We start from the raw sequence: 48,437 nt of genomic DNA, 5'->3' as shown, positions 1-48,437 counted from the left end.
CGGGCCAGATGCAGGGCCGCGAGCAGGTTGTTGCACCGGTTCAGCGTCATCCCGCAGGCGAACGCCACCGCGGTCAGCCCCAGACCGTCCAGCACGGCACCGAGGAACCCGGCGTGGTCGTCGACGTGCGCCGGGAACGAACTCGTACAGACGATCAGCCCGTCGACCGACTCCCGTGGAGCGCCGGACGCGTCGAGTGTGGCGTTCCCACTGGCGACCGCCAGCTCGACCGGTGTGCGCTCGGTGCGGAAGAAGCTGCCCCAGCCCCATGTCCGGGGTGCCACGGGGATGGCGTACCGCGCCGCGCGGGCTTCCAGATCCTCGATGGCGGTGTACGGTTCCTCGATCTCGCCCAGGACGTACCGGGGCGAGGCGAGGAAGACCGGAGAAGTGTTCATCCGTCCTGTCTTCTCTTCCGTTCGGATTGCCGGTCGGGGGAGGGAGATAGGGGCCCGGGGCCGCGTTCGGCGGGCGTCCTGATGGCCGAAGGCCATGGACCGGAGGGCGGCCGGAGGGGATCGGCTAGGGGGCGAGCCGTACGACCGCGTGGGCCTCGCTGAGCACCTTGGTTCCGCCGCTGGTCACCACGAGGTCGACGCGGACCCGGGCGTCGTCGAGCCGCTCGGCGACCCGGCCGCGCACCTCGATCGAGGCGCCCCGGCCGTCGTCCGGGACCACGACCGGCCGGCTGAAGCGGGTGCGGTACTCGACGATCGCGCCCGGGTCGCGCACCCAGTCGGTCACCGTGCGGGCGGCCACCGCCATGGTGAGCATGCCGTGGGCGATCACATCGAGCAGCCCGGCCTCGCGCGCCACCCGGGGGTTCCAGTGGACCGGGTTGAAGTCCTCGGAGGCCCCCGCGTACCGCACCAGATCGCCCCGGGTGACCGTGACCGTCCTGACGGGCAGTTCGGTGCCGACCGTCACGTCATCGGCCCTGAACGTCATCGCGTCCACCGCCCTCCACCGCGCTCAGCGAGACGAACGTCATGTACGTGGTGACGACGTGTTCGCCGCCGGTGTCCGCGAGATCGGCGCGCAGGGTCAGCACGTCCTTGCCCCGCAGGGTCTTCGCCCCGGTGATCTCCAGCGTGGTCACCAGACGGTCGCCGACCCGGACCGGCCGGGTGTACTCGAACCGCTGGTCGCCGTGGATGAGATAGGTCGGGTCGAAGCCGATGTCCTCGTAGCTGAACACCTCGTGCATCGCACGGGCGACCACGACGAACGGGAAGGTCGGCGGCGCGAGGGCGGCCGGGTGGCCCAGGGACCGTGCCGCTTCCGGGTCGGTGTACACGGCGGCGGGGTCGCCCACCGCCTCGGCGAAGCGGCGGATCGTCTCCGGCTCCACGGGGTAGGGCCGCGCGGGCGGATACATCTTGCCGACGCAGCTCGGGTTCAGCGCCATGTCGCTCCATCAGGTGGAAGTCGAGGTGCAAGTCGAGGTGCAGGTCGCGGTGGAAGTCGGTGGGGATCCGGTGGCTGTCGGACGGCTCAGTCGTCCCAGTGCTCCAGGACCTTGCGGCGGACGTCTGCCGGATAGGCCTGGTCGAAGGAGCTGTGGTGCAGCCGGCCCTGGCCCCAGGCGGGCAGCAGCCCGTCGTGGACGACGCTGGGCCCGCGCATCGCCTTGCGTTCGTCGTCCGAGTAGCAGGCCATGAACGGCAGCACCACGCCGTCCCAGGCCATCCGCCGCTCCTTGGGGTGCAGCCGCGTGGCCAGCGCCCACAGCAGGTCGGCCTCGTCGGACGGATCGATGTCGTCGTCGAGCACGAAGGTGACCGGCATCATCGCGCTCGGCCCGCCGCTGTTGTGGATGACCTCGCCGATCCGCCGTACGAACTCCCCGGACTCCACGCCGGGGAGCACCGACCGCCAGTCGTCGGGCACGGTCACCACCGTCCAGTGCATGGCGGCGGGGAACGGCATCCACACCGTGGTCACCGGCAGCCCCGCGCCCCGCAGGGCGTGCAGCACGTTCGCGGCCCGCCCGGTGCCGGTCACGGTGTGATACTCGTCCGCCGGCCTGCCCTCGGGGACGATGGGCCAGATCGGGTCGTTCCGGTAGGTGATCGCCTCCACGGTGTACACCGGCTGCATCGAGGACTGGGTGGAGGCGTACCCGGCGTACTCGCCGAAGGGCCCTTCGAGGCTGTCGCGGCCCACCGACATATGGCCCTCGATCACCACCTCCGCGTGGGCGGGCACCTCCAGGTCGACGGTCTCGCACCGCACGACGTCGACCGGCTCCCCGTGCAGGGCACCGATGTAGCCGACCTCGTCCACGCCTCGCGGCAGCGGGATGCCGCCCACGAAGGGGATCGCGGGAGCACCGCCCTGCACCAGGGCGTACGGCATCGGCTCGCCCCGCTCGGCCCACGCCTGCCAGACCAGACCGAGGTGCTGCGGAGGCACCACCAGGCCCGTCATCCGCTTGCCGTCGAGCATCATGATCCGCGAGATGGACCAGTTGGTCCACGAGCCGTCGGGCATCTTCGCGACGATGACGCCCCAGGTGTTGAGATAACTGCCGCCGTCCTTCTCGTGGATGCGCGGGACGGCGAAGCGGTCCAGCGTCGCCTCGTCCCCGAGCAGTACGTTCTCCTTGCAGGGCGCGCTCTCGCGCGGCACCGTCCGCGGCGGTACGGGCGCGGCGTCACGGGTGCGCACCAGATGCTCCACGAGCGCCGCCGCACCGGTGTCGGGCGGCAGCCCGACCGAGAGCGCGAGCCGGGCGAGCCGCATGTCGGGCCGGGAGCTCACGCCCGCCGGCGCGCCGAACATCCGCATCCCGATCCGGTCCTCCGCGACATTCGTGAACAGCGGTGCGGGAGAGCGGATTTCATAGGAGCGGCGGGTGATCGCCGCGGCCTCCAGGTCCGCGCTGACGGGCCGGCCGATGGTCTTCAGATCACCGAGGGCGGCGAGCGCGTCGGTGTACTCACGCAGGTCGATGAAGTGGCTCATGGGGACGGCCCTCCCGGGCGTTCACGGTGACGGAGCTGTGGTCGAGGCCGACGGCCGCCGGGGTCGGGGGCGCAGCCGTGTGCGCTTCCGGCAACCCCTGCCACCGGCGTGCGCGGCCCGACGCGATCCCGAACTGGTCGAGGACCCGGGCGACGATGTGGTCGACCATGTCGTCGACGGTGGACGGTCGGTTGTAGAAGGTCAGCATCGGTGGCAGCACCACCGCGCCCATCCGGGACAGGGCCAGCAGATTGTCGAGATGGATGTCGCTGAGCGGGGTCTCCCGGGGCACCAGCACAAGCTTGCGCCGCTCCTTGAGCGTCACGTCCGCGGCCCGTGCGACCAGGCCGTCGGCGTACCCGGTCCTGATCGCGGCCAGCGTCTTCATGCTGCACGGCATGACGATCATGCCGTCCACGGGGAAGGAGCCGGACGAGATCGCGGCCCCCTGGTCGTCGGGGGAGTAGCTGACGTCCGCGAGGGCGCTCACCGCGCGCCCGGTGAGTTCGGTCTCGACCTTCAGCGTCGAGCGCGCCCACCTGCTGACGACCAGATGGGTCTCCACCTCGTCGTGGAGCCGCAGTTCCTGGAGCAATCGCACCCCCAGCACCGCGCCGGTGGCACCGGTGATGGCCACGACCAGTCGCATCGACGCCTCCTTCGTCCTCTGCCGTTTCGCCGTACGCCGCGCCGTTTCGCCGTACGCTCTGCTGCTTCGCCGTACGGCTTCCGGGCGGTCCCGGACCTCGTACGGGCCGGGGCTACTTCAGGCACGCGCGGAACCGGCAGACCGACGCCCCCTCGCGCATGCACTCCACGACCTCGTCCGTGGCCCGCACCCCGATGCCCTCGAACCAGCCGGCGCGCAGCTCCATGCACGGGCACTGGTAGCCCTCCAGGGAGCGGCTGGCCTTGAGCATCCGCAGCGCGAAGTGCTCGCTGACGACGGTCTCCCAGGTGCCGTCCTCGCCGAACTCGGTGGACTCCAGCCGCACCATCGACCGGGTGAACATCAGTCGGGCCAGCGCCTCCAGCGTGGCGGCCACGTCCTTCGGGGAGCCCTCCGGGTCCGTGGGGTGCTGCCGGGCGTAGACGGTGGCGACGCGCCGGGCCACGAACTGCATCACCTCGGCGTTGAGTTCGTTGGCGATCTCCTGCCCGAACCGGGTCTTCACCGCCTGGTACCAGCGGGCGTCGTGCAGCCACCAGGCCTGCCGCAGCAGGGCGATCTCCTTGGACAGCGGGAAGTCCCGCGCCGTCTCCGTCATACCGCCTCCCCGGCGGAGACCAGGAGCGCCTCGGCCCGGTCCGGCCGGTCGTCCCGTGTGGCGAGTTCGACCAGCACCAGCAGGACGTCTCCGGCGCTGCCGTCCTCGATCAACAGCTCGGCCAGATCCATTCCCTCGGCCAGCGGGTCACCGGCCGGGCTGATGCAGATGACCGGACCGCCGAGGTCCCAGCGCGCCGACACGACACCGAGGACGGCGCTGGGCACGGACTGGTAGAAGAGCAGCGGCGAGGCCTTGGTGCCCGTGTCGACCGATCCCGTGACGGCGGCCTCGGTGGCCATGTCGCCGAGCTGCGTCACCAGGACCATCGCGGTCCCCTCGGCCCGCTCCGGCGGGGCCGGCGGCTCACCGTGGTGGCCGCTCAGACAGCGGTCGGCGACATGGGCGATGATCGGGGCGAAGGGCGAGGCCGTGAACCCGGGGAGGTTCGGGGGCCGTTCGTCCCCCTCGGCGGACCAGCTCGCCCGCCCCAGTACGGTCAGCCGCGAAGCGGTCGTCGTCGCGGTCCGGTTGGAAGTGGTCGTCGTCGCCGTCGAGTTCGAAGTGGTCGTCGTCATGCGGCACTCACCACCAGCGCGGTGTTGGCTCCCCCGAAGGCGGCGTTGAGGCTGAGCACATGCCGTGCCTCACGTTTCCTGGGGGAGTCGAGGACGAGATCGAGTCGGCAGTCCGGGTCGGGCCCGAGATAACCGGAGTTGACCGGCAGGCTCCCCAGCTCCAGGGCGAGCAGACAGATGACGAACTCCACCAGACCCGCGGCCTGCAGGGCATGCCCGTGCATCGACTTGGTGGAGCTGACCGGGATACGCTCCGCGTGTTCCCCGAACGCGCGGTGCAGGGCCGCGGTCTCGGCGGCGTCGTTGTACGGCGTGCCGGTGCCATGGGCGTTGACGTAGTCGAGGTCCTGCGGGCCGAGCCCCGCCCGGTCGAGCGCGCGGCCGATCGCGCGGGCCATGCCGAGCCCCTGCGGGTGCGGTTGGCAGACGTGGTGGGCGTCACCCGCCATGCCCCAGCCGGTGAGATGGGCCAGCGGCCGCATCCCGGTACGGCTGTCCGCCGCCTCCAGCACCACGGCACCCGCGCCGTCGCCCAGCAGCAGCCCCTTGCGCCCGGTGCTGAACGGCCTGAGCCGTCCGTCGGGTGCCAGGGCCTTGCCGGCGTTGAAGGTCGTGAAGGACTCCGCGTCGACGAGATGCCCCGCGGCGACCACCACCCGGTCGTTGCGGCCCGAGGAGATCAGGGCCGCCGCCTCGGCGATGGCGGTGCTGGCGGCGACGCATGCGTTGATGTAGGTGCGCCCGGCACCGCCGAGGCCCAGCTCGCGCGACAGCCGCTGCGCGGTGTCACTGATGGGCCGGGACTCCTGGTCCTCCCTGGGCAGCCGGGACACGGCGGGATCCGCGTGCCGGGCCACGACGAGCGGGGCGTCCGCCCGTTCGCTCTGCGAGAGGCCGGCCTGTTTGCAGGCCTCCTCGGTCAGCGCCACCAGCTCCGTGTCCAGATCGAGCCCGGGATCGGCCTGGGCGGCGACACCGACCCGGTATCTGCTGGTGTCGAACCTGGTCACCGGAACGAAGGCGGGGACACCGGAGTAGATCCCGTCGCGCAGCGCGTCGACGCCCTGCCCGTACCCGGTGGTCACCGCCATCCCGGTGACGGCGACCGTCCGGCCCGTGCGGCCCGACCCTGCTTGCCTGTTCACCTGAAGCCTCCCAGCGTTTCCGTCGAGGCCGGCTGAGTCGGCCGGACAAATGTCCGCGGCCGGATTCGGCCGGGTAGCGCGGCGGGATTCATCGGGCCCGGAGACGAATTCCGGTCGAGGGAATACCGCTGTGCGCTTTCTTTTCGGCGAATTACGGTCGGTCGTGTGGCCCGGAACACGTCAGTGCCCCATTCCCATACCGCCATCCACGGGGACGACCGCTCCGGTGATGTACGAGGCTTCGGGGGAGGCCAGGAACCGGACCGCCGCGGCCACCTCCTCCGGGTCCGCCATCCGGCCCAGGGGGATCTGGCCGACGATCTTCTCGCGCTGCCCGTCGGTGAGGGCTGTGCTCATCGCGGTGTCGGTGAGCCCGGGGGCCACCACATTGACCATCACATTGCGCGGGGCGAACTCCCGGGCGAGGGACCGGGCCATGCCGATCAGCCCCGCCTTCGAGGCCCCGTAGTTGACCTGTCCCGCCACACCGCTGAGCGCGGCGGTCGACGAGATGATCACGACACGCCCGGCCCGGGCGCGCATCAAGTGCCTGGCCGCACGCTTGACCACCCGGTACGTCCCCGTGAGGTTGGTGTCGATCACCGAGGTGAAGTCCTGCTCCTTCATCCGGATCAGCAGGGTGTCCTTGGTGATGCCGGCGTTCGCCACCAGTACCTCGACCGGGCCCTGCTCCGCCTCGACCTTGTCGAACGCCTCGTCCACGGCGGTGGCGTCCAGGACGTCGCAGGGCACGGCCAGCAGGCCGCTCGGAGGTTCGCCCGAGCGATAGGTCACCGCCACCCGGTCACCGTCGGCGCTGAGGCGCCGTGCCACGGCCAGGCCTATTCCGCGATTCCCGCCGGTTACCAGGACAGATCGGCTCATGAGCAAAATCTCCAGCCCGATGGTCGTGAAAAGCGTCGAGAGCGCCGCCCGTTGCGTTCCCTCCCCCTCGCGGCTTCGAGCGGGAGACACCCCGGCACGGCGGGAAACCGGATGCCGAGCGCATCCGCGATTCCGCACCGGGCGGGCAGTAGAAATCTCATCGCAAGCGCCCGGGAATTTCCACGGATCACGGTGTGCCTCGGACGTGCCTCGGAAACCGGCGCTCCCACGGGGCACACCCGAGGCACGTTGACTTGGCACCGCGGAGTCGTTCCACGCGATGCCGCGCGGCAGAGCCACTCGGCGATGTCTGCGGGGCCGTGCCAGGGCGGCGTGGGGGAGCCGTGTCCCGTGCCAGGGAGGTGTTCGCGGAGCCGTGCCAGGGCAACTGGGGACCCCCGCAACGACGATCGGCCGCCCGGCACCGGTCTTTCGGTGTCGGGCGGCCGGGGGGCACCGCCGTTGTGCGACCCGGGCCGCTGTCGTCGCGGCCGGGGCGTGGGGTCGTCACTCGGACGACAGAAGCTGCCTCACCTCCGGTAGATGCGAGTACGCGCGCAGAGCGAGCCGTACCCGTTCGGACGCCGCCGCGCGGACGCCGCCGAGCAGCGTCGCCGCCTCCGCCACGGCCTCCGCTCCGGCCGCCGCGTCCCCGAGCGCGACCTGTGTCTCGGCGGCGCGCAGCAGATACAGGGCCCGCACACAGGGCGGCAGCCGCAACTGGGGTACCTGCTCGGACAGCACCGGCTCGAAGCACTTGAGCGCGCGATCCGGCTGGCCCAGCTCCAGCAGGGTCACCCCGTCCATCAGCTGGAGCCAGCTGTCGCAGCGGATCGGCAGGATCGGCATGCGGCTCGCGTGGGGCTCGGTACTCAGTGCCAGACGCCCTTCGAGCAGTGCCCTCTTGCGGCCCAGGTCGTCCCCGCGCTGGGCGTGGACACGGGCGGTCTGCGCGTGGATCAGTGCCGTCAGCGCCGGATCCTTCACCCTGACCCGGCGACGGCTCAGCAGCGTCCTGGCCGAGGTGAGCAGTTCGGTGGCCTCGTCGTGCAGATGCAGGTCCAGGTACTGCGCGGCGTGCAGCGTCACGATCGCCGCCGCTGTCTCCGCGTCAGCGGCGGCGGTTGCGCAACGCAGCCCGGCGACGTAGTACCGCTGGGCGCTGACGTGTTCGCCCTGCAACCGGGCGATGAATCCGCACAGGGCCAGCCCCTCCGCCGCCAGGGTCAGCAGGCCCTGGCCGTTGTTGAGCACGTCGGGGACGGCGACGAAGTGGTCGGCCAGATGCCGCAGTTCCTGCTCGCTGGCGGGCACCAGCCAGCCGGCGGTGAATTTGCCCGCGAACATGTGCAGCGTACGGAGCCGGGTGCAGGCCTGGAGCACGGAGCCGGGTTCGACCTCCGGGCCCGGCTCCCAGGGCCCCGCCGGGGTGCTGTGCGAGAGGCCCACCGGGGACTTCGCCAGCTCCTCGGTCATGGCGTCCAGCCAGTTCTCCGCCAGCGACTTGGCCGCCCAACCGGTCGCCAGCAAATACCCCTGCTGAGTCTGTTGCCGCGCCGCGACGGCATCGAGGATGGCCTCGGGCACGGCCGAGGTCGTCCACGGTAACTCCAGTTGTCGCGCGTCACCGTGGGCCAGGTGCAGCCAGTCCGGCCAGTCCAGTCTGGACACCTCCTCCTCCGGGACGGCGTGGATGTGCGCGATCGCGAGCTGGGCGGTCCGCTCGGGTACCGCTCGGCCCGCCTCCCAACGGGAGACCTTCTCCCGGCGTGCCGCCATATGGCCGAAACCCAGTTCGGCGTGGGTGGCGGCGATCAGACGCGCGTACTCGCTGTGCGTGTAGCCGGCCTTGGCGCGCAGCGCGGCCAGAGGGTGACGGTGGCGGGTGGACGAAGCCGTGCTTTTTTCTTCTCTGAACATTGAATGCTGTGCTCCTCGGTGACACGTTTCGCGTGCGGCGGTGAGGGGTACAGGCCACGCCCGGGCTGAGTTCCGGGCCGGTCAGACCGTCAAGGGGGCGGTGTCCGAGTCGCGCGCCTCGTCGTGCACAGTGGCAGTGTGCGGTGGGGCGCGTGGGGCGGCGGAGCGTCATTCGTGAGGTGGGGGGGCTTTAATCGCGCGGAAATCAAAACGTAATCACAGTGTCCGCGTCGAGCTACTTGATCGGGAAGAGCGATTTCAGCTGTGTCGTCCGCCCTCGTCTAGGACGGCACGACTTCGTGATGTCCGGGCAGGCGTGGGGGCCCTCTGAAGGGCGTGAGCTCGGGCATGTCTTTTATGACAGACGAAGCGGGCCCTTCCGAACAACCCCCCGTAGTTGTCATCTTGAACACTTGAGCACGTGATCCGGCGCGCGAAGATCAGCCAATACTGCGCCTGTACCTGGACCTTACTTACTGGTAGCCTCCGGGCCGTCAGCACCCGGCCCCCGCTGCGGCGCTCCCCTCCGCAGTCGACGCCGACAAGGAGCAACAGTCTTGCGCGAGTTCAGCGTTCCGGCCTTATACGACGTTCCCACGGACGGCAACCTGGTGGACATCGTCCTCCGGAACGCCGACAAGTACCCCACCCGGGCCGTGCTCGCCCGCAAGATCGACGGACAGTGGCAGGACGTCACCTCCACGGCGTTCCTCGCCGAGGTCCGGGGTGTGGCCAAGGGTCTGATCGCCTCCGGTGTGCAGCCGGGCGACCGGGTGGCCCTGATGTCGCGCACCCGCTACGAGTGGACGCTGCTGGACTTCGCGATCTGGTGCGCGGGCGCGGTCTCCGTTCCTGTGTACGAGACCTCCTCCGCCGAACAGGTCGAGTGGATCATCAGCGACTCGGGCGCGGTGGCCTGCCTGGTGGAGAACGCGGCGCACCAGGCCGTGGTGGAGGAGGTGCGGCCCCGTCTGTCGCTGCTCAAGCACCTCTGGCAGATCGAGGCGGGCGCCATCGAGGAACTCACCGCCCTGGGCCGCGATGTGACGGACGCCCAGGTCGACGAGCACGCCTCGGCGGCCGGTCCGGACTCGGTGGCCACGATCAACTACACCTCCGGCACCACCGGCCGGCCCAAGGGCTGTGTGCTCACTCACCGCAACTTCCTCGCGGAGTGCGGCAACATCATCGCCCGCAACACGCCCCTGTTCCGCGAGGACTCCTCCATCCTGCTCTTCCTGCCGCTGGCGCACGTCCTGGCCCGGGTGGTCGAGGTCGGCGCCATGGTGGCACCGGTCAAGCTGGGCCATGTCAGCGACGTCAAGAACGTCACCGAGGAGCTGGGCAAGTTCCGGCCGACCTTCCTGCTCGGCGTGCCCAGGGTGTTCGAGAAGGTGTACAACTCGGCGCGCGCCCAGGCCCGGGCGGGCGGCAAGGAGAAGATCTTCGAACTGGCAGCCGACACGGCCATCGCCTACAGCCGGGCCCTGGAGACCCCGTCCGGTCCCGGATTCGTACTGAAGCTGAAGCACACGGTCCTCGACCGGCTGGTCCTCAGCAAGCTGCGCGCGGTCCTCGGCGGCCGGACCACCCACGCCATCTCCGGCGGCGCCGCGCTCGGTGAACGCCTGGGCCACTTCTACCGCGGCCTCGGCCTCACCGTCCTGGAGGGCTACGGCCTCGCCGAGTCCTGCGCAGCGACCACCCTCAACCCCTACGACCGTCAGAAGATCGGCACGGTCGGCCTGCCGCTGCCGGGCAGCTCGGTGCGCATCGCGGACGACGGGGAGATCCTGCTGCGCGGTGAGCACATCTTCAACGGCTACTGGAACAACGAGACGGCGACCGCGTCCGCGCTGGTCGACGGCTGGTTCCACACCGGTGACCTGGGCTCCCTGGACGAGGAGGGCTATCTCCGCATCACCGGCCGGAAGAAGGAGATCATCGTCACCGCCGGTGGCAAGAACGTCGCCCCCGCGGTGATCGAGGACCGCATCCGGGCCCACGCGCTGGTCGCCGAGTGCATGGTGGTCGGCGAGGCCAAGCCGTTCGTCGGAGCGCTGGTCACCCTGGACGGGGAGTTCCTGCCGCGCTGGGCCAAGCAGCACGGCAAGCCGGAGGACACACCGGTGGAGCAGCTGCGCAACGACCCGGAACTGCTCGCCGAGATCCAGCGCGCCATCGACGACGGCAACGCGGCGGTGTCGAAGGCGGAGTCGGTGCGGAAGTTCCGCATCCTCGACGTCCAGTTCACCGAGGCCTCCGGCCACCTCACCCCGTCGCTCAAGCTCAAGCGGAACGTGGTGATGAAGGACTTCGCCGACGAGATCGAGGCCATCTACGCACCCTGACCTCAGCACGAAGGCCGTCCACTCTCCTTCGAGTGGACGGCCTTCGTGGCGCCGGCTACTCGCCCGAAGGAGCGGGCAAGGCGGTGCCCAGGGCCACCGGGGTGCCGAAGTTCGGCGTGCCGTCGGCGTTCCAGGTGAACTTCTGGGCCCGGGTCGAGCGGTTCATGTCGCAGCCGCCGCTCGTGGAACTGTTGGCGTGGTACACCATCCAGTCCTCGGTGCCGTCGGGTGACTTGAAGAAGCCGTTGTGACCGGGACCGTAGACCCCGTTGGCATTGGACCGCTGGAAGACCGGGTTCGGTGACTTGGTCCACGAGGAGGAGTTGAGCGGGTCGCCGCCGTTGTAGGTGAGCATGCCCAACTTGTAGTCGGGCGTGGAGCAGTGGCTGGCGGAGTAGATGATGAAGGTCTTTCCGTTCCGTTGGAGGACCTCGGCTCCCTCGTTGACCGCACCGCCCACCGTCTCCCAGCTGTAGGTGGGGGTGGACAGGACGCGCCGGGTGCCGCTCGCGGTCCACGGGTTCGACAGAGGCCGGATGAACATCGGCTGCGAGCCGTTGTAGAAGGTGCCCAGCAGATAGAGCTGACCGTTGAGCTGAAGGATGCCCGGGTCCAGCTCCCAGGTGTTGTCCTGGGTGGGATCGAGCAGATCGGCCTTGAAGGTGTAGGGCCCCATCGGGTCCAGTCCGGCGCTCTCCAGGACATGGATCCGCTGGGTGCCCAGGTCGTACGGCTCGCGACCGGCCGTGTAGTAGAAGTACCACCGTTTGCCGCTGGGGCCGTCGAGCAGATGGAACTCGGGGGCCCACATCGTGCCCGCCCCGTTGGGCCGGGTCAGGTTGAAGATCACCTGCTCGGTGGCCGAGGCGAGCCCGGCGAGAGTGCTCGACTTGCGCATGGTGATCGTCGAGTTCCAGGTGGTCGTGGCGAGGTAGTAGTAGCCGTCGTAGTAGGTCATCCACGGGTCGGGGCCGCGCGGGACCAGCGGGTTGGTGAACGTCTTGGTGCCGGTGCCGCCGCCGGTGAAGCCGGGCAGCCGCCACACCCTGCCGTTCGCGGTGGCGCAGGGCAGTTGCACCAGGTTGGTGTTCGAGGCGGAGGAGCCACCGCTCGGGGTGACGCACTTGCCGGAGCCGACGGAGACCAGATTGAAGGTCTTGTCGGTGCCGGACACCGACACCGGCACGAGCCGCCACTGCTGGTTGGTGCCGTTGTGGCACGGCCACTGGATGATGGCCGCGTTGTCGGCCGTGGAGGCGCCGTACACATCGACGCACTGACCGGACTGCGTGGTGATCGTGTACGTGTCGCTCGTCCCCGCGACCGGGGTGAAGCCGAGGTTCTGGCCGGCACCGGAGGAGCAGGTGAACGCGCGCAGCTGAGTGCCGTTGGTCGTCGAACCGCCCGGCAGATCAACGCAGTTGCCGCCGTTCTGGTTCACTCCCGTCGTGGTGAAGGCGACGGCGGCGGACGCGGGCGGCGCCACCAGGAAGGCGACCGCCAGGGTGAGGGAGGCGAGGAGCGCGGAGAGCCATCCGGTACGAGTCACGGGCCGTACACCTTCGCTTCGAGGAGGCCGACGGAGTTGGTGCCGTTGCCGGTGAGCAGCACCCGTAGTCGTGTGGTGCTCGTGGCGGTGAAGGCGACGCTGTTGTACTGGTTTCTGGCCAGGGTGTACGTACTCGCGCCGGGCACGTCCACGTACGCGCTGCCGTTCCAGTACTGGAGCTTCCAGGACGCGGGCATGTCGATGCCCTGGTCGTCGTCGAAGAAGTACACCTCGGCCTTGTTCAGCGTTCTCGCCGACGGCCAGGTCAGCTCGGCCCACTGCTGACCCGACTCGGGCCAGGTGCCCCAGCGCGGGTTCACGGTGTCGTTCGACGAGGGCGGGTCGATCCCGTCGTTGACCGCGGTGACGGTCTCCCAGGGGGAGGTGTACGACGCCGTCGCCGTCGCGGAACCCGCCTGGTTGGCCGGTGGCTGCGCACCGCCCCGGTTGTACACCTTGACCTCGGTCAGACCCGTCTTGGCGCCGGAGGCGTTGGTGGCCAGGACCCGGACGCGCTGGGCGTCGATCGCCGGGAACCGTACGACGTTGTAGTTGGCGCGCGGGACCGCCGGGCTCCTGGTCTGGTCGGGGGCGTTCACCCAGGAACCGCCGTTCCAGTACTGGATGGTGTACGCGGACGGCGCCCGGTAGGTGGTGCTCGCCGGTCGGCTGTCCTTGAAGTACAGGCGTACCTCGTTGAGCGTCCGGGGGGTGCCGAAGTTCAGCTCGTACCAGTCCTGGCTGTTCGCGGAGCCGCCGGCGCCCCAGAAGGGCTCGTTGGTGGGGTAGCCGTCGACCGCGCCGGAGACGGTGGCACCGGAACCGGTGTGCGAGGCGGACACGGTCGCCCCGGCGGCGAGGTTGGTCAGGTCGGCGGTCAGATCGACGCCGGCCTTGGCGAGCATGTCGACCATCCGGGGGCTGTCCTGCACGACCTGGTTGGGGGCCTTCAGACCGGGGACGGCCGTGTGATGGGTGACCGTGCCGCTCGTCGTCACCTCACCCGTGGCCGGATCCCAGGTGAAGGGGACCAGCGAGCCCACGGTGGCGACCCGGTTGCCGTTGACGAAGATCGAGTAGCCCTCCGGGACCCCGGGGTAGCGCACGACCCCGTCCGCCGGGTCGTCCCAGACGATCGACAGATCGGCGCCCCGGTAGCGCAGGTTGTTGACGGTGAAGTGGCTCCAGCCGATGTCGATCGGCGAGAGCTCGACCTTCGCGTCATTGCGGGGCCGTAGCCCCGCCACGTCCTCGATCACCGTCCAGTTGCTGCTGCCGAGGATGTTGTGGTGGATCCAGGACCGGTAGTCGATGGAACTGCCGTTCCAGTCCGCCCAGAACTCGTTGGCGTCGGGCCACTGGGTGTTGCCGCCGACGTACTGCGCCCAGGTGTTCCAGTACAGGAGCTTCTTGTAGTCGGTCGCGCTCATCCAGGAGTTGGGGTAGTCGCGCAGCACCGAGGAGTAGAGCCGGAACTGGACGGTCGAGTTGATGGTGGAGAAGTTGTTCGAGCCCGGTTCGCCGGCCTCGGCCGCCGCCTTCTTGTCGACCTGGTTGGCCGTGTAGAAGGGGAAGACCGGGTACTGGGCCGGGTCGTCGTACAGCCGCAGCGCCTGCCGGTACGTCGCGGTGTTGGGCACGGCGCCGACCGAGAACGGGTAGTAGTTGTTGATCTCCTTCCACGGCACCCACTCGCCGGTCGACTTCAGCCGGTGCTCGAACAACTGCCGGTTCGGGTTCCACAGCACGTTCACGATCGCGTCCTTGATCTGGTTCGCGAGCGTGCGCATCTCCGTGGCCTTGGCCGTGTTGCCGATCGCCTCGTACGCCTGTGCGGCGGCGAGCGCGCCGCTGTACTGGTAGGCGGACTCGGCGCGGTCCATGTTGCCGGGCTTCCAGTGGAAGGAGACCGCGTCGGCGTCATTGCCGGTCAGGGCGCCCCAGTCGTACTCGATGAGCTTGTTGTTGTCGTGGTCGTAGTACGCGAGCTGGCCCTTGACGTCGCCCTCCGCGTAGCGGGCCAGGTTGGCGGCGATGCCCGGCTGGCCGCCGTGGATCTGATAGCTCTTCCACGCCGCCTCGGCGATGTACTGGGTGTAGCTGTTGGACCAGTTCTCCGGGTCACCCGGATTGTCGAGGAAACGCCCGCCCTTGGAGATCTGGCCGACGCTCAGCCAGTCCCCGTACGCGTAGATCGGGTTCCGCAGGTACTTGAGGTCGTCGATGTGCATCGGCTGGGTGAGCGCGATCGCGTTGTTGTAGCCGAGGACACCCTCGGTCGACGTGGGGAACTGGTACGTCTGCCCCGGGATGTCGGCGTCGAGGCTGTTGAAGCGCATCAGCCACCAGCGGTAGTAGATGTTCTTCTTGATCGCGGGCTCGGGCACGTCGATGTAGGGCACGTTCTGCGCCCACCACAGGTTGTAGGCCCGCACGTGGGTCGCGAAGGCGGTCGCGGGGGAGTAGCCCGCGTAGGCGTTGTACTCGGTGAGCGACTCGGGGATCTCGTCGGTGACGAAGCCCATCACCACCTTGACGGTCACCGTGGCGCCGGCCGCGATCGTCACCGAGCGGCCCAGACCACCGCTGGAGACCGTGAAGCCGTCGCCGGTGAGCCGGGGGCGGAGTGTGGTCAGGTTGTTGTACGCGTTGACCTGCCCGGTCAGTTCGCTGCCGGTGCCCGTGGTGGCGTACGGGGAGGTCGCCCGCAACTGCAGCGTGGTGGAGCCGCTGCCGTTGTTCCTGATGGACAGGTTGGTCACGGCGACGTTGTTGTCGGTGATGAACTTGGTCTGGTCGACCGTGACCGAACCGCTGGTGTGCACGCTCTTCCAGTGGCTCGGTGTCTGGCGGCGCTGGGCGACCTGTTCGGTGAAGGTGCCCGGGGTGATCGCCACCGAGTAGGCGTTGTTGTCGTTGATGCCCTCCCAGTAGGCCACGTTGCCGCCGAAGCCGAGCACCGCCGGGTTGTGGGTCTTCATGAAGAGCGCCCGGCCCCGGCTCATCAGCCAGGGGCCGGCCGGGTCGTTGCCGGTACGGGCCAGCAGCCGGTCCATCCAGAAGTCGGTGCCGGAACTCTCCGCGTCGTAGATGGCCTTCATCATGTCGCCCTGGGTGTGCGCGACGGGCGGGGCCGGGATCGCGGGGCCGCTGAACGTGGGGAACCCGATGGTCTGCGCGGCGGCGGCCGGGGTGGCGGTGAGGACGGAACCGAGCGTGAGCAAGAGGGCGACGAGCAGGCATCTCGTGCGCAGGCGTCGTACCGGTAAGGCGTGCGGTCTTCTCATCGGAGGCTCCCTGTCCCGTTGACAAAAGGCGTGTGCTCGCGATGGCGCCGACGTGCGGGGTCCGGAGACCGGGCTCCGGCGGTCACCGTCCGGTGGTGATCACGGAAAGTGACCTAAAAGGTTTTCGCAACGTAGGAGCGCGCTGAGGAAGTGTCAAGAGGGATGACTGGGGCGCGAGTTCGCCGAGCGCGTGGTTCAGGACAGGCGGGGGTTCCGGGGCCGGTGCGTCGGCCGGGGGTCAGGCGTGGCTCAGGACAGCGGTGCCGTCGAGCCCCTGATGACCACCCGGCAGGGCAGCGTCTCGACCCCCGTACGCCGATCGCCGCCGATCGCGGTGAACAGGGCGTGCGCGGCGGCGCGGCCGACCTGCTCCAGGTTCATGTCGACGCTGGTCAGCGGGGGGCGCGAACCGGCGGTCAGGACCTGCCAGTTGTCGAAGCCCATGACCGCCACGTCCTCCGGCACCCGGTGACCGCGCTCGCGCAGCACCTCCATGACGCCGCGGGCGATCTGGTCGCTGCCGCACAGCACGGCGTCGACGTCCGGGTGCTGGTCGAGCAGCAGCGCGGTGGCCGCCCGCCCCCAGCCCTCCGACCAGGCCCCGAACCGGGGCTCGCCGACCAGGGCGAGCCCGGCGTCGGCGAGCGCGGCCCGGGCTCCCGCGGCCCGGTCCTGGGCGGCGGCGTACCCCGGGTCGCCCGTGATGTGCGCGATCCGGGTACGGCCACAGGCGAGCAGATGTCCCACCGCCATCCGGCCGGCGTCGACGCTGTCCGGGACGATGGACAGGTCCTCGGGGTCGTCCGACGGCGCGTACGCGTAGACCACGGGGACCGGCAGCTCACGGCCCAGGGACGGCCGGGGATCGGTGCGGCTGCCGACCACGATCAGGCCGTCGACGCGGCGCCCGAGCAACGCGCGCACATGGTGCTGTTCGCGGATCGCGTCGCCGCGCGCGTCGCAGAGGAAGACCGCGACCTCGCCCGCCCCGAAGGCGTCCTCGGCGCCCATGAGGATCGGGATGCTGAACCGGCCCTCCAGATCGCTGGTGAGCAGCCCGACCGTGCCGGTCCGCCCGGCGAGCAGACCGCGGGCCAGCTGGTTGGGCCGGAACGCCAGCTGTTCGGCCGCCTCGATCACCCGCTGCCGGGTCTCGGCGCGCACCTGGCTGCGGCCGTTGAGCGCCTTGGACGCGGTGGCGACGGACACACCGGCCAGCCGGGCCACGTCGCTGAGCGTGGCGGGCTGCGAACGGGCGGGGCCGGCGGCCTGGGTCATGGGCGTCTCTCCTGTCTCGCGGCGCGTGCCGAGGCCGTCAGGGTGGCACGTCACACGTGAAACGGTACGCGAGTTGTTTCGGTCGAGATGTGTCCAGCCGGTTTTCACAGATTTCGGCCTACCCGGAAATCCGTTGCCTGCAAGGGGATTGACGGGCCATGGGGCGAGTTCTAGCTTTCAGAAAGCCTTTTCGGTTCGTTTTCCGTCGAGGGGGATCGGCATGGGGAGCACGACCGGACCACGTGGACGTCTGCGCCGCATCGTCACCGGTGCCGTCGCACTGCTCGCCGCCGGGAGCCTGATCACCGCCTGCGGGTCGGGGGACGGGGACTCGGGGGGCGGGGCAGGAGCCGGCGGCGTGAACGGGGTCGACGACGGCACCACGTTGACGATGTGGACGCGCGCGGCGACCCGGCCGCAGAGCGAGGCCCTGGTCAAGGCGTACAACGAGAGCCACGAGAACAAGGTCGAACTCACCGTCGTCCCCACCGACGACTACCAGGCCAAGGTCGGCGCCGCCGCCGGCTCCCGCGACCTTCCCGATCTGTTCGCCTCCGACGTCGTGTTCGTGCCCAACTACACCTCCAGCGGCCTCTTCGCCGACCTCACCGAACGCGTCGACGCCCTCCCCTTCGCCGACAAGCTCGCCCAGTCGCACATCAAGGCGGGCACGTACGAGGGCAGGAAGTACGTCGTGCCGCACACCCTCGACCTCTCGGTGCTCTTCTACAACAAGGACCTCTATCGCAAGGCGAAGCTCGACCCCGAGAAGCCGCCCACCACCCTGGCCGAGTGGGACGAGCAGGCCCGGGCCGTGGACGCGCTGGGCGGTGGCGTCGACGGCACGTTCTTCGGCGGCAACTGCGGCGGCTGCGGGGTCTTCACCTGGTGGCCGTCCATCTGGGCGGCGGGGGAGGAGGTCCTGAACGAGGAGGGCACCGAGGCCAACCTCGACTCCGCCACCGCCAAGAAGGTCTACGACACCTATCGCGGCTGGGTCGACGACGACATCGTGGCCCCCGGCGCACGCGACGAGACCGGCACCACCTGGACCGGCGTCTTCCCCAAGGGCAAGGTCGGTGTGATGCCGATGCCGTCCACCACCCTGGGTCTGATGCCGAAGGACCTCGACCTGGGGGTCGCGGCCATCCCCGGCCCCGACGGCGGCAAGTCCACCTTCGTCGGCGGCGACGCCATCGGCATCTCCGCCACCAGCGAGAAGACCGACCAGGCCTGGAACTTCCTCGCCTGGACCCTCGGCGACAAGGCGCAGGTCGACGTCGTCGCCGCGAACAAGGACGTGGTGGCCCGCACCGATCTCGCCACCAACAAGCACTCCGCCGCCGACCCCCGCCTGGTCACCGTCAACGAACTCGTGGCCCACGGCCGCACCCCGTACGCCCTGAAGTTCGGCCAGACATTCAACGACCCCAACGGGCCGTGGCTGACCCTGATGCGCGACGCCGTCTTCGGTGACGGGACGTCGGTGGCGAAGGACAACGAGGCGGTCACGGCATCCCTGGCCGACTGAGTGACTGAGTGACTGAGCGGCGGGGCACGGCACCGGCAGACGAACCACCCGGGCACGGCAGACGAACGGCGCGGCACAGCAGGTAAACCGCACAGCACGGCGGACGAACCGCCCGGCACGGCAGACGAACCGCCCGGCACGGCCATCGCACCACCCCGCACCGCGTTCCGGCACGATCCCCTCCACGTCGTACGGCTGAGGAGAGCCATGCAGGTGAAGGCGCCCGACCGACCGGCCACCGGGCACCGGGCCCCGCCGGAACGGGCGGCCCGCGGACCCCGGACACCCGCCTCCCGGTGGCGGCGGCTCTCGCGGTCCCGCAAGCTCCAGGGGCTCGGTTACGCCGCCCCCACCGCCGCGTTCGTCGCCGTCTTCTTCGTACTGCCGCTGCTGCTCGTCGGCCAGATGTCCCTCAGCGACTGGCCGCTGCTCGCCGGGGACCGGGGGAGCAACGCCCCCGAGAACTACACCGACATCACCGACAGCCCCCTGTTCTGGCCCGCCGTCCGCTTCACCCTCCTCTACACGGTGATCGTCACGGTGATCCTGCTCGGCCTCGCGCTTCTGCTGGCGCTGCTGGTGCAGGAGTCCCGCCCCGGCGCCGGCTTCTTCCGTACGGTCTACTTCCTGCCCGGCGCCCTGGGGCTGGCCTCCGCCTCCCTGCTGTTCTGGGGCCTGTACAGCCCCACCACCGGCCCGCTCAGCGGCGTCCCGGAGAAGCTGGGACTCGCCGACGACCCGGTGTCGTTCCTCGGCACACCGACCTCCGCCCTGCTGTCGACGGTGTTCCTCGTCGTCTGGAAGTTCGCCGGCTTCTACATGCTGATCCTGCTCGTGGGCCTGCAACGCATCCCCCACGAGGTGTACGAGGCCGCCCGGATGGACGGTGCGAGCCGCGCCCAGATCTTCCGCTCCATCACCCTGCCGCTGCTGCGGCCCTCCCTCGCCCTGTCCCTCCTCCTCTGTGTCACCGGATCACTGCTCGCCTTCGACCAGTTCTTCGTCCTCACCAAGGGCGGGCCGGACAACAGCACCGTCACCGTCGTGCAGTTGATCTACCGCGAGGCGTTCCAGCGGCTCGACCTCGGCACCGCAGCCGCTCTTTCGATCATCGTGCTGGCAGCGCTGCTGCTGCTCAACGTCCTCCAGTTCCGCGGCCTGCGCCGCGCCGACGAGTCATGACCCCGGAGGGAGACGAGTCATGACCCCGGAGAAAGGAGACCCGGTGCTCACCCGAGTCCTCGGCCGCACGCCGTACTACGTCGTCGCCGGAGGTCTGGCCGTCATCTTCCTCTTCCCCCTGCTGTGGAACACCTGGGCATCGGTCAGCCCCCAGCCCGGCACCGCACAGGACTCGGGCTACGGCCTCGGCAACTACCGGACGCTCCTGGAGTACGACGCCGGCCTGTGGCAGTACCTGCTGAACAGCACGCTCGTCTCGGCGCTCACCGTCGCCCTCACCCTCGGCGTCTCCCTGCTCGGCGGCTACGCCTTCGCCCGCTTCCACTTCCCCGGCAAGAACCTGCTGTTCCTGCTGACCCTGGCCATCCTGATGGTCCCGTACGCCACACTCCTCATCCCGCTCTATGTGCTGCTCGGCAGACTCCAGCTGCAGAACTCGCTGATCGGGCTGAGCCTCGTCCTCGCCATGTTCCAACTGCCGTTCGCCACCTTCATGATGCGGATCTCCTTCGAGGCGGTCCCGCGCGAACTGGAGGAGTCGGCGCTCGTCGACGGCTGCGGCACGGCGGGCGCGCTGCGCCGGGTGCTCCTCCCCGCCGTACGACCGGGGCTGATCACCGTGGGGCTGTTCGCCTTCCTCGCGGCCTGGAACGACTTCATCGCACCGTTGATCCTCATCTCCGACAGCGACAAGGCACCCCTGCCGCTGGCCGTGGCGAACCTGCGGCAACAGAGCATGGGCGCCGTCGACTACGGCGCGACCGAGGCGGGGGTGGTGGTCCTCGCAGTGCCCTGCCTGCTGATCTTTCTGCTCCTGCAACGGCATTACGTACGGGGCTTCATGTCGGGGGCGCTGAAGGGCTGAGACGCCTGCCCAACAAACGTTTGGTCCACCTGACAAACGTTTGGTCAACTACGGAAGGGACGAACCGAAGGCATGAACCCGTGAGGAAGCACACGACGCGCCCGCTCGTCCTGCCGGTGGCGCCGACCCGGGGCCGGCTGCGGCCACTCGGGCTCGACGAGGTCAGGATCACCGGTGGCTTCTGGGCCCGGCGCCGACACATCAACGCGACCGCCACCCTCGACCACTGCCGGGACTGGATGGAACGGGTCGGCTGGATCGGCAACTTCCGGGCCGCCGTCGAGGGCCGCGTCCACCGGGACCGGCGCGGCCGCGAGTTCGCCGACTCCGATGTCTACAAGCTGCTCGAAGCCATGGCCTGGGAGGCGGCCGGGCAGGGGCCCGGCGGCACGCTCGACGCGGAGATCGCCGCGCTCACCGACACCATCGCCCCCGCCCAGGAACCCGACGGCTACCTCAACACCGCCTTCGGCCGCCCCGGTCAGCAGCCCCGCTACAGCGACCTCGAATGGGGCCACGAGCTGTACTGCTACGGGCACCTGATCCAGGCGGGCGTCGCCCAGATGCGCGCCGGGGGAGAGGGCGAGCTGGCGAAGATCGCCCGCCGGGCCGCCGACCATGTGTGCGCCACCTTCGGGCCGGGCGGCATCGAGGCCGTCTGCGGCCACCCGGAGATCGAGCCCGCCCTGGTCGAACTGGCCCGGGTGACGGGGGAGCAGCGCTATCTCGACCAGGCCGCGCTCTTCGTCGACCGCCGGGGCCACGGCACGCTCGCCGACCCCGAGTTCGGCCGCGCCTACTACCAGGACGACATCCCCGTACGCGAGGCGACCGTCCTGCGCGGCCACGCCGTCCGCGCCCTCTACCTCGCGGCAGGCGCCGTCGATGTGGCCGTGGAGACCGGGGACGACGAGCTGCTGGCCGCCGTCGTACGGCAGTGGGAGGCCACGGTCGCCCGCCGCACATACCTCACTGGCGGCATGGGCTCCCACCACCGCGACGAGGCCTTCGGCGACGACTTCGTCCTCCCGGCCGACCGCGCCTACTCGGAGACCTGCGCCGGTGTCGCCTCCGTGATGCTCGGCTGGCGGCTGCTCCTCGCCACCGGCGAACCCCGCTACGCCGACCTCGCCGAACGCACCCTGTTCAACGTCGTCGCGACCTCCCCGTCCGAGGACGGCCGCGCCTTCTTCTACGCCAACACCCTCCACCGGCGCCGACGCGGCACCGTACCCACAGCGGACGCCGAGAGCCCGCGCGCCGAGGCCGGCCTCCGCGCCCCCTGGTTCGCGGTCTCCTGCTGCCCCACCAATGTGGCCCGCACCCTGGCCCTGCTGCCCTCGTACCTGGCGACGACGGACGACCAGGGCCTCCAACTGCACCAGTACGCCGACGCGGAGATCACCACGTCCCTCACGGGCGGCCACGGCGTCGCCCTGCGGGTCCGTACCGACTACCCGTCCGCCGGCCGGGTGACGGTCCAGATCGACCGGACCCCGGACCACCCCTGGACCCTGTCGCTGCGCGTGCCCGAGTGGACGGCGGGCGGCACCACGTGGCTGGTCGACCTGGACGGGACCCGTCGCCCGGTGCCCCCGGGTACGGCCCAGGTCACCCGCCGCTTCCGACCCGGCGACGAGATACGGCTCGAACTGCCCATGGCCCCCCGCTGGATCACGCCCGACCCCCGCATCGACGCGGTCCGCGGCACGGCCGCAGTCCAGCGCGGCCCCCTGGTGTACTGCGCCGAGTCGGTGGACCTGCCCGGCGGCCACGAGGTCGACGCCGTACGGGTGGACACGTCCGTCGCACCGCAGGACGGGCCCGGCACCGGGAACAGCGTCCTCGTCGCGGGCGAGCTCACGGCGCAGAGCGACTCACCATGGCCGTACGCACCGCCCGCCGACCCCATGACGACGGAGGCCGCCGACCGCACGCACATCGCCCTCGTCCCGTACCACTCGTGGGCGAACCGCGGCCCCTCGACGATGCGGGTATGGCTACCGATGACCGAGCACTGACGATCGGAGTCCGAGCATGCCCCAACCCCCCACACGCCGCCGTCTGTTGACGCTCGCCGCTGGAACAGCGGCGGCGGCCCCACTGCCGTGCACGGCCTCGGCGGCACACGCCGCCGCTCCCGAAGAAGCGCCGACGCGGCCCGCGAAAGCCGCCGCACCCGTCCCGTCCTCCTGGCAGGTCCGCCCCTTCCCCCTCGACCAAGTGACCCTCGGCGACGGCGTCTTCCGGCGCAAGCGGGACCTGATGCTCGAATACGCCAGGTCGTACCCGGCCGACCGCATCCTGGCCGTGTTCCGGGCGAACGCGGGGCTCGACACCCGGGGTGCCCGGCCGCCCGGCGGCTGGGAGACCTCGGACGGCAATCTGCGCGGCCACTACGGCGGCCACTTCCTCACTCTCGTCGCACAGGCGTACGCCGACACCCGGGAGGCGGCGCTCAAGGCCAAGCTCGACTACCTGGTGGGCGCCCTGGCCGAGTGCCAGCGGACCCTCGCGGAGCGCGGCAACCCCAGACCCAGCCACCCCGGTTTCCTGGCGGCGTACCCGGAGACGCAGTTCATCCTGCTGGAGAGCTACACGACCTATCCCACCATCTGGGCGCCGTACTACACCTGCCACAAGATCATGCGCGGACTGCTCGACGCGCACACCCTGGCGGGCAACGCCGAGGCCCTGACCGTCGCGTCGAAGATGGGCGACTGGGTGCACAGCCGGCTCGGGCGTCTGCCCAAGGCCCAGCTGGACCGCATGTGGTCGATCTACATCGCCGGCGAGTACGGCGGGATGAACGAGGTGATGGCCGACCTGTACGCCCTGACCGGCCGGGCCGAACACCTCGCCGCCGCCCGCTGCTTCGACAACACCGCGCTGCTGGACGCCTGCGCGGAGGACCGCGACATCCTCGACGGGCGTCACGCCAACCAGCACATCCCCCAGTTCACCGGTTATCTGCGGATGTTCGACCACACGGGGGAGGAGCGGTACGCCGACGCGGCCCGCAACTTCTGGGGCATGGTCGCGGGACACCGGACGTACAGCCTGGGCGGCACCGGTCAGGGGGAGATGTTCCGGGCCCGGGACGCCGTCGCGGCCACCCTGGACGACAAGAACGCCGAGACCTGCGCGACGTACAACATGCTCAAACTGAGCCGCCAGTTGTTCTTCCGGGACCCGGACCCGGCGTACATGGACCACTACGAGCGGGGGCTGACGAACCACATCCTCGCCTCGCGCCGGGACGCCCGCAGCACGGACGGCCCCGAGGTCACCTACTTCGTCGGCATGGGGCCGGGAGTCGTGCGCGAGTACGGCAACATCGGCACCTGCTGCGGCGGTACCGGCATGGAGAACCACACCAAGTACCAGGACTCGGTGTACTTCCGCTCCGCCGACGGCGGCGCGCTGTACGTCAACCTCTATCTGGCCTCGACCCTGCGCTGGCCCGAGCGCGGCATCGTCGTCGAGCAGACCAGCGACTTCCCGGCCGAAGGGGTACGCACCCTGACGTTCCGTGAGGGCGGCGGCACCCTCGACCTCAAGCTGCGCATTCCGTCCTGGGCCACGGAAGGAGTGACCGTCACGGTCAACGGGGTCCGGCAGCGGGTCGAGGCCGTGCCCGGTACGTATCTGACGCTGAGCAGGAGTTGGCAGCGCGGGGACCGCGTCGCGATCTCCACCCCTTACCGGCTGCGCATCGAGCGGGCCCTGGACGATCCCGCCGTCCAATCGGTGTTCCACGGGCCGGTGCTGCTGGTCGCGCGGAGCGCGGAGCAGGGGTTCCGGCAGTTCTCGTTCTACAAGGACTTCACCCTGCGGGGCGATCTCACCTCCGCGATCCGCCCCGAGGGACGGCCGCAGTACTTCACCACGCACGGTCTGACCCTCGCGCCGTTCTTCGTCGCGGACGGCACCCGCTATCACGCCTACTTCCGGCGGAACGAACCCGTCGTGGTGTTCGGCACGGCCGACTCCGGCGTACCCAACCGCGCCCGCGCGGACCGCCTCACCTTCCTCGACGTCCTCTGGGCGCGGGCGCCCTTCGCCACCTCTGCGGCGTTCGTGGAGGCGGTGCGCGTCCTCGCCGACGCCTGGGTGGCCGAGGGGTTGTTCAGCCGAGGCGAGCGGGACGTGGTCGTCGCGGCGGCGGTCCGGGCGAATCTCAGGCACTGAACGCGGACTGAACCCGCCCATCGGCTTGACGTGTACGTGGCGAAATGGGTTCATGGGGGCACCCGAATATGGGAGCGCTCCCATTACCCGTTCGATGCCTGAGATTCTCGGCGCTCACCCCCACTGGAGCCGCAGTGAGAACAGACGCAGCAAGAACGACAGACGCAGTGAGCACAACCACAGACGCAGTGAGCACAACGACAAGCGCGCACCGAAAGAGCCCTTTACTCATCCTCCTGGCCGCACTGGCGTGCCTCCTCGGCGCCCTGGCCCCCACCGCCGCCCACGCCCGGTCCGAGTCCGAAGCCCTCGCCACCGGCCTGCACATCAGCAACGGCCGGCTGCTGGAGGGCAACGGCAACGATTTCGTCATGCGCGGCGTCAACCACGCCCACACCTGGTACCCGAACGAGACCCAGTCGCTGGCCGATGTGAAGGCGCTGGGCGCCAACACCGTCCGGGTCGTCCTCTCCGACGGACACCGATGGGCCAAGAACAGCGCCGCCGACGTGGCGAACATCGTCGCCCAGTGCAAGGCCAACCGGCTCATCTGCGTCCTGGAGGTGCACGACACCACCGGGTACGGCGAGGAGGCCGCGGCCGGGACGCTCGACCACGCCGCCGACTACTGGATCGGCCTCAAGGACGTCCTCGCCGGCGAGGAGAACTACATCATCGTCAACATCGGCAACGAGCCGTGGGGCAACACCGACCCGGCCGGCTGGACCGCCCCGACGATCGCCGCGATCAAGAAGCTGCGCAACGCCGGTTTCGAGCACACGATCATGGTGGACGCGCCCAACTGGGGCCAGGACTGGCAGGGCGTCATGCGCGCCAACGCCCAGACCGTCTACAACGCCGACACCACCGGCAACCTGATCTTCTCGATCCACATGTACAGCGTCTTCGACACGGCCGCCGAGATCACCGACTATCTCAACGCCTTCGTCAACGCCAAACTCCCCATCCTCATCGGCGAGTTCGGCGGCCCCGCCGACCAGTGGGGCGACCCGGACGAGGACACCATGATGGCCACCGCCCAGCAGCTGAAGCTCGGCTATCTGGCCTGGTCCTGGAGCGGCAACACCGACCCGATCCTCGACCTGTCCATCGGCTTCGACCCGGGCCGGCTGAGTGCCTGGGGCCAGCGCATCTTCCACGGCGCCAACGGCATCGCCCAGACCTCCAAGGAAGCCACGGTCTTCGGCGGTTCCTCGCCCGACACCCAGGCCCCGACCGCCCCCGGCACCCCCACGGTCTCCGGCGTGACGGCCACCACCGCCACCCTCGACTGGCCGGCCTCGACGGACAACATCCGCGTCACCGCGTACGACATCGTCCGTGTCAGCGGCGGCTCGGAGACCACGGTCGGCTCGGCCACCACCAACTCCGTCACCCTGACCGGCCTCACCGCCAACACGGCGTACACCTTCGCGGTCTACGCCCGTGACGCGGCCGGCAACCGCTCGCCCCGCTCGGCCACGGTCAATGCCACCACCGCCGACACGCCCGCCGGGAACTGCTCCGTCGCCTACCGTGCCACCAACGAGTGGCCGGGCGGCTTCCAGGGCGAGATCGTCATCCGCAACACCGGCACCACCGCCATCAACGGCTGGACCCTCGGCTTCGCCTACGCCAACGGCCAGACCATCACCAACATGTGGGGCGGGACGCCGACCCAGAACGGCGGCTCGGTGCGCGTCACCGCGGCCTCCTACACGGCCAACGTCCCCGCCGGCGGCTCGGTGACCGTCGGCTTCACCGCGAGCAAGGGCGCCACGAACACCGCGCCGACCGCCTTCACCCTGAACGGCGCCACGTGCACGACCGCGTGACCGTCCGTCCGTAGGGCGCCCGTACGACCCGTACACCCGTACCACGTGGTACGACCCGTACGGACCGACCGTCTGTCCGACCGGCGGGGCCGCTCGCGGCCCCGCCGGTCCGGCTTGTTCCGTGGGCGCCCGGGTGGTGTGCGCGGGCGCACGGAGGTGATTCGCGATGCGTCGGGTGTTCCTGCTGGACCGGGCCGAGTCCCGGTCGCTTTGATGGTGGCGGCACGGCCGTCCGTGCCCTCACAAGTCAGCGACGCTGTGTGCGCACCGGAGATGAGCTGCCATGGTGACCGACCGGTACGGCAACCGCCTGTACGAGTGCACCGCCGAAGGAGCGGAGCACCTGGACCGGGCCGTGGAGGGACTGCTGTTCTTCCGCCCGGAGTTCCCGGACGCGGTCAAGGACGCCGTCCTGGCCTGTCCGACCTCGCCCCTGGCACAGGCGTTCGCGGCCTATCTGGGGGTCCTGGGCACCGAGCCAAGGGACGTCGTCGAGGCCGGCAGCCGTTTCGCGGAGTTCAGCGCCGGGGTCGACCACTCGGCCCTGCCGCTCCGCGAGCGTACGCACATGGCCGCGGCGGAGGCCTGGCTCGGGGGTGACATGAGCAGGGCCGGCCGACTCCTGGAGGAACTCGTCGTCGAGTGCCCGCGTGATCCACTGGCCCTGGCGGTGGGCCATCAGCTCGACTTCTTCACCGGTGACGCGACGCGGCTGCGGGACAGGATCGGCGGTGCCCTGCCGGCCTGGGCGCCGGACGACCCCCATCGCGGTCCGCTGCTGGGCATGTACGCGTTCGGCCTCGAAGAGTCGGGCCATTACGGGCGGGCCCGGGAAGTGGCCCTGGCCGCCGTCGAGCAGAACCCCCGGGACGTGTGGGCCATCCACGCGGTGGTGCACGTCCACGAGATGCAGGGGCGGTTCGCCGAGGGCATCGACTACCTCGACGCACGCCTCGACGACTGGGCGAGCGGCACCCTCCTGACCGTGCACAACTGGTGGCACTACGCCCTGTACGCGCTGGAGGCGGGCGACACCGACACGGCCACCCGGATCTACGACGCCGTCCTGCACCACAAGGACTCGACCGGCTTCGTCATGGAACTCCTCGACGCGGCCTCGCTGTTGTGGCGGTTCCTCCTCGCCGGCCTGGACGAGGACGCCCGCTGGCAGAAGCTGGCCGACGCCTGGGCGGCGCGCGAGGACCCGCCGTACTACGCCTTCAACGACATGCACGCCGTCATGGCCTTCGCGGGCGCGGGACGGCTGAAGGCGGCGGACGAGCTGATCGCCGACCGGCGCCGCTGGCTGGCCCAGGACGGCACGTGCCCCGGCACGAACCATGCGATGACCGCCGAGATCGGCCTCCCCGTCTGCGAGGCGCTGGTCGCCTACGTCCGCGCGGACTACACGTCGGTGATCGACCTGCTCTGGCCGGTACGACGCCGACTGCACACCTTCGGCGGCAGCCACGCCCAGCGGGACGCCGTCCAGCGGACCCTGCTGGAGGCGGCCCTGCGAGCGAACCGGGACGACCTGGCCCGACTGCTGCTCGGCGAGCGAACCGGTCTCAGCCCGCACAGCCCGTACAACTGGCTGGGCCAGGCCCGTCTCGCCGACGCCCTGGGCGAGGCCGGCCGAGCCGCCGTCGCCCGCGCCAGGGCGAGCGAACTGGCGGCTCCGGCGGCGGGCCGGCTGAGCCGGAACCTGCACGGGCCGTACCTCAGGACACCGGCCGGCGGTTAGGCACGCGGCGTCGGGGACCGTACTCCTGCGGTACGCGCGTCAGCCCAGGCAGCCGACATGTGCCAGGGCCTGCTTCAGCAGAACCCCCTGGCCGCCCGGCATCTCGCTCTGCACCGACGCCGACGCGGCCTCCTGCGGACTGAACCAGACCAGGTCCAGCGCGTCCTGCCGGGGACGGCAGTCGCCGGACACCGGGACGATGTACGCGAGGGACACCGCGTGCTGGCGCGGGTCGTGGAACGGGGTGATGCCCAGCGTCGGGAAGTACTCGGCGACGGTGAACGGCTGCAGGGAGGCCGGCACCCGTGGCAGCGCCACCGGGCCGAGGTCCTTCTCCAGATGGCGCAGCAGGGCGTCCCGCACCCGCTCGTGGTGCATCACGCGTCCGGAGACCAGTGTGCGGCTGACCGTTCCGTCCGGGCCGATGCGCAGCAGCAGTCCGATGCTGGTGACTTCGCCGCTGTCGTCGACGCGCACGGGCACGGCCTCGACGTACAGGATCGGCATCCGGGCGCGCGCCGATTCGAGTTCGTCGGAAGACAACCAGCCAGGCGTGGTTTCGGTCATGTCAGACATTGGCTGATCATACTTTCAACGTCACCGGGTGTGCGCGTCGCTCAGATCACACCGAGGTCGGTCGATGATCAGCCCTGGTGCGGCCGGCGGCGATCACTCGTGGGCGGCCCACAGCCCTCGGACATGACCGAGATGACGGGTCATCACCGCGCGTACGGCGTCCTCGTCACGGGCGAGGAGGGCGTCGAGGAGTTCCAGGTGCTCCTCGGCGGAGGCGTGCAGCCGGCCGGCCTCGGCGAGCGCGGTGAGACCGTAGAGGCGGGAGCGTTTGCGCAGGTCACCCACCACCTCGACGAGGTGGGCGTTGCCCGCGAGGGCGAGCAGACCGAGGTGGAAGCGGGTGTCGGCCTCCACGTACGCGATGAGGTCCCCGGCCGCCGCGGCGGCCACGATCTCCCGGGCGACCGGTCGCAGCGCCTCCAGGGAAGCCGGGTCGGCGGTGCGGGCCAGGCCCACGGTGGTCGGGATCTCGATGAGCGAGCGGATGTGGGTGTACTCGTCGAGCTGTTTCTCGGTGACGGCGGTGACCCGGAAGCCCTTGTTGGGCACGGTGTCGACCAGGCCCTCCTTGGCCAGATCCAGCATGGCCTCGCGCACCGGCGTCGCCGAGACACCGAAGCGGGCGGCGAGCGTCGGCGCGGAGTACACCTCGCCCGGCCGCAGCTCACCGGCGATCAGCGCGGCCCGCAGCGCGTCGGCCACCCGTTCCCGGTAGCTGCTCTTCTTGCCGCCCAGCACCGGCAGGGCGGGGGAGAGGGGAGCGGCGGCGGGGACAGTGGCGGACGGTCCGCCGGCGCCGGACGGGATACCGGTGGCGCGCTGCGGGGCCATGGGGTCTCTCCTAGAGGACGAAGCCCGACGGGAACGGGTCGGACGGGTCGAGCAGATACTGGGCCGTGCCCGTGATCCAGGCGCGGCCGGTGAAGCTTGGCAGCACGGCCGGGGTCCCGGCCACCTCGGTCGTGCCGAGCAGCCGCCCGGTGAACCGGGTGCCGATGAACGACTCGTTCACGAACTCGGTGTGCAGCGGCAGTTCACCCCGCGCGTGCAGTTGCGCCATGCGCGCGCTGGTCCCCGTACCGCAGGGCGAGCGGTCGAACCAGCCGGGGTGGATCGCCATCGCGTGCCGCGAGTGCCGGGCGGTGGCGCCCGGCGCGTACAGATGGACGTGGTGGACGCCGTGGATGGACGGGTCCTCGGGATGGACGGGCTCCCCCTCGGCGTTGATGGCCTCCATCAGATCGAGGCCCGCCCGGAGGATGTCGTCCTTGCGGGAGCGGTCGAACGGCAGCCCGAACTCCGTCAACGGCAGGATGGCGTAGAAGTTCCCGCCGTACGCGAGGTCGTACGTCACCGTCCGCCCGTCGGCGAGCGTGGCCTTGCGGTCGAGGCCGACGGAGAACGACGGCACGTTCCGCAGGGTGACCGCCTTGGCCGCGCCGTCCTCCACCGCCACCTCGGCCACGACCAGCCCCGCCGGCGTGTCGAGCCGGATGGTGGTCACCGGCTCGACGACCTCGACCATGCCGGTCTCGACAAGCACCGTCGCGACCCCGATCGTGCCGTGGCCGCACATCGGCAGATAGCCGGAGACCTCGATGTACACGACGCCGTAGTCGCAGTCCGGGCGGGTCGGCGGCTGCAGGATCGCACCGCTCATCGCCGCGTGCCCGCGCGGCTCGTTCATCAGCAACTGCTTGACGTCGTCCCGGTGTTCACGGAACCACAGCCGCCGCTCGTTCATGGTCGCGCCGGGAATCGTGCCGATGCCGCCGGTGATCACCCGCGTGGGCATGCCCTCGGTGTGCGAGTCGACGGCGTGCAGGACGAGTTTGCTGCGCATGGTCGACCTCCCTAGGACAGCCCGGCCGCGACGGCCTTCTCGGTGGCGGCGCGGATCGTGGCCTCCTGCTCCGGCAGCAGCTCGACCCGCGGCGGACGGCAGCGCCCGCCATGCCGGCCCACGACGTCCATGGACAACTTGATGGCCTGCACGAACTCGACCTTGGAGTCCCAGCGCAGCAGCGGATGCAACTGCGCGTAGAGCCGCTTGGCCGTGACGAGGTCGCCGTCCACCGCAGCGTGGTACAGCTCCACGGTCGCCGCGGGCAGCGCGTTCGGATACCCGGCCACCCACCCCTTGGCACCGGCGATCGCCAGCTCCAGCAGGACGTCGTCGGCACCGATCAACAGGTCCAGCTCCGGGGCGAGTTCGGCGAGCCGGTAGGCGCGGCGGACGTCACCGGAGAACTCCTTGACGCCCTGGATGAAGCCCTCGCCGTGCAGCTTGGCGAGCAGTTCGGGGACGAGATCGACCTTGGTGTCGATGGGGTTGTTGTACGCCACGACCGGCACGCCCGCCTTCGCGACCTCCGCGTAGTGGGCGAGCACCGACCGCTCGTCGGCGCGGTACGCGTTCGGCGGCAGCAGCATCACCGACGCGCAGCCCGCGTCCCGCGCCTGCTCGGCCCAGCGGCGCGACTCGGCCGACCCGTACGCGGCGACCCCCGGCATCACCCGCGCCCCGCCGATCGCCGCGACCGCCGTCTCGACGACCTTGGCCCGCTCCTCGGGAGTCAGCACCTGGTACTCGCCGAGCGAGCCGTTCGGCACGACGCCGTCACAGCCGTTCTCGACCAGCCAGACGCAGTGCTCGGCGTACTTGTCGTAGTCGACGGACAGATCGTCGCGGAGGGGGAGCGCGGTGGCGACGAGGACGCCGCGCCAGGGACGGTTCTCGGTGGTGGTCATCTGCGGTTCCCTCTCAGTGGGGTGTGACATATTACTGGCGGTCACGGGCTGCGCGCGGTGTCGCGCCGGGGGTACGCGGCCGTGGAAGGGCTGAGGCGGCGTGGCTGGGGAGGGGCTACGGCGGTACGGCTGCGGAAGGGCTGCGGCGGTGCGGTGCCGGGGCCGCGCGGCTGTGGCGGGGCTCAGTCATCGGTCTCCCCGGCCCGTGCCAGTACCCCCAGCGGCACCGGGCGTGCGAACGGGCGCCGGGGCACGGCCTCCGGGCACCCGGCGATCCCCGCGACCGCCGGCCCGCACATCCGGCCCTGGCACCAGCCCATCCCGGCCCGCGTGAGCAGCTTCACGGTCCGTACGTCCCCAGCGCCCAGCTCCCCGACGGCCTCACGGATCGCCCCGGCGGTGACCTCCTCGCACCGGCAGACGACCGTGCCGTCGGTGACCTGCTCGGCCCAGTGCGCCGGCGGTACGTACACGCCGTCGAGTGCGGCGAAGAACTTCCGCAGCCGGTCACGGGACCTGGCGGCCCCGGCCCACTGTCGTGGGTCGGGCTCCGAACCCCGCAGCCGGGCCGCCGCCGACCGCCCGGCGACATGCCCCTCGGCGAGGGAGAGGGCCGCGCCGCCGATGCCGGTGGCCTCGCCCGCCGCCCACACGCCCGGCACATCGGTGCGCTGCTCGTCGTCGGCCCATACGCGCATTCCGTCGGCGTCGACACGGCAGCCGAGGGATTCGGCGAGGTCGGTGTGCGGGAGCATGCCGTGCCCCACGGCGAGTGTGTCGCAGGGGATACGGCGCTCGGTGCCGGGACGGACGCGCCCCTCGGCGTCGAGCGCGGCGACGGTCACGGCCTCCAGTCGCTCGGTGCCGTGCGCCTCGACCACGGTGTGCCGCACGAGGGTCCGCACCCGGCGGCGCAGCAACTCCACCGCGTACCCGGCGCCTTCGACGAGCTTGTCCGCCCGCCCGACCAGCGCCCCGCCCCGCCGCACCAGCGCCTTCGGGTCCGCCGACTCCACCAGCGCGGCCACCCGCACCCCGGCCGCCGCGAGCCCGGTCGCCACCGGCAACAGCAGCGGACCGGTCCCGGCCACGACCGCCGTACGCCCGGACACCACCAGTCCGCCCTTCAGCATGGCCTGCGCGCCCCCGGCGGTGACCACGCCCGGCAGGGTCCAGCCGGGGAAGGGGAGCACCTTCTCGTAGCCACCGGTCGCGAGCAGTACGGCGTCCGCGTGGACGGTGGCGGGCTTCTCCTGCTCGGGGCCCAGCAGGGCGTGCACGGTGAAGGGCCGGAGGCGTTCGGCGCCCCTTTCCTGCCCGTGGTTCTCGGTGTGCCGCTCCACGCACCACACGTGATGGTCCGGGAGGTGGGTGACGCGCCCGGCGGTGATCTGCCGTTCGAGGCCGTCGCTCAGCCGCTGCCAGGTGCGCCACTGGTGGTGCAGCGACTGCGGACGTCGCGCCCCGAGACCGGCGGCGGGCTGCCGATGGAACTGACCGCCGGGCGCCTCCGCGGAGTCGACCAGCGTGACGTGCACGCCCCGCCCGGCTGCCGCGAGCGCCGCGGCGAGACCCGCCGGACCCGCGCCGATGACGGCGAGGCGGGGGAGGCCGGGGCGTGGCAGCCGCCGCTCAGTCCCCATGGCCCGTTCCCTCCTGCGTACGGATCGCGTCCCCCGGCCGGAGCGGAAGCAGACAAGCCCGCTGATTGGGACGGTCGTTGACGATGACGAGGCAGTCGAAGCAGACGCCGATGCCGCAGAAGATCCCACGCGGTCGGCCCTCGCCCCGAGTGGTGCGCCATGACGTCACCCCGGCCGCCCAGAGCGCCGCCGCGACCGTCTGCCCGGGCAGCGCGGTCAGCTCACGGCCGTCGAGGGTGACGGTGAAGGCGGGGCCCGGTTCCGCCTCGGCCAGCTCCAGTGGATTCACTCGCTCTCCCTGCCGAAGTCCTCGAACTCCCCGCCGAACTCATCGACATCGGACTCATCGACGTCCGACTCATCGACGTCCGACTCATCGACGTCCGGCTCATCGATGTGGGACGCATCGACGTCGGACTTGTCGAACCGGTCCGGGCGGAACGGCCCGAGGCCCAGCTCGGGTGCTTTGCCCCCGAGCACCTGGGCGATCAGATACCCCGTGCCGGTGGCGAGCCCGATCCCGGCGCCCTCGTGCCCGCACGCGTGGAACAGCCCCGGCACCCGTGGATCGGGCCCGATCGCGGGCAGATGATCCGGCATGTACGGCCGGAAGCCCACGTACGTCCGCATCGCCCGCACCCGCTCCAGGAACGGGAACAGCCGGGTCGCGCCCGCCGCCAGCGCCCGTACGACCGGCAGCGAGAACGACCGGTCGAAGCCGACCCGCTCCCGGCTGGCCCCGATGAGCACCGGCCCGGCCGCCGTGCCCTCGACGACCGGGGAGGTCTGGAGCGCCGCCGAGTCGCTGGCCACGTCGGCCACATAGTCGGCGGCGTACACCTTGTGCCGTACCAGGCGTGGGAGCGGTTCGGTGACGAGGACGAAGCCGCGCCGGGGGAGGACGGGAAGGCCGACCCCGGCGAGCGCGGCCAGCTCGCCGCCCCACGTCCCGGCGGCGTTCACGACGGCCGGCGCGTGGATCTCACCCCGGTCCGTGCGCACGCCGCGTACGGTGCCGTCGGCCGTGCGCAGCACCTCGGTCACCGTGCGGCCGGTGCGGAGACGGGCGCCGGAGGCCCGTACGAGATGGGCGGCGGCCAGGGTGGGCATGACCTGGGCGTCCTGCGGGTAGTACACACCGCCCGCGAGTCCGGGGGCCAAGTGCGGTTCCAGAGCGGGGAGCCGGTGCGCTTCGACCGTGATCGCCTCGACGCCGGCGGCACGCTGGCCCGCCGCGAAGCCCTCCAGAGCGGTGAGCCCGTCCGGGGTGGAGGCGACGACGAGCCCGCCCTTCGCCTCGTACTCGAAGGCCGCGCCCAGACCGGGTTCGGCGGCCAGCTCCGCCCACAGACGACCGGAGAGCAGGGCGAGTTCGAGCTCGGGACCCGGTTTCTTGTCGGAGACCAGCAGGTTGCCCTCGCCGGCGCCGGTCGTGCCACCGGCCACCGGGCCGCGGTCCACCACGACGACGTCCAGACCCGCCCGGGCCGCGTACAGGGCGCAGGCCGCGCCCACCATTCCCGCTCCGACAACCACGACGTCGCAGGTCAGTCGCTCGGTCACATCAGTACTATGTCACATGGTGCTGTACGCGGGAATACCACGGAACCCCGGCGCGCGGGCCGACGCCGCCGTCGGGCTACCCTGCACGCCTCAAGCACCCGTCACCTCGAAGGACCGCGCGATGTCACAGGACAGGCCCTGCTGTGCCCCGGGCCGGCAGCCGGTGACCGTGCCGTCGGGCGTGCCGAGGGGCGTGACCTCGGGCGAGTCACCGGAGGCGCAGCACCCCCGACGGATGCTGGACCTGCCCGGTGGCCGTTTCCTCATGGGCACCGACGACGAGGTGGGTTACCCGGCGGACGGCGAGGGCCCGGTCCGCGAGGTGGAGCTGAGCCCGTTCCGTATCGCGGCGACGACCGTCACCAACGAACAGTTCGCGGAGTTCGTGGACGCGACCGGCCATGTGACGGAGGCCGAACACTTCGACTTCTCCTTCGTCTTCGAGGGGTTCCTCCCGGCCCACCTGCGCGCCGTCTCCCCGCACGTTCCCGGCACCCCGTGGTGGCGTGGCGTCCGGGGTGCCACCTGGCGGCACCCGGAGGGCCCGGGCTCCTCCGTCGACGCGATCCTCGACCACCCGGTGGTGCACGTCTCCTGGAACGACGCGCGGGCCTACTGCGCCTGGTCGGGCACCCGGCTGCCCACCGAGGCCGAGTGGGAGTACGCGGCCCGCGGCGGCCTGGAGCAGCAGCGCTACCCCTGGGGCGACGACCTCGACCCCGACGGGCAGTACCGCTGCAACATCTGGCGCGGCACCTTCCCCACCCTCAACACGGCCGCCGACGGCCACCGCTCGACGGCCCCCGCCGACGCCTTCGAGCCCAACGGCTTCGGCCTGTACAACACGGTCGGCAACGTATGGGAGTGGTGCGCCGACCCTTTCAGCCCCGACTTCCACCTCACGGGCCCCCGCACCGACCCGACCGGCCCCCCGGACGGTCCCATCCGTGTGATGCGCGGCGGCTCCCACATGTGCCACGCCTCCTACTGCAACCGCTACCGAGTCGCCGCCCGCTCCTCCAACACGCCCGACAGCTCGGCCGGCAACATCGGCTTCCGCGTCGCGGCGGCGGCCTGAGCCGGCGAAGTCGGCTTACCACCGGCCCTGTTCGCCGCGGGTCAGGGCCTGATCGTCGACCGGTGGACCGCTCTGACCCCGCGGTCGAACTCGCGGTTGAGGAACGGCATGAGCACGCTGCCGAAGCGGGCCGGCGCCCGGGTGCCCAGGTCCGGGCAGATCATGAAACGCCGCTGATCGATACCCCGCACGATCGCCGCCGCCACCTGCTCCGCCGTGAGGGACTTGATCGTTCCGCCGACCACCCGTGTCTCCTCGGGCTTCCACCGGTTCTCCTCGGCGAGCTGCGGCGTGTCCACGTCCGGCGGGAAGACGACACCGCGACCACACTGCCGTGCCCGCGCCGCACCATGCCGGGGGCGACGGCGCGTATGGCGTGGAGCGTGCCGAAGTAGTCGACCTCGATCATCTGCCGGAAGACGTCGTCGGGCAGTTCCAGGAAGCAGGCCGGGGCGGGCGAGCCCCGCGGAGGTGATCAGGACGTCGCACGGCCGTGCCTGTTCGTCCTCCAGTTCGACGATGGCGAGGGTGAGAGCCGACCGATCGGCCACGTCGGCGGCCCGCACGGCGACCGACACCCGCCGCACGGCGGCCGGCCCTCGTCGCACGGTGGCCGACACCTCCTGCGCGGCCGTCTCAAGACGCTCCGCGCCCCGCGCGATCAGCGAGAGCTTCGCGCCGCGCGCCGCGCGCCGCGAGGAGCCGGGCCGCGGCCAGACCGATGCCGCTCGACCCGCCGGTGACGATGACATGCGCCGAACCGATGTCGATGGGGCGGGTGTTTCGCAGTCCCATGGCGGGAGCGTAGTGGCCGACGAGCGGCCCTCGGCCCCCTGGCGGGCACCTTTGTGCCAGGGATGACCGGAGCGCCCCGTAAGGGGCGCGGGGCTGTGTCGATCTGCGGCTCCGCCGTGTGGGCACGACCAGCCCGAGCCCGAGACGACCGGTACTCGACGAAGCACAGAACCCCCACGGCGCCCGATCCCCCCACCCTCGAACGCCCCGTCCGACATGCCCCAACCCCCACCCACACCGAAACTGACCCCATGCCAGGACACCCCGCCCCCATCGAGGACTACGCCCTCATCGGCGACCTCCTCACCGCGGCCCTGGTGGGCCGGGACGGCAGCGTCGACTGGCTGTGCCTCCCCCGTTTCGACTCACCCGCCTGCTTCGCCGCCCTCCTCGGCGACGAGGACAACGGCCGCTGGCGCATCGCCCCGGCCGCCGAGGACACCCCGCGCGCCCGCCGCCGCTACCGCGACGACACCCTGATCCTGGACACCGAATGGGAGACCCCCACCGGCCAGGCAGTGGTCACCGACTTCATGCCGCGCCGCGAACGCGAGGACGCCCCCTGCGTCGTACGCGTCGTGGAGGGCCGCTCCGGCACCGTCGACATGCGCATGGAACTGCGGCTGCGGTTCGACTACGGCCGGGTGCTGCCGTGGATGCGACGCCAGGACGGGCACCTCACCGGCATCGCCGGCCCGGAGTCGGTGTGGCTGTACACCCCGGCCCGGCCGGTCGCCCACGGCACCGCCCACATCGCCGACTTCAAGGTGACCGCCGGCGAACGCATCCCGTTCGTGCTCACCTGGTACCCCTCCCACCGGCCCGCACCGGACCCGCTGGACGCGTTCGAGGCGCTCGGCGCGACCGAGGCGTACTGGCGGCGCTGGCTGCGCCGACTGTCGTACGAGGGGCCGTACCGCGAGGCCGTGGCCCGCTCCCTGATCACGCTCAAGGCCCTGACGTACGAGCCGACCGGCGGGATCGTCGCCGCCCCGACCACGTCCCTGCCGGAGGACATCGGCGGCGTCCGGAACTGGGACTACCGCTACTGCTGGCTCCGGGACGCCGGTATGACCCTGGAGGCGTTGCTGCGCAGCGGCTTCACCGAGGAGGCGGAGGCCTGGCGGGGCTGGCTGGAGCGGGCGGTCGCGGGGCGGCCCGAGGACGTGCAGATCATGTACGGCATCGCGGGGGAGCGGCGGCTCACCGAGTGGGAGGCCGACTGGCTGCCGGGCTACGAGGGATCGCGCCCCGTGCGGATCGGCAACGCGGCGGCCGTCCAGCGGCAGCTCGACGTACCCGGCGAGGTCATGGACGCCATCCATCTGGCGATCGGCTGCGGACTGCACACGCGCCCGCACCTGGTGGAACTGCAGGCCGTCCTCCTCGACCACCTGGCACAGGTGTGGCACCAGCCCGACCAGAGCCTGTGGGAGATGCGCGGCGCCCCACGCCACTACACGCACTCCAAGGTGATGTGCTGGGTCGCCTTCGACCGGGCGGTCCGCCTCGCCGAGGAGCACGGCCGTCCCGGCCCGGTGGAGAAGTGGCGGGAGGTCCGGGACCGCATCCACCGGGAGATCTGCGAGCGGGCCTTCGACCCGCAACGGGGCACCTTCACCCAGTCCTACGGCTCCCGCGAACTCGACGCCGCGCTGCTGCTGATCCCGCAGACCGGCTTCCTGCCGCCGGACGACCCCCGGGTGCTCGGCACCGTCGACGCCGTCCGCCGTGAACTCCTCACCGACGGGCTGCTGTCGCGCTACTCGACGGGCCGCCCCGACCCCCCGGACGCCATCACCGGCGGCGAGGGCGCCTTCCTGGCCTGCTCCTTCTGGCTCGCCGACGCCCTGCTGCCGACCGGCCGCGAGGACGAGGCCCGCGAACTGTACGAGCGGCTGCTGGCGCTGCGCAACGACGTCGGACTGCTCGCCGAGGAGTACGACCCGGTCGCGCGCCGCCAACTCGGCAACTTCCCCCAGGCGTTCACGCACGTCCCGCTCATCCGCGTCGCCTACGAACTCGACCGCCATGCCACCCATGCCCGCCGCGGCCGTCCGCAGCCCGCGCCGCGAGCGAAGGAAGGGTGACCCGTGCTGCCCGGATTCATCACCAGAGCCGTCGAACTGCTGCTCGGCCACGAAGGCCGGAGCCGCCCGCTCCATCTGAAGGCGGCCGGCGGCGCCACCGCCGTCCTCCTCGTGGTGATGCTCCTCGGTTCCTGGGCCGTGGTCGCCGCCGAGCACGACGCGAGGAACGCCAACCTGACGACGTACCCGAAGGCGCTGTGGTGGTCCATCGAGACGGCCACGACCGTCGGCTACGGCGACTTCTACCCGGTGACCCTCTGGGGCCGCGTCGTCGGCGCGGTCGTCATGGTCGTCGGCATCACCACGTACGGCATGGTCACCGCTGCCATCGCCACCTGGTTCGTCGGCCGGGAGCAGAAGCGCCACCGACTCGCCCACAAGGCCCATGAGTTCTGCGACGAGACCGCCCACGCCCTGCACGAGCGGTTCGACCGGCTGGAGCGGATGGTCGCCGGCCGGGGCGAGGGCCGGGACGAGGACCGGGACTGATCGCCGGCCGTCCCCGACCACCCTTCGGACGCCCACCGGCGCCTGGTGGTGTTCCTCGACGACGACCCGACGGCGGCAGCGGCCCGCCGCGACCGCCTCGACACCCTCGCGGGCGAGCCGTACACCAGTGACGCCCGTATCTTCGCCGGCACGCCCACCCAACTCGCCGATCCGCTCCAGGAGTTGGCCTCTACCGGCCTGGCAGGCTTCCGGCTGCGCCCCGCCGTGCTCGGCCACGACCTCCCCGCGATCACCCGGGGTCTCGTGCCCGAACTCCAGCGCGGGAACGCCTTCCGCCACGTGCACGAGGCCGACACCCTGCGTGGACTGCTGGGCCTGCCCCGCCCCGCGAACCGCTGCACGACCACCACCACCGTGTGGAGCGATCCGAAGGCCGGCAGCCATATCGAGTTCAGCTTCTTCGCGTACTTCGCGCGCACCGCCGAACGCGCCAAGTCCGACTTCCTCTTCCTGGCCGATGAGCTCCGCCTTCGCGAACAGGGCGGGAAGATCTACGACCTCTCCTCCTACGACCCCGACGGCCCCCTCCCCGACATCGACCCCGACGCGGAGCACATCTCACGAGGCCGAGCCCAGGTCCGCATGTACCGCGACCCCCTGGCCACGGCCCGCGAACGGCGCGAGCCGGCGGCGGCGAACAACTGGTCCATCCGCGACGTGATCGTCGAGACGGGCAACCGCCAGAACTTCGTGGGCTCCCCCCACCATCGCCGACACCATCAACGACTACGTCCAGTCCGGCGCCGCCGACGGCTTCACCCTTGTCCCTCACATCACCCCACCGGCCTGGACGACTTCGCCGACAGGGCCGTTCCCCCACTCCAGGAACAAGGAGTCTTCCGCAAGGACTACAAGGGCCCGACCCTCCGAGACCACTTGGCCGCAGCGGCACCCTGGTAGGCGCCGGTAAGCGAAACCCACCCCACTCCCAGCACCACCCCGGGCGCCCCTCGTAGGCCGTCAGCGCCCCAGAACCCCGTCCACAAACCCCGTCACGTCCGCCAACACCTCGTCCTTGTTCGTCTCGTTGAACACCTCATGCCGAGCCCTCGGATACACACGCTCGGTCCACTCAGCACCCCGAAGCCTCTCGATCCCCGTCCGACTACCGGCCGGCGGCACAATCCGGTCGTCGTCACCGTGCACCCACAACAACGGCAGCGAACCAATGGCGCCACCCTCAGAGATCGCTTCCAGACCCCGACCGAACGCCTCCAACGTGGCCCGCTTGAACGCCCCATGCCACACCAACGGATCGTTCGCGTACGCCGCCCCCACCGCCATGTCCCGCGAGAGCAGCTTCGGATCGAGCGGGACATCAGGCACCTCCGGCAGCGCGAGCAGCACCCTCAACGGCTCCCAGACACCGATCACCGGCCCGGACAGTACGACCGCCGAGAGCCCGGCGCCGTACCGCTGGGCGTACCGCGCGGCGATCAGACCCCCCATGGAGTGGCCGACCAGCACGACGGGCACCCCCGGATACCCGGCGCGGGCGATCCCCTCCACCGTGTGCACATCGGTGACCACATCCTCGAAGTCCTCGATCAGCACCCGCTCACCGGCCGACCTGCCATGCCCCATGTGATCGGGACCGAACACGGCGGCCCCATGAGCGACGAGGGCGTCGGCCACATGTTCGTACCGGCCGATGTGCTCGCCGTAGCCGTGCACCAGGAGCACGACATACCGCGGTCCTTCGCGCGGCCACTCCCGGACGGTCACCCCACCCCGCGTACCGGCGAAGGCGTGCTCGCGCGAGTCGGCCATGACTCCTCCAACAGCGTCGGTGAAGGTACCCGGGGGATCTTGCCAGGCGACCCGGCGACGGTCCATGGGCAGTCACCGGCGGCTGTCGCCTGACTCCGCCCGACTTCAACCGCCTGACTTCAACCGTCTGTCGACCGGCGTCTGTCGACCGGCGGTCGGAGCGTCGCCGACAGGCGCCGACTGGCGAGACGGTCCTGTCGCGGGGCCGATGGTTGCGCATAGCATCGGACCCCGCATGAACACGATGACTCTCTGGCACCTGTCCATGGCCGAATTCGCGGCCCTCGCCTTCGCCGCCCTGCTCGTCGGCTTCTCGAAGACCGCCGTGAGCGGTGCCAACACGGTCAGCCTCGCGATCTTCGCGGCGGTCCTGCCGGCCCGCGCCTCGACCGGCATCCTCCTGCCGATCCTCATCGTCGGCGACGTCCTCGCCGTACTGACCTACCGCCGGCACGCCCACTGGCCCACCCTGTGGCGGCTCTTCCCGGCGGTCGGCGCGGGCGTCGTGTTCGGCACACTGTTCCTGCTCTGGGCCGACGACGGGATCGTACGGACCTCGATCGGCGCGATCCTGCTGTTGATGGCGGCGGTCACGGTGTGGCGCCGCCGCACCGCCGGGAAGGAAGACGAACCGGACGCCGTCACCACCCGCGCCGGCCGCGTCAAAGCCCGCTCGTACGGCGTACTCGGCGGCTTCACCACCATGGTCGCCAACGCCGGTGGCCCCGTGATGTCCATGTACCTGCTCTCGGCGGGCTTCCGAAAGCTCGGCTTCCTGGGCACCTCGGCCTTCTTCTTCCTGATCGTCAATGTGTCGAAGGTGCCGTTCAGCGTGGGCCTCGGTCTGATCGACGGCAACTCCCTGCTGCTGGACGCGGCGCTCGCCCTCTTCGTCGTCCCGGGCGCCTTCCTCGGCAAGTGGGCCGTGAACCGCATCAACCAGAAGCTGTTCGAGCAGTTGGTGATCGCGGCGACGATCCTCGGCGGCCTGCAGCTACTGCTGCGCTGACGGACCTGCCCGGCCGACTCCGAGCAACGAGGGCAGGTCCGCGAAGGAGTCCACCACATGATCCGGACTGCCGCTCGCGGCGCGATGCATCTCCGGCAGATACTTACCGGTCCTGACCAGCACCCCGGTGACGCCCGCCCGCTGCGCCGCCAGCACATCGGACTCGATGTCGTCCCCCACCATCAGCGCCTCCTCCGCACCGACCCCGAGATGCGCCAGCGCCGCCGCGAAGAACGCCGGTGCCGGCTTGCCGGTGATCACTGCCTCCGTACGGGCCGCCTTCTCCAGCCCCGCGAGGAACGCCCCCGAGTCGAGCTGCAGTTCGTCCTCCGTCCGCCAGTACAGATTCCTATGCATCGCGACCAGCCGGGCACCGCGCTGGAGATGCCCGAAGGCCCTGTTGAGAGACGCGTAGTCGAACTCGGGACCGGCACCGCCGAGGATCACGACGTCGGGCACGATGCCCGGGGCGTCGCCGGAGCTGTCGTCGATCAGGTTCACGTCGCTGAGATCCTCACGGATGTCGCCGCTGTTCAGCAGGGAGCAGCGCGCCCCGGGGTGGTGCTCGGCGAGGTACGCGGCGGTCACGGCCGGCGCGGTGAGGATGTCCTCGGCGCCCACCGGGAAACCGGCGTCCGCCAGGGCCCCGGCGATCGACGCGCGGGTACGGGACGTCGTGTTGGTGACCAGAGCGACCGCCATCCCGGCCCCGCGAATCTCCCGCAACGCCTCGACCGCACCGGGCAACGGCTGCCACGAGACGGTGAGCACCCCGTCGATGTCGATGAGGACGGCACGTTTCGAAGCCATGCCGGGACGATACCCAGGCCGGCCCGTGAGCGATGGACGGCGCGGCGTGCGGTGCGTCGGTGGGGTGCGTCGGTGGGGCGTGGCGGTGCGCCGGTGGGGCGCGTCGGTGGGGCGTGGCGGTGGGGCGTGGCGGAGCGCCGGTGGGGCGCGGCGGCGGGCTGCGGCGTACCGATGCCGACCGGCTCGGCGGCCCCCCGTACGCTCGACGCCATGCCCCCGCACGTCCCGTCCGAAGACGCCCCGACGCCGCACGTTCCGCTCGAACACCCCCATGTCCCGTCGTCCCCCCAGGCTCCCCGGCACGTCCTCGTCCTCGGCGGCACCACCGAAGCCCGGGAGCTCGCCGCGACCCTGGCGGCCATGCCCGGTGTACGCGTGACCACCTCCCTCGCCGGGCGGGTGTCCAGGCCGGGGGCGTTGGAAGGGGACGTACGGATCGGGGGCTTCGGCGGTCCGGAGGGGCTGGCGGCCTGGCTGCGCGAGCATCACGTCGACGCGGTCGTCGACGCCACGCACCCCTTCGCCACGGCCATCACCGCGAACGCGGCACAGGCGGCGCGGGCCACCGGCACCCCGGCGGTCGTCCTGCGCCGCCCCGGCTGGCAGCCCGGCCCCGGCGACCGCTGGCACGACGCGGGATCCCTCGCCGAAGCCGCCGCGCTGCTGCCGTCGCTGGGCCGCCGCGTCTTCCTCACGACCGGCCGCCTGGGCCTCGCCGCCTTCGCCCATCTGACCGAACTCCACTTCCTCGTACGGTCGGTGGAGGCCCCCGAACCACCGCTGCCCCCGCACACCCACGTCCTGCTCGCGCGCGGCCCGTTCACGGTCGACGACGAGACGGCGCTGCTGCGCGACCACCGCGTCGACGTCCTCGTCACCAAGGACAGCGGGGGAGCGGCGACCTCCGCCAAACTCGCCGCCGCCCGGACCCTCGCCCTGCCGGTCGTCGTCGTACGCCGCCCGCCACTGCCGGAGGGCGTGACGGCGGTACCGGATGTCACGGGGGCACTGAGCTTGTTCCTTGTGGTCTGAGGTCGAAATGGGCCTCGAACTAGGCCGCTCACCTGGGCGTTCGCCGGACGCTGGGGCGGTCTTCGTCTGATCAGGTGCTCCGCGTGGATCGACCGCACCGGCGAACTCCCGGTCATCGAAGGCACGCTGATCCGCCTCCAGGTCGACCGCCTGCCCGGCGGCCACGATCCGCCGCCGCTGTGGCCGTGGCCGTCCGCCACCGGTCTGAGCGGCGAGGACGCCGACGTCCGCCGGCAGGCGTTCCTGCGGCGCTTCGACCTGGAGCACGCCTTCCGGCTGATGAAACAGACCCTCGAATGGACCCGCCCCAAGCTGCGGACCCCCGAGGCCGGCGAGCGCTGGACCTGGCTGACCATCGCCGCGCACACTCGGATCCGCCTTCCGCGCGGGGCCGCCGCCGACCTGCGACGGCCGTGGGAGAAGCCTGCCGAGCCCGGCAGGCTCACTCCGGCCCGAGTTCGCCGGGGGTTTCGGAACCTCCGCCCGCACCCGCACTGTCCGGCCCGTGCGCCGAAACCCTCAACTCCCGGCCCTGGAAGGCGACTTGGCTCGAAGAACCGGCGGCCCGCCACCCGCTACGACGTGGGCAAGACCGTGAAACGACCCGAGAGCATCACCGAACGAAACCTACTCAAACCATAAAGAACAAGCTGAGTGCGTGTTTCTCAACCTGGCGACGCTGGAGGTCATGCTCCACGTGGGTATGAACCGCGCCACAACCCGCACTGGCTCAGGCCTGGTGGCACCCGCGCGATCACCTTGGCCGCCACCTCGGCGGTGGCGGCCATCGCCGGTGTCATCAACTCTTTCGACGCGCTTGCCTGTGACGCGCTGTCGATGAACGGGGTGAGTGCATACGGCTCCACCGCTGCCCGGCCGTCCAAGGCGAGGGCGGAACGTCTTGGGTGCGGCTACGAGCCCGACGGTCTTGACGCCCCTGGGCCACCTCCGCCCGGTCCTTCAGGGCATGTACGCACGTTGTAGCGGCGGATACCGGCGGGCTGCAGGACATGCCGCGCGGGGCCACCTACACCGATGTCCCCCGTGCTGGACACCGGCAGGAAGGTGCGTGGGGTGGGGAACCTGGGCTCGTCAGTCCGTGATGACGGCGTCGCGGTTGATCCACTCGGGGCTGTGGGCCGCCTTGTGCGGGAAAGCGGCGACGTCCGCGCGGCTGATCTTCGGGTTGCCCTTCATCGGAAGACGGTCGCCTGCGCGGTAGGTGCCCTTGGCGGGGCCCTTGGTCAGCAAGGTCGGGTACACCAGCGTCCAGTCCAGGCCGCTGGAGCGGATCGCCTTCTCGGAGAGGTCCTTGTTCGCGTAGATGTCCCGCAGGAACGTGCGGTACATGATCTTCTGCACCGCGCTCGCCGACCGGTAGGTGTCACCCACACCGAACGAGGACAGCCACACCAGACGCGATACGCCCTGGTCCTTGGCCGCGTCGATCACGGCCGCCGCGGCGCGGGTGAACAGGTCGTCGGCGCGCACGGATGTGCTCCTGCCGAGAGCCGAGACGACGACGTCCTGGCCGATCATGGCCTTGGCGACATCCTTGTGCGAGGTGGCGTCTCCGGCGACCACGTCGACCTGGTCCGCCAGGTCCTCCAGCGCCTCCGGTCTGCGGGCCAGGACGGTGACCGTGTCACCGGCCGCGATGGCCAGATCGACGACATGGCGGCCGGTGGGCCGGTCGCACCGAGGATCAAGATGTTCATGAAATGCGTCCTTCGCTCAAGAAGTGGGATGAACCCGGACAGGCCACTCGGGCGGGGCCTGTCCGGGCAGAGCCGGTGCGTCGGACCGGTCAGGCCTCCTCAGGGGGTCAGGCCACCACACGGTCGGCGGTGAGCACGCGGGAGGCGTCGGTGAGCAGGGTGCGCAACCGCGCTGCGGGCAGCGGGACGCCCGAGTCGGCGGAGGGCAGCGTCTGCGGCGCGGTGCCGGAGCGGAGGGCCTCGCCCACCTGTGCCCAGAAGGCCCTGATGTCGGTGAGGTCGGCGAAGTACGGCACCACGTAGGCAGCGGTCTCCGGCTCGAAGCGCCAGCTCTCGGCCAGGAGGCCGGCGTCGACGCTGTCGAAGCCCAGCCGGCTGATCAGGTCCGCGGCACTCGCCTTGGCCTGCGGGTCGTCGCCGGCGATGGGCAGGGCGGTGCGGTCGGCGGCGCCCGCGGGGCGGGCGAGCGCGGGGATGTGAAAGTCGCTGATGCTGTTGAACGCCTTGACGAGCTTCGCGCCGGCCAGGTGTTCTTGGACGAGTCGAGGACCTCGATGCGGCCGTCGCGGAACGGGTAGTAGTTGATCGTGTCGAGCACGACCTTGCCCGCCAGTGCGGCGGCGGGAAGGCTCCGGTAGGCGGCCAGCGGAATGCTCACCACCACCCAGTCGCCCGCCCGGGCCGCCTCCTCGGGCGTCGCGGCGCGGGCCCGCTCACCGAGCTCCGCCACCGTCTCCGCCAGGGTCTCGGGACCACGGGAGTTGGACAGCACGACGTCGATACCGGCCGCGACCGCGAGCCGGGCGATCTGCGTGCCGATGTTGCCACTGCCGATGAAGCCGAGTGTTGCCATGGAAGGGGTCTCCTCGTCTCGCGGACCGTGCGGTCCGCCGGTGGTTCGGTAGGGAGCCGAGCTCAGGCGGGAACATGCAGGCGAGGGACGGGGTCGGCCTCTCGCACCACAGAACCGGAGCAAGTGCTCCTCTTGAACGTAGCACAACCGGAGCGAGTGCTCCGCAATGTTGCGGTTCCCTGTATCCTGAATGCCGTGACCCTTGCCGAACAGCCGACCCCCGCACCCCGGCAGCCCGCCAGGCGCGGTCGCCGTGCCGACGCCGAGCGCAACCTCGCCGCGATCATGGAGGCGGCCGGCGCCGTCTTCGCCGAGCAGGGCGGCACCGTCGACGTCCGTGAGATCGCCCGGCGCAGCGGCGTCGGCATGGGCACGCTCTACCGTCACTTCCCGACCAAGGACGACCTGCTCGCCACCGTCCTTGAACAGCAGTTCACCTCCTGGCTCACCGCCGCCCACCAGCAGGCCACCGCCACCGAAGACCCGTGGCAGGCGCTGACCGGCTTCTTCGAGCAGATGCTCACCACGCAGGCCCGCAACCGTGCCGTCGTCGAGAGCTACGCCACCACCGGTGGCCCCACCAGGTCATGCGCCCAGCGCTGCTACTCCTTCATCGACGAGCTGCGCACCCGTTGCATGAACGCCGGCCTGCTGCGCCCCGACGTCACCACCGCCGATCTGGTCCTGCTCAGCAGCTCCCTGAGCCAGGCCGTCCTGACGACCGGCGACAGCCACCCGGGCCAATGGCGCCGCCTCCTGCGGATCTCCCTCGACGGCCTCAGCAGCCGCAACACCGAACCCCTGCCCGAGCCCGCGGCCCACCCGGACGCACCCGGGAGCGACTGATCGGGAAACCTGCGTTTCCCTGTGATCCTGGAACGTCCTGTCACGCGGCGAGGTGTCGGAGATTGTCGAGCGGTGCCGTCAGGTGTCGGCCGGCGTCGGTTTCCCCGGCCGGCCGGGGGTGGCGCCCCTGAGGGCGAGGCGCCTGCTCATGAGGCTGATGGCGGCCCAGGCGATCAGCGTCTCGGAGTGCTGGATGAGCCGTTCGTAGTCCCTGGCAGGGCGGCGCGCGTGCATCATCCACACGAGCGACCTCTCGACGACCCAGCGGCGGGGCAGCACGACGAAGCCGGAGGTGTCTTGGGACGGCTGACCGGCTTGATCGTGAGGTTGAGGTGCTGTTTCGCCCGGTCGACGAGCTTCCCGGCGTAAGCGGAGTCGGCCCGGACGATCGTGATCCCGGGGTGCGTCAGGCGCAGGGGGAAGAGGACTTCCTTGGCCGCCGCGGCGTCGTGCAGGTCGGCGGGCGTGGCCATGACCATCAGGGGCAGGCCGCGGGTGTCGACGACCAGGTGGCGCTTGCGGCCGTTGATTTCCTTGCCCGCGTCGTAGCCGCGGGTGACCTTCGAGACGGTTTCGGCGGTCTTCACGCTCTGGGAGTCGGTCACGGTGGCCACGGCTCCGGGGCCTTTGCCCATGTCGTGGCGGATCCGCCCGGCGAGATGGCCGCGGATCTGCCCGATGATCCCGGCCGCCGCCCAGCGGGCCATGAACCCCCAGACCGTGCGCCAGGGCGGGAAGTCCGCAGGCAGGGCCCGCCACTTGCATCCGGTGTCCACGACGTAGCGGATCGCGTCGACGATCTCGTGGCGAGGATGTT

The 48,437-nt window shown here is 70.9% G+C and carries 38 protein-coding genes and 6 pseudogenes; 17 read left to right on the top strand and 27 right to left on the bottom strand.

Going from position 1 to position 48,437, the window contains the following annotated elements; translation table 11 throughout:
• From STRIP9103_RS26350 to STRIP9103_RS26305, 10 genes and pseudogenes are all read right to left on the bottom strand, one after another.
• A pseudogene (locus STRIP9103_RS26350) lies at positions 1 to 398 on the bottom strand (3-oxoacyl-ACP synthase); the annotation flags it as partial.
• Between the two features lie 124 nt (positions 399 to 522).
• A complete protein-coding gene (locus STRIP9103_RS26345; protein WP_009323416.1) occupies positions 523 to 948 on the bottom strand; it encodes a MaoC family dehydratase in 426 nt (141 codons plus the stop codon).
• Positions 929 to 1,408: an FAS1-like dehydratase domain-containing protein gene (locus tag STRIP9103_RS26340; RefSeq protein WP_009323341.1), complete on the bottom strand. Its 480-nt coding sequence runs from the start codon at positions 1,406 to 1,408 to the stop codon at positions 929 to 931. The genes STRIP9103_RS26345 and STRIP9103_RS26340 overlap by 20 nt, the downstream gene beginning before the upstream one ends.
• Before the next feature lie 86 nt (positions 1,409 to 1,494).
• Entirely contained in the window at positions 1,495 to 2,967 is a 1,473-nt protein-coding gene (locus STRIP9103_RS26335) for a UbiD family decarboxylase (RefSeq protein ID WP_009323364.1), read from the bottom strand.
• The gene (locus STRIP9103_RS26330) at positions 2,942 to 3,616 is read right to left on the bottom strand and encodes a non-oxidative hydroxyarylic acid decarboxylases subunit B (RefSeq protein WP_009323418.1); all 675 of its coding nucleotides are present in this window, start codon (positions 3,614 to 3,616) and stop codon (positions 2,942 to 2,944) included. The genes STRIP9103_RS26335 and STRIP9103_RS26330 overlap by 26 nt, the downstream gene beginning before the upstream one ends.
• Positions 3,617 to 3,728: 112 nt before the next feature.
• On the bottom strand, positions 3,729 to 4,235 hold the full coding sequence (locus STRIP9103_RS26325) for a hypothetical protein (protein ID WP_009323369.1): 507 nt from the start codon (positions 4,233 to 4,235) through the stop codon (positions 3,729 to 3,731).
• A complete protein-coding gene (locus STRIP9103_RS26320) occupies positions 4,232 to 4,813 on the bottom strand; it encodes a beta-ketoacyl synthase chain length factor (RefSeq protein WP_009323339.1) in 582 nt (193 codons plus the stop codon). The genes STRIP9103_RS26325 and STRIP9103_RS26320 overlap by 4 nt, the downstream gene beginning before the upstream one ends.
• Complete coding sequence (locus STRIP9103_RS26315) at positions 4,810 to 5,958, bottom strand: beta-ketoacyl-[acyl-carrier-protein] synthase family protein (RefSeq protein ID WP_009323397.1); 1,149 nt, start codon at positions 5,956 to 5,958, stop codon at positions 4,810 to 4,812. Before STRIP9103_RS26315 ends, STRIP9103_RS26320 begins: the two co-directional genes overlap by 4 nt.
• A gap of 180 nt (positions 5,959 to 6,138) precedes the next feature.
• Positions 6,139 to 6,843, bottom strand: coding sequence for a 3-oxoacyl-ACP reductase FabG (fabG, locus tag STRIP9103_RS26310; RefSeq protein ID WP_048821009.1), 705 nt, complete (start codon positions 6,841 to 6,843; stop codon positions 6,139 to 6,141).
• A 507-nt stretch (positions 6,844 to 7,350) separates the two neighbouring features.
• On the bottom strand, positions 7,351 to 8,763 hold the full coding sequence (locus tag STRIP9103_RS26305; protein ID WP_009323372.1) for a helix-turn-helix domain-containing protein: 1,413 nt from the start codon (positions 8,761 to 8,763) through the stop codon (positions 7,351 to 7,353).
• Positions 8,764 to 9,320: 557 nt separating this feature from the next.
• Here STRIP9103_RS26305 and STRIP9103_RS26300 point away from each other — a divergent pair.
• A complete protein-coding gene (locus STRIP9103_RS26300) occupies positions 9,321 to 11,114 on the top strand; it encodes an AMP-dependent synthetase/ligase (RefSeq protein WP_009323405.1) in 1,794 nt (597 codons plus the stop codon).
• Between the two features lie 55 nt (positions 11,115 to 11,169).
• Here STRIP9103_RS26300 and STRIP9103_RS26295 read toward each other — a convergent pair whose 3' ends face one another.
• From STRIP9103_RS26295 to STRIP9103_RS26285, 3 genes are all read right to left on the bottom strand, one after another.
• Complete coding sequence (locus STRIP9103_RS26295) at positions 11,170 to 12,663, bottom strand: family 43 glycosylhydrolase (RefSeq protein WP_009323375.1); 1,494 nt, start codon at positions 12,661 to 12,663, stop codon at positions 11,170 to 11,172.
• Complete coding sequence (locus tag STRIP9103_RS26290; RefSeq protein WP_009323362.1) at positions 12,660 to 15,950, bottom strand: discoidin domain-containing protein; 3,291 nt, start codon at positions 15,948 to 15,950, stop codon at positions 12,660 to 12,662. The genes STRIP9103_RS26295 and STRIP9103_RS26290 overlap by 4 nt, the downstream gene beginning before the upstream one ends.
• Before the next feature lie 249 nt (positions 15,951 to 16,199).
• On the bottom strand, positions 16,200 to 17,228 hold the full coding sequence (locus tag STRIP9103_RS26285) for a LacI family DNA-binding transcriptional regulator (protein ID WP_009323403.1): 1,029 nt from the start codon (positions 17,226 to 17,228) through the stop codon (positions 16,200 to 16,202).
• 220 nt (positions 17,229 to 17,448) lie between these two features.
• Here STRIP9103_RS26285 and STRIP9103_RS26280 point away from each other — a divergent pair, with 220 nt between their 5' ends.
• The 7 genes from STRIP9103_RS26280 (at position 17,449) to STRIP9103_RS26250 (ending at position 28,576) form a co-directional block, all read left to right on the top strand.
• Positions 17,449 to 18,759, top strand: coding sequence for an ABC transporter substrate-binding protein (locus tag STRIP9103_RS26280; RefSeq protein WP_048821008.1), 1,311 nt, complete (start codon positions 17,449 to 17,451; stop codon positions 18,757 to 18,759).
• Between the two features lie 207 nt (positions 18,760 to 18,966).
• Positions 18,967 to 19,941: a carbohydrate ABC transporter permease gene (locus STRIP9103_RS26275; protein ID WP_009323349.1), complete on the top strand. Its 975-nt coding sequence runs from the start codon at positions 18,967 to 18,969 to the stop codon at positions 19,939 to 19,941.
• A 43-nt stretch (positions 19,942 to 19,984) separates the two neighbouring features.
• A complete protein-coding gene (locus tag STRIP9103_RS26270) occupies positions 19,985 to 20,806 on the top strand; it encodes a carbohydrate ABC transporter permease (protein WP_009323345.1) in 822 nt (273 codons plus the stop codon).
• 80 nt (positions 20,807 to 20,886) lie between these two features.
• Entirely contained in the window at positions 20,887 to 22,827 is a 1,941-nt protein-coding gene (locus tag STRIP9103_RS26265; RefSeq protein ID WP_009323368.1) for a glycoside hydrolase family 127 protein, read from the top strand.
• 16 nt (positions 22,828 to 22,843) lie between these two features.
• Positions 22,844 to 24,997 carry a glycoside hydrolase family 127 protein gene (locus STRIP9103_RS26260; RefSeq protein ID WP_199790576.1) on the top strand — a complete coding sequence of 718 codons (2,154 nt, stop codon included), beginning with the start codon at positions 22,844 to 22,846 and terminating at the stop codon, positions 24,995 to 24,997.
• Positions 24,998 to 25,185: 188 nt separating this feature from the next.
• A complete protein-coding gene (locus tag STRIP9103_RS26255; RefSeq protein WP_009323358.1) occupies positions 25,186 to 26,832 on the top strand; it encodes a cellulase family glycosylhydrolase in 1,647 nt (548 codons plus the stop codon).
• Between the two features lie 283 nt (positions 26,833 to 27,115).
• Positions 27,116 to 28,576, top strand: coding sequence for a tetratricopeptide repeat protein (locus tag STRIP9103_RS26250; RefSeq protein WP_009323382.1), 1,461 nt, complete (start codon positions 27,116 to 27,118; stop codon positions 28,574 to 28,576).
• A gap of 39 nt (positions 28,577 to 28,615) precedes the next feature.
• On the opposite strand, the gene STRIP9103_RS26245 is transcribed toward STRIP9103_RS26250, so the two are convergent.
• The 7 genes from STRIP9103_RS26245 to STRIP9103_RS26215 form a co-directional block, all read right to left on the bottom strand.
• Entirely contained in the window at positions 28,616 to 29,152 is a 537-nt protein-coding gene (locus STRIP9103_RS26245) for an NUDIX hydrolase family protein (RefSeq protein ID WP_086019312.1), read from the bottom strand.
• A gap of 93 nt (positions 29,153 to 29,245) precedes the next feature.
• Entirely contained in the window at positions 29,246 to 29,983 is a 738-nt protein-coding gene (locus tag STRIP9103_RS26240; protein ID WP_009323355.1) for a GntR family transcriptional regulator, read from the bottom strand.
• A gap of 10 nt (positions 29,984 to 29,993) precedes the next feature.
• On the bottom strand, positions 29,994 to 30,995 hold the full coding sequence (locus STRIP9103_RS26235; protein WP_009323388.1) for a proline racemase family protein: 1,002 nt from the start codon (positions 30,993 to 30,995) through the stop codon (positions 29,994 to 29,996).
• An 11-nt stretch (positions 30,996 to 31,006) separates the two neighbouring features.
• Positions 31,007 to 31,903 (bottom strand): dihydrodipicolinate synthase family protein, encoded by an 897-nt coding sequence (locus STRIP9103_RS26230; protein WP_009323378.1) that lies wholly within the window; start codon positions 31,901 to 31,903, stop codon positions 31,007 to 31,009.
• Between the two features lie 182 nt (positions 31,904 to 32,085).
• Positions 32,086 to 33,546 (bottom strand): FAD/NAD(P)-dependent oxidoreductase, encoded by a 1,461-nt coding sequence (locus STRIP9103_RS26225; RefSeq protein WP_009323376.1) that lies wholly within the window; start codon positions 33,544 to 33,546, stop codon positions 32,086 to 32,088.
• Entirely contained in the window at positions 33,536 to 33,835 is a 300-nt protein-coding gene (locus STRIP9103_RS26220) for a (2Fe-2S)-binding protein (protein WP_009323366.1), read from the bottom strand. Before STRIP9103_RS26220 ends, STRIP9103_RS26225 begins: the two co-directional genes overlap by 11 nt.
• Positions 33,832 to 35,109 (bottom strand): NAD(P)/FAD-dependent oxidoreductase, encoded by a 1,278-nt coding sequence (locus STRIP9103_RS26215; RefSeq protein WP_009323370.1) that lies wholly within the window; start codon positions 35,107 to 35,109, stop codon positions 33,832 to 33,834. Before STRIP9103_RS26215 ends, STRIP9103_RS26220 begins: the two co-directional genes overlap by 4 nt.
• Before the next feature lie 121 nt (positions 35,110 to 35,230).
• On the opposite strand from STRIP9103_RS26215, the gene STRIP9103_RS26210 reads away from it, so the two are divergent.
• Positions 35,231 to 36,187, top strand: a complete 957-nt coding sequence (locus STRIP9103_RS26210) for a formylglycine-generating enzyme family protein (protein ID WP_078614048.1) — start codon at positions 35,231 to 35,233, stop codon at positions 36,185 to 36,187.
• A gap of 41 nt (positions 36,188 to 36,228) precedes the next feature.
• Here the strand turns inward: STRIP9103_RS26210 and STRIP9103_RS53770 are convergent, their stop codons facing one another.
• Both STRIP9103_RS53770 and STRIP9103_RS50780 read right to left on the bottom strand, forming a co-directional pair.
• Positions 36,229 to 36,795: a Rossmann-fold NAD(P)-binding domain-containing protein gene (locus STRIP9103_RS53770; protein WP_234022294.1), complete on the bottom strand. Its 567-nt coding sequence runs from the start codon at positions 36,793 to 36,795 to the stop codon at positions 36,229 to 36,231.
• Positions 36,796 to 36,823: 28 nt separating this feature from the next.
• Positions 36,824 to 36,982 (bottom strand): hypothetical protein, encoded by a 159-nt coding sequence (locus STRIP9103_RS50780; protein WP_199790577.1) that lies wholly within the window; start codon positions 36,980 to 36,982, stop codon positions 36,824 to 36,826.
• Between the two features lie 251 nt (positions 36,983 to 37,233).
• Here STRIP9103_RS50780 and STRIP9103_RS26200 point away from each other — a divergent pair, with 251 nt between their 5' ends.
• From STRIP9103_RS26200 to STRIP9103_RS47070, 4 genes and pseudogenes are all read left to right on the top strand, one after another.
• A complete protein-coding gene (locus tag STRIP9103_RS26200; protein WP_009323336.1) occupies positions 37,234 to 39,072 on the top strand; it encodes a glycoside hydrolase family 15 protein in 1,839 nt (612 codons plus the stop codon).
• A 3-nt stretch (positions 39,073 to 39,075) separates the two neighbouring features.
• On the top strand, positions 39,076 to 39,561 hold the full coding sequence (locus STRIP9103_RS26195; protein WP_009323392.1) for a potassium channel family protein: 486 nt from the start codon (positions 39,076 to 39,078) through the stop codon (positions 39,559 to 39,561).
• A 39-nt stretch (positions 39,562 to 39,600) separates the two neighbouring features.
• Positions 39,601 to 39,918: pseudogene (locus STRIP9103_RS47075) on the top strand (LLM class flavin-dependent oxidoreductase); the annotation flags it as partial.
• 159 nt (positions 39,919 to 40,077) lie between these two features.
• Positions 40,078 to 40,482: pseudogene (locus STRIP9103_RS47070) on the top strand (F420-dependent methylene-tetrahydromethanopterin reductase); the annotation flags it as partial.
• 60 nt (positions 40,483 to 40,542) lie between these two features.
• On the opposite strand, the gene STRIP9103_RS26185 reads toward STRIP9103_RS47070, so the two are convergent.
• A complete protein-coding gene (locus STRIP9103_RS26185) occupies positions 40,543 to 41,352 on the bottom strand; it encodes an alpha/beta hydrolase (protein WP_009323407.1) in 810 nt (269 codons plus the stop codon).
• A gap of 235 nt (positions 41,353 to 41,587) precedes the next feature.
• Here STRIP9103_RS26185 and STRIP9103_RS26180 point away from each other — a divergent pair, with 235 nt between their 5' ends.
• On the top strand, positions 41,588 to 42,361 hold the full coding sequence (locus STRIP9103_RS26180; protein WP_048821006.1) for a sulfite exporter TauE/SafE family protein: 774 nt from the start codon (positions 41,588 to 41,590) through the stop codon (positions 42,359 to 42,361).
• Here STRIP9103_RS26180 and STRIP9103_RS26175 read toward each other — a convergent pair.
• Positions 42,347 to 43,171, bottom strand: coding sequence for an HAD-IIA family hydrolase (locus tag STRIP9103_RS26175; RefSeq protein ID WP_009323351.1), 825 nt, complete (start codon positions 43,169 to 43,171; stop codon positions 42,347 to 42,349). The genes STRIP9103_RS26180 and STRIP9103_RS26175 overlap by 15 nt on opposite strands.
• 126 nt (positions 43,172 to 43,297) lie before the next feature.
• Here STRIP9103_RS26175 and STRIP9103_RS26170 point away from each other — a divergent pair, with 126 nt between their 5' ends.
• Both STRIP9103_RS26170 and STRIP9103_RS51860 read left to right on the top strand, forming a co-directional pair.
• The gene (locus tag STRIP9103_RS26170; protein WP_009323401.1) at positions 43,298 to 44,203 is read left to right on the top strand and encodes a cobalt-precorrin-6A reductase; all 906 of its coding nucleotides are present in this window, start codon (positions 43,298 to 43,300) and stop codon (positions 44,201 to 44,203) included.
• 63 nt (positions 44,204 to 44,266) lie between these two features.
• A pseudogene (locus STRIP9103_RS51860) lies at positions 44,267 to 44,845 on the top strand (NF041680 family putative transposase); the annotation flags it as partial.
• A 450-nt stretch (positions 44,846 to 45,295) separates the two neighbouring features.
• On the opposite strand, the gene STRIP9103_RS26165 reads toward STRIP9103_RS51860, so the two are convergent.
• Together STRIP9103_RS26165 and STRIP9103_RS47060 are read right to left on the bottom strand one after the other, a co-directional pair.
• Entirely contained in the window at positions 45,296 to 45,835 is a 540-nt protein-coding gene (locus STRIP9103_RS26165) for an NAD(P)-dependent oxidoreductase (protein WP_234022297.1), read from the bottom strand.
• A 193-nt stretch (positions 45,836 to 46,028) separates the two neighbouring features.
• Positions 46,029 to 46,774, bottom strand: a pseudogene (locus tag STRIP9103_RS47060) (NADPH-dependent F420 reductase).
• Between the two features lie 195 nt (positions 46,775 to 46,969).
• On the opposite strand from STRIP9103_RS47060, the gene STRIP9103_RS26155 reads away from it, so the two are divergent.
• Positions 46,970 to 47,620 carry a TetR/AcrR family transcriptional regulator gene (locus STRIP9103_RS26155; RefSeq protein ID WP_009323357.1) on the top strand — a complete coding sequence of 217 codons (651 nt, stop codon included), beginning with the start codon at positions 46,970 to 46,972 and terminating at the stop codon, positions 47,618 to 47,620.
• Positions 47,621 to 47,737: 117 nt separating this feature from the next.
• On the opposite strand, the pseudogene STRIP9103_RS48515 reads toward STRIP9103_RS26155, so the two are convergent.
• Positions 47,738 to 48,437: pseudogene (locus tag STRIP9103_RS48515) on the bottom strand (IS5 family transposase); the annotation flags it as partial.

This window comes from Streptomyces ipomoeae 91-03 (assembly GCF_000317595.1).
GTDB lineage: Bacteria > Actinomycetota > Actinomycetes > Streptomycetales > Streptomycetaceae > Streptomyces > Streptomyces ipomoeae.
This window is presented reverse-complemented; position numbering and strand designations above follow the sequence as displayed.

Bases quoted from the DNA above. Each gene is read 5' to 3' on its own strand.
- STRIP9103_RS26305 (WP_009323372.1), bottom strand. From the start codon at position 8,763: ATGTTCAGAGAAGAAAAAAGCACGGCTTCGTCCACCCGCCACCGTCAC.
- STRIP9103_RS26335 (WP_009323364.1), bottom strand. From the start codon at position 2,967: ATGAGCCACTTCATCGACCTGCGTGAGTACACCGACGCGCTCGCCGCC.
- STRIP9103_RS26330 (WP_009323418.1), bottom strand. From the start codon at position 3,616: ATGCGACTGGTCGTGGCCATCACCGGTGCCACCGGCGCGGTGCTGGGG.
- STRIP9103_RS26345 (WP_009323416.1), bottom strand. From the start codon at position 948: ATGACGTTCAGGGCCGATGACGTGACGGTCGGCACCGAACTGCCCGTC.
- STRIP9103_RS26280 (WP_048821008.1), top strand. From the start codon at position 17,449: ATGGGGAGCACGACCGGACCACGTGGACGTCTGCGCCGCATCGTCACC.
- STRIP9103_RS26340 (WP_009323341.1), bottom strand. From the start codon at position 1,408: ATGGCGCTGAACCCGAGCTGCGTCGGCAAGATGTATCCGCCCGCGCGG.
- STRIP9103_RS26250 (WP_009323382.1), top strand. From the start codon at position 27,116: ATGGTGACCGACCGGTACGGCAACCGCCTGTACGAGTGCACCGCCGAA.
- STRIP9103_RS26210 (WP_078614048.1), top strand. From the start codon at position 35,231: ATGTCACAGGACAGGCCCTGCTGTGCCCCGGGCCGGCAGCCGGTGACC.
- STRIP9103_RS26290 (WP_009323362.1), bottom strand. From the start codon at position 15,950: ATGAGAAGACCGCACGCCTTACCGGTACGACGCCTGCGCACGAGATGC.
- STRIP9103_RS26235 (WP_009323388.1), bottom strand. From the start codon at position 30,995: ATGCGCAGCAAACTCGTCCTGCACGCCGTCGACTCGCACACCGAGGGC.
- STRIP9103_RS26225 (WP_009323376.1), bottom strand. From the start codon at position 33,546: ATGGGGACTGAGCGGCGGCTGCCACGCCCCGGCCTCCCCCGCCTCGCC.
- STRIP9103_RS26200 (WP_009323336.1), top strand. From the start codon at position 37,234: ATGCCAGGACACCCCGCCCCCATCGAGGACTACGCCCTCATCGGCGAC.
- STRIP9103_RS26240 (WP_009323355.1), bottom strand. From the start codon at position 29,983: ATGGCCCCGCAGCGCGCCACCGGTATCCCGTCCGGCGCCGGCGGACCG.
- STRIP9103_RS26260 (WP_199790576.1), top strand. From the start codon at position 22,844: ATGCCCCAACCCCCCACACGCCGCCGTCTGTTGACGCTCGCCGCTGGA.
- STRIP9103_RS26230 (WP_009323378.1), bottom strand. From the start codon at position 31,903: ATGACCACCACCGAGAACCGTCCCTGGCGCGGCGTCCTCGTCGCCACC.
- STRIP9103_RS50780 (WP_199790577.1), bottom strand. From the start codon at position 36,982: ATGGGACTGCGAAACACCCGCCCCATCGACATCGGTTCGGCGCATGTC.
- STRIP9103_RS26285 (WP_009323403.1), bottom strand. From the start codon at position 17,228: ATGACCCAGGCCGCCGGCCCCGCCCGTTCGCAGCCCGCCACGCTCAGC.
- STRIP9103_RS26275 (WP_009323349.1), top strand. From the start codon at position 18,967: ATGCAGGTGAAGGCGCCCGACCGACCGGCCACCGGGCACCGGGCCCCG.
- STRIP9103_RS26185 (WP_009323407.1), bottom strand. From the start codon at position 41,352: ATGGCCGACTCGCGCGAGCACGCCTTCGCCGGTACGCGGGGTGGGGTG.
- STRIP9103_RS26175 (WP_009323351.1), bottom strand. From the start codon at position 43,171: ATGGCTTCGAAACGTGCCGTCCTCATCGACATCGACGGGGTGCTCACC.
- STRIP9103_RS26320 (WP_009323339.1), bottom strand. From the start codon at position 4,813: ATGACGACGACCACTTCGAACTCGACGGCGACGACGACCACTTCCAAC.
- STRIP9103_RS26325 (WP_009323369.1), bottom strand. From the start codon at position 4,235: ATGACGGAGACGGCGCGGGACTTCCCGCTGTCCAAGGAGATCGCCCTG.
- STRIP9103_RS26180 (WP_048821006.1), top strand. From the start codon at position 41,588: ATGAACACGATGACTCTCTGGCACCTGTCCATGGCCGAATTCGCGGCC.
- STRIP9103_RS26245 (WP_086019312.1), bottom strand. From the start codon at position 29,152: ATGTCTGACATGACCGAAACCACGCCTGGCTGGTTGTCTTCCGACGAA.
- fabG (WP_048821009.1), bottom strand. From the start codon at position 6,843: ATGAGCCGATCTGTCCTGGTAACCGGCGGGAATCGCGGAATAGGCCTG.